The organism is Streptomyces sp. NPDC047315 (assembly GCF_040643215.1).
GTDB lineage: Bacteria > Actinomycetota > Actinomycetes > Streptomycetales > Streptomycetaceae > Streptomyces.
This window is the reverse complement of the sequence record NZ_JBEYTZ010000048.1, coordinates 1-53,071: the sequence shown is the minus strand read 5'-3', so window position 1 is coordinate 53,071 and position 53,071 is coordinate 1. Positions and strand designations below refer to the sequence as shown.

Here is a 53,071-nt window from a genome sequence, read left to right as displayed (position 1 = left end):
GGACAGGGGGCATCGGCCCGCGCACGGCGGGGTCTGGGGTGCGGGTCGGTCGCCGGGCGGTCGCGGGTCAGTCGGTGGGGCGCAGCCCCGCCGCCCTCGCCTCGACCTCGAACAGCGCCGCGTAGTCGTCCTCCGCGAAGCCGTGCCCGATCGCCGTCTGGACGAGCTGGTGCACCATGCTGCTGACCGGCATCGGCACCTCCAGTTCGCGTGCGGCGCCGAGGCCGAGGTCGAAGTCCTTGCGGAGCATCTTGTTGTTGAAGGTGGGCGTGTAGTCCTCCGCCACGAGCGCACGGCCCTTGTGCCGGATGAAGGTGGAGCCGAGCACGGAGCCGTTCAGGAAGTCGATGAAGGCGTCCCGCGGCACACCGCCCTTCTCGGCCAGGGTGGTCACCTCGACCAGCGCCTGGGTGATCATCCCGAGCATCAGGTTGTGGCAGATCTTCACCAGCCGGCTCTGTTCGGCAGGCCCGGCGTGGACGACCGTGGGGGCGATCAGCTCCAGGTGGGGCAGGACCCGCTCGTAGGTGTCGCGGGGCCCGGAGGCGACGATGGCGCCAGCACGGTCGGCGACCATGTGCGGATTGCCGCTGATGGGGGCGGCGAGGAACGCGACGCCCACCGCCTCGCAAGCGGCGCGGACCTCGGCGGACGCCTCCGTGGAGACTGTCGAGCAGTCCACGACGACGGACGGCGCGTGGGCGCCGCCGAGGAGTCCGCCGTCGCCGGTCACCACGTCGACGAGGTCCTGGCTGGCGGAGACCATCACGAACACCACGTCGGCGTCGGCGAGTTCGCGGATCGTGCCGACGGCCTTGGCGCCCCGGGCCACCAGGGGCGCGGTCTTGGAGGCGGTGCGGTTCCACACGGTGAGGTCGGCTCCGCCCGCGAGGAGGTTCTCGGACATCACGGTGCCCATCCGGCCGGTGCCGAGCCAGCCGAGCCGGTCGTTACGGGGTGCGCTCATCGTTGTTGTCGCCTTTCGGATTGCTGAGGGTGGCGTGTCGAAGGGCCGGACCGGTGCCGGCTCGGATTTCCCCGGTACCGCCGGGGTCTACCGCGTCGGGCGGGTTCAGGCGCCCATGGCGGCGCCGACGGTGGTCACGATCCGCTCCACCGAGGGAATCGCCAGGTCCTCCAGTGCGTCCGCGGACGGGAGCGGAATGTGCGGGGTGGTGATCCGCACGGGGGCGCCGGTGAGCGCGTCGAAGCACTCCTCGGTCGCCAGCGAGACGATCTCGGCGCCCCAGCCGCACAGCCGGGGGTTCTCCTCGACGGTGAACAGCCGCCCGGTGCGTCGGACGTGGCCGAGGATCGTCGGGGTGTCGAGGGGGACGAGGCTGCGCACGTCGATGACGGCGCAGTCCAGGCCCCGCTCGGCGTGCAGCCGCTCGGCGGCGGCGAGCGCCTTGGGGACCATCGCGGCCAGCGCGACGACGGTGGCGTCCGTGCCCTCTCTGCGTACGACGGCCCGGCCCAGCTCCTCGACGATCTCGCCGTCGAGGTCGGGGACCTCCTCCTTCGAGGAGTACAGGGCCTTGTGGTTGAAGAAGACGACCGGGTCGTCGTCGCGGACGGCGGCGGCCATCAGCCCGATGACGTCGCGCGCGGTGGCGGGGGCGACCACCTTCAGACCGGGGATCGCCATGGCCCAGTTCTCCACCGACTGGGAGTGCTGGGCGCCGAAGCGCAGCCCGGCGCCGTTGCCGCACTGGATGACGAGCGGGAAGGAGACCTGTCCGTCGGACATGTAGCGGGACTTGGAGATCTCGTTGGCGACGAGGTCCCAGCAGACGGTGAGGAAGTCGCTGTACATGATCTCGGCGATGGGGCGCAGCCCGGTCATCGCGGCGCCCATCGCCGCGCCGAGGATCGCCTGTTCGCTGATCGGGGTGTCGCGCACCCGCAGCGGCCCGAACTCCTCCAGGAGTCCTGCGGTCGTCTTGAACACGCCGCCGGCGGCGGCGACGTCCTCGCCGAGGAAGACCACGCTCTCGTCGCGGCGCATCTCCTGGGCGATGCCGTGGGCGACGGCCTTGCGATAGGTCAGTACGGTCACGGGACGAGCCCCTCTCCGTGCTCGGCGGCCGGCGCGGTGCGCCAGGCGTGGCCGCCGTCGCTCCAGACGTTGGTGTAGAGCCGGGACAGCTCCGGCCAGGCGCCCGCCTTGGCCTCCTCGGTGGCCGCGTCCACCCGGGACTGCGCCTCGGCGTCGACGGCGTCGAGCAGGTCCGGGGCCACGCCGCGGGCGGTCAGCCGGGCCCGGTAGGTGACGAGCGGGTCCTTCTCCATCCAGGCGCGGACCTCGCCGGGGTCGCGGTACTTGGCCGGGTCCGCCCGGGAGTGGCCGCCGTGCCGGTAGGTGACGGCCTCGATCAGGGAGGGTCCGCCGCCCGCGCGGGCGCGTTCGATCGCGGCGCGCGCGGTGAGGTGGACCTCGTCGACGTCGTTGCCGTCGATGACGACGGGCGCGAGGCCGTAGGCGGGTGCCCGGTCGGCCGCGGGGTTGTCGACGGCGGTGACGCTGTCGATCCGCGTGTACTCCATGTACAGGTTGTTCTCGCACACGAAGACGACGGGCAGGTTCCAGATGACGGCGAAGTTCAGCGCCTCGTGGAACGCTCCGATGTTGGTGGCGCCGTCCCCGAAGAAGCAGACGGTGACCTGTCCGGTGCCCCGGTACTGGGCGGACCAGGCGGCGCCGTTGGCGATGACGAGTTGGGCGCCGATGATGGCGTACGAGCCGAGGATGCCCCGTTCGGCGTCGATCAGGTGCATCGAGCCGCCCTTGCCGTGCATCAGCCCGTTGTCCCGGCCGAGGAGTTCGGCCATCAGCGGGGCGAGGGGCGTGCCGCGGGCGACGAGGTGGTTGTGGCCCCGGTAGGTGATGAAGGAGTAGTCGTCGGGGCGCATCGCGGTGGCGACGCCGGCCGCCACCGCCTCCTGGCCGATGCCCAGGTGGGTGGTGCCCTTGACGAGGTTCTGCAGGAACAGGTCGTAGGCGCGCTTCTCGAACTTCCGCGCGGTGGACATGATCCGGTACAGCGTGAGCGCGGTGTCCTCGGGGACCTCGCCGGTCACGGGTCCCGTGATCGGCGGGTGCGCGGTGCGGACGTCGACGGACATGGGTGGACGCATCTTTCTCGAAGGGGGCGGGCCGTACGGCGACGGCCCCGCTGCCCGTCGGCTCAGTACTGGTTGGCGATGAAGAGTTCGTCGGCGGGGAAGCGGGTGAGGATCTCGACGCCGTCCGCGGTGACGACGACCTCCTCCTCGATGCGGGCCGCGGAGACTCCGTCGGCGGCCGGGCAGTAGGTCTCCAGGGCGAAGACCATGCCCTCCTCGATCAGCATCGGGCTCTCCAGCGAGGTGAGCCGGCTGATGATGGGCCGCTCGTGGAGGGCGAGTCCGAGGCCGTGTCCGAAGAGCAGGCCGAACGCGGTCTTCTCGTCCTCGACGCCGATCTCCTGGGCCGTCGGCCACAGCCGGGCCACGTCCGCCGTGGAAACGCCGGGCTTGATGGCGTCGATGGCGGTGTCCATCCACTCCCGGGCCTTGGTGTAGGCGTCGCGCTGCACGGTGGTGGCGCGGCCCACGTTGAACGTGCGGTAGTAGCAGGTCCGGTAGCCGTTGTAGGAGTGCATGATGTCGAAGAACGCCTGGTCGCCCGGGCGGATGATGCGGTCCGAGAAGTTGTGCGGGTGCGGGTTGCAGCGTTCGCCGGAGACCGCGTTGATGGACTCGACGTCGTCGGAGCCCATCTCGTACAGCCGCTTGTTGGCGAGGGCGACGATCTCGTTCTCCCGCACCCCGGGCTTCAGCGCCTCGGTGATGTCGTGGTAGACGCCGTCGACCATCGCGGCGGCCATCGACAGCAGGGTGATCTCGTCCCGGTTCTTGATCTGCCGGGCGTCCAGCATGGTCTGCTGTCCGTCGCGGACCTCGACGCCCTGCCGGGTGAGTTCGGTGTGCAGGGGCAGGTCGAGCAGGTCGACGCCGACGGGCAGTCCGGCGACGCCGGCGGCGGCGAGCCGGTCCTTGATCTCGGCGACGGCGCGGACCATCAGATCGGCGTCGGGCGGCACCGCGCCGCGCATGGTCGTCCAGGACGACAGGCAGTTCTCCGGCTTCATCCAGGGCGCGTACATCCGGTTGTGGACGGCGGCCGAGCCGAAGTCCCACAGGATCAGCTCGCCGGTGCGGGTGTAGATGGCGTACCGGGAGAGCTTCTCCCGGGTCCACTCCCCGATCGAGATGCCGGTGAGGTAGCGGATGTTGTTGTTGTCGAAGACCAGCACGGCGCCCAGTTCGCTGGCGTCCAGCGCCTGCTGGATGCGGGAGAGCCGGTAGGAGCGCAGCCGGTCGAAGTTGATCCGCTCCTCGAAGTCGACGAGCGAGTGGCCGTGGGCCGGGGCGACGGGCAGGGTCGGGGTCGGCGGGACGGCGGAAGCGGGGCTCATGGGGTCTCCAGGGGTGGTGGTGGGGCCGGGTGGGCGTACGGCGGTCAGCCGGTCGCCGTACGGGCCGGCTCGCTGTGGTGGCAGGCCGCGTGGACGTCGGGGTCGGCCAGCGGCAGCAGCCGGGGCTGCTCGACGCGGCACAGGTCGTCGGCGCGCGGGCACCGCGGGTGGAAGGCGCAGCCGGGCGGCGGCGCGAGGGGGCTCGGGAGTTCGGCGTCGGCGGCGAGCGCGCGCCGCCGGGCCGAGCGGCTCTTCTGGCGCGCCGGGTCGGCGAGCAGCGTGGAGGCCAGCAGGGTCTGGGTGTACGGGTGCGCGGGCGTGCGGTGGACGCGGTCGGCGGGGCCCGACTCGGCGAGGCCGCCGAGGTAGAGCACCCCGATGTCGTCGCTCATGTGCCGGACGACTTCCAGGTCGTGGGCGATGAACAGATAGCTGACCCGGAGGTCGCGCTGGAGTTCCTTGAGCAGGTTGATGACCTGGCTCTGGGTGGAGACGTCCAGGGCGCTGACGGGTTCGTCGCAGACGATCAGCCGGGGGCGGGTGGCCAGGGCGCGGGCGATGGCGACGCGCTGGCGTTGGCCGCCGGACAGCTCGTGCGGGTAGCGGTCGGCGTGGTGGGCGGAGAGGCCCACCCGGTCCAGCCACTCCTCGGTCTCCCGGTGCCGTTCGACGGAGCTCATCCGGCGGTGTCGGGCCATGGCCTGGCCGAGGGTGGTGGCCACGGTCTGCCGGGGGTTCAGGGAGGACAGCGGGTCCTGGAAGACGACCTGGACGTCCCGGTGGAACGAGGAGGGGGTGCGCCGGCCGAAGCGGGCGACGTCCTGCCCGTCGAAGACGACCCTGCCGCCGGAGATGGGGGCCAGGCGCAGGATGGCCCGTCCGATGCTGCTCTTGCCGGAGCCGGACTCCCCCACCAGGCCGAGGGTCTTGCCCGCGGCGATGGTGAAGCTGACGTCGCGGACCGCGGTCAGCATGCGGGGGCGTCCGGTCAGCCCCCGGCCGAGCGGGTAGCGCACGGTCAGGTTCTCCACGCTGAGCAGGGGCGGGGCTTCGGCACCCGGGACGGGCTTGCTCGTCGGGTCGTTCATCGGGCACCTGCCAGGTCGAGTTCGACGGCCCGCAGACAGCGCACCCCGTCGGCGTCGATCGGTACGGGTGTGGTGCGGCAGCCGTCGGTGGCGTACGGGCAGCGCGGGTGGAACCGGCAGCCTTGGGGCCAGTCCCAGGCGGGCGGGACCCGGCCGGGGATGGTGGCGAGCGGCGCGTCGCCCGTTCCGTGGTGCGGTACGGCGGCGAGCAGGGCCTCGGTGTAGGGGTGTCGGGGGCGGGCGAACGCGTCGCTCACGGTGCGCTGCTCGGCGATCTGTCCGGCGTACATCACGGCGATGCGGTCGCAGGAGTCGGCGACGACGCCGAGGTCGTGGGTGATCAGCAGCAGGGACATGGACAGGCTCTCGCGCAGCGAGGCGAGCAGGTCCAGCACCTGGGCCTGGATGGTGACGTCGAGTGCGGTGGTGGGCTCGTCCGCGATGAGCAGTTCCGGGTCGCAGGCGAGGGCGCCGGCGATGACGACGCGTTGGGCCATGCCGCCGGAGAACTGGTGCGGGTAGTCCTTGAGCCGTTGCCGGGGCGCGGGGACGCCGACGAGGCGGAGGAGTTCCGCGGCCCGTTCGGTGGCCTGGGCGCGGTTGAGGTCGCTGTGGGCCCGGATGGCGTCGGCGAGTTGGCGTCCGACGGTGTGGACGGGTGAGAGCGCGGAGCCGGGGTCCTGGAAGACCATGCCGATGCGTCCGCCGCGGATGCGGCGCAGCTTCTCGCCACCGAGGCCGGTCAGTTCGGTGTCGCCGAGGCGCAGCGAGCCGGCGGCGACGGTGACGCCCTTGGGGAGCAGTCCGAGGATCGCCGATGCGGTGACGGACTTGCCGCAGCCGGACTCGCCGACCAGGCCGAAGGTCTCGCCCCGGTTGATGTGGAACGTGACGTCGGAGACGAGTTGTGCGCCGCCGGGGTCGGTGACGGTGAGGCCCGCGACCCGCAGGAGGGCGTCGGACGGCGCGTCGGGGGCGGCGGGCGTTTCGGTGACCTGGACGGGCCCGGGTGCGGGGCCGTCGGTGGTGGCCTTGGTCTTGCGCGGTCGGCTCGCGCCCGCGGACCGGGGAGAGCCGGCGTCCCGCAGCCCGTCCCCCAGCAGGTTGAACACCAGCACGCTCAGGGTGATCGCCGCCCCGGGAAGGATCGCGAGCAGCGGGTGCTCGGCGACGTGCTGGCGGGAGGCGTCGAGCATGGCGCCCCAGCTGACCTGGGAGGCGTCGACGCCGACGCCGAGGAAGCTGAGCGTGGCCTCGATGAGCAGCGCGGTGCCCAGGGCGATGGACGCCTGCACGATCAGCGGCGGCGACACGTTCGGCAGGACCTGGCGGAACATCACGGAGAGCGGGCGCAGGCCGAGGACGCGGGCGGCGTCGACGTACAGCTTCTCCCGTTCCGCGAGGACGACGGCGCGGGTGATGCGCATGAAGCTGACGGCGAAGATCAGGCCGACGGCGAGCATCGCGTTGCCGAGGCCGTTGCCGAGGACGGCGACCAGGGCGAGGGCGAGCAGCAGCGCCGGGATGGACTGCATGACGTCGGCGACGCGCATGCCGATCCGGTCCCACCAGCCGCCCCGGTATCCCACGAGGAGGCCGAGGCCGACCCCGAGGACGAGTCCGATGGCGACGGACTCGCCGGAGGCGAGGAGCGCGGTGCGGGTGCCGTGGATCAGCCGGGACAGGGTGTCGCGGCCCAGGTCGTCGGTGCCGAGGAGGTGGTCGGCGCTGGGGCCCTGGAGCTTGTCGGCGACGTTCGGTTCGGCGGGGCCGTACGGCGCGATCAGCGGCGCGGCGAGGGCGACGACGACCTGGAGGCCGAGGACGGCCAGACAGATCACCGTGATCGGCTGGCGCAGCAGGCGGCGGAAGGTGCCGGCCCGTGCCCGGGGGGTGCTCATTGGGGCCTCACCTTCGGGTTGATCACGCCGTACAGCACGTCCGCGCCCAGGTTGACCAGGAGGACGATGACCGCGACCAGGACGATGGACCCCTGGAGCACGGGGTAGTCGGCGCGTACGACGCTGTCGATGAGCAGGGTGCCGAGGCCCGGCACCGCGAAGATGCGTTCGATGACGAAGCTGGCGGCGACCAGCACGGACATCTGGATGGCGATCACCGCGAGGACCGGGACCATGGCGTTCTTGGTGGCGTACCGCAGGACGATCGTGCGGCGCCGGATGCCGCGGGCGAGCAGGGTCTGCACGTACGGGGACTCCAGGGAGTCGATCATGGCGCTGCGGGTCTGGCGGGCGATGACGGCCGCGGTGTGGGAGCCGAGCGCGACGGCGGGCAGGACCATGCCCTGGAACCAGGCCACCGGGTCGTCGGCGAGCGGTACGTATCCGACGACGGGCAGCCAGCCGAGGTTCACGGCGAACACCAGGACCAGCAGCATGGCGAGCCAGAAGCTGGGCACGGCGAGGCCGAGGGCGACCAAGGTGGTGAGCAGCCGGTCGGCGACGGTGCCGGGCCGCAGGGCGCCGAGCACCCCGAGCGGGACGCCGACGGCGAGGGCGAGGGCCATGCCGGCGAGGGCGAGCGACAGCGTGATCCCGATGCCGGTGCCGATGGACTCGCTGACCGGGACGCTGGTGTACAGCGAGGTGCCGAGGTCACCGCCGAGCGCGCCGCCGAGCCAGTCGGCGTACTGCTCGAACAGGGGTCGGTCGAGGCCGAGTTGGGCGGTCATGGCTGCCCTGTCGGCGGCCGGCGCGCCTTCGCCGAGGATCTGCGCCACCGGGTCGGTGGGCGTCAGGTGGACCAGGGTGAAGACGAACGCCGACACCAGCAGCAGCGTGGGCAGGGCGGAGAGCAGTCGCCGCAGGACGAAGGTGGTCACCGCGCTGGTCCCGGGTCCGGGGCCGCCGAGCCGAGGACCCGGGCGCGCACCCGGCGGGTCGCGGCGCCCGCCTCGGTCGGGTCGAGGTCGATCAGCCGTCCGCCGCGCTTGCGGATCCGGCCGCCGACGACGACGGTGTCGACGTCGCGCGGGGTGGTCTGGAGCACGACGTGGGCGGCGGGGTCGCCGAGCGCGACTCCGTACGGCTCGGTGTCGATCAGGACGACGTCGGCGAGCCGGCCGGGGGCGAGGCGGCCGAGGTCGGCGCCGAGGCCGAGCGCTGCGGCGGCGTTGACGGTGGCGTACTCCAGCATGTGGCGCGGCTGCACCAGGGGGACGCCCGGGTGGTGGGCCAGCGGCCAGCGGCCGGCTTCCCGCTCGGCGGCGGCGTCGACGTTCCGCATCAGCAGGAAGGTCAGGCGCATGGCGGCGAACAGGTCGATGGCGACGCGGGCGTGGGTGTCGATGCCGAGGCTGGGGCTCGCGCCCGCGCGGTGGGCGCGGTTGAGCACGGTCATGGACCGGCCGCCGCCGAACTCCCCCTCGGGGGTGAAGGAGATGCCGCCGCCGCAGGCCGCGAGCAGGGCGAGTTCCCCGTCGTCGGCGGCGTTGGCGTGCGCGGGGACGATGTCGGAGGCCAGCAGGCCCGCCTCGTGCAGGGCGCGGATCTGGCCGGGCGGGTTCTGGTGCACGGTCATCCGCAGGCCGAGTTCACGGGCGAGGGCGATCTCCCGCGTGACGCGTGCCATGGAGCCGTACTCGATGGAGCCGAGGGCCAGGCCCACCCGCAGGAGGCCGTCGCCCCCCTTGTTGACCTCCTCGTCGAGGCGGCGGACGTGCTCCAGGCGCCAGGCGTGGTCCTCGGGCGTGGCGTCGAAGCTGCCGAGCATGCCGTACGCGAACAGGGCCCGCTGACCGGTGGCGCGGTGGGCACGCAGCCCGGCTTCGGCGGCCTCGGGCGACATGACGTTGTGGCAGAAGTCGATGACGCCGGTGATGCCGGCGTCGAGCATCTGGACCGAGCCCGAGAAGGTGGCGTCGTGGATGTCGTCGGGGGTGAAGCGCTCGCGGAGGTGGAAGACCTCCGACTGGTAGTCCTCGCCGGTCCAGCCCTGGGCGTGCAGGCCCTTCAGGGGGACCTGCCAGGCGTGCATGTGGGTGTCGATGAGGCCGGGTACGGCGATCGTGCCGCGGGCGTCGATGACTTCGGTGGCCGCGGTGGCGCGGTCGGCGAGGTCGGGGCCGACGGCGGTGATGCGGTCCCCGGTGACGAGGACGTCGCCCGGCAGCAGGTCGCCGAGTTCCGGGTCCATCGTCAAGACGGTGGCGCCCTTGATCAGCAGGCTCGGCTCGGGGGTGGTGGTGCGGGTCGTCTCAGGCACGGCTGACTCCCTGCGGGACGGGGGCGGCGACGGGGAGGGCCGCGAAATCGCCGGCGGTGTGCACGATCCGGCCGCCGACCAGGGTGAGGTGGGACTCGATGCGCGCGATGGCGTCCTCGTCGACGGTGAAGTAGTCGTCGGAGAGGACGGCGAGGTCGGCGAGGAGCCCGGGTTCCAGCCGGCCCCGCTCGTGCTCCTCGAAGCTGAACCAGGTGCCGGACGCGGTGTAGCCGCGCAGGGCCTCCGCCCGAGTGAGCAGGTGCCGGCGGTCGAGGGTGGCGTTCCCGGTGACCGTGCGGCCGTTGAGGAACCAGGCGAGGGTGGCGAACGGGTTGTACGAGGCGACCCGCATGGCGTCGGAGCCGAGGCCGAGGGGGATGCCGCGCTCGATCAGGGTGCGCAGCGGCGGCGCTTCGGCGACGGTGTCGGCGCCCCAGGCGGCGATGGCCTCGTCGCCCTGGAAGCGGAAGAGTCCCTGGGCGAGGACGCCGGCGCCGAGGGCGGCGATCCGGTCGACGTCGGCGGGGCGCAGGGGTTCGGCATGGACGAGAGCCCAGCGCAGGTCGCTGATGTCGTGTTCGGCGTGCACCTCCTCCCAGGCGCTGAGGACGGCGTCGATGGTCGCGTGGTGGTGGGCGTGGGTGTGCACCGTCCACCGGTTGCGGGCCAGGTCGGTGAACATCTGGCGCAGTTGGCGGCGCACGTCGTCGTCGATGACGACGGGGTGGGCGATCTTGTCGACGGTGCGGTAGAGGGCGACCTCGCCCGAGCCGATGACCCGGAGCATGCCGTCGCCCACGTCGAGGGGGGTGAAGCGCAGGTAGCCGGCGAGCTCGTCCATTTCGGCGCCGGCGCGGGAGGCGTGCACGGCGAGCCGGCTGCGGACGGTCAGCAGGCCGCGGCGCCAGGTCTCGCGGATGGCGGGGTAGGCGTCGGGGCCGCTGTTGAAGCCGCCGCCGTCGATGGCTCCGGTGATGCCGAGGCGGTTCAGTTCGCGGGACATCTCGGCGGTGGAGGCGACCTGTTCCTCGAAGTCGGGGCTGGGCATCCGGCGGTAGAACCACTCCATCAGCGGGGTGCCGTTGACCTTGCCGGTGAGCTCTCCGTCGGCGTCGGTCTCGAAGGCGGACGGGTCGAAGCCCTCTTCGCCGAGGGAGCGCACCAGTTCGTGGTCGACGCCCAGGGCGCGCATGGCCGCGGTGTTGAGGACGGCCCAGTCGTAGAGGAACTGCACGTAGACGGGGTTGTCGGGGGCGGCGCGGTCGAGTTCGGCGCGGCTGGGGCCGCGGTTCTCGGGGAACTGGGCGGGGTGCCAGCCGCCGATGACCTTGATCCAGCTTCCCGCGGGGCGCTCGCCCACCCGGGCGGCGACCGCCGCGAGACCGCTGGCCAGGGAGGGCTCGTCCTCCCAGCGGACCTCGTCGCGCCAGGTGCGGCCGGCCCGGACGATGTGGACGTGCGAGTCGATCAGCCCGGGGACGACGCGTCGCCCCGCGAGGTCCACGACGGTGGTCGCGGGCCCGGCGAGATCGGTGATCTCCCGGGTGGTGCCGATCGCCGAGATCCGCTCGCCGGTGACGGCGACGGCTTCCACTTCGGCGCTGCGGGCGTCCGCGGACAGGGTGGTCACGCGTCCGACTCGCGGGCTGTTCCGCCAGCCTCATCTCCCAGGTGGAGCGGGGGCAGACGGCCCCGTCCGCGGGCGTGATCTACGGAATCGCCAACGCGCTCGACATCTCCCTCGACTACCTGTTCGGGGTCGGTGAGGACGGCGCGGTTCCAGCGCGCCGCCAGGGAGAGCAGCTCGCGGGCGAGGCGGACGCCCTGCCGCGGTTCGCCATGACCGCCGCCCTCGGCGCCGCAGCGGCCGGGCCCGGGGCGGCCGACGCCGGCACCGCGGACGTAGGCCGGCCCGGCGCCCGGCCGTCCGGCGCCGCCTCCGGCGCGGACCCCGCCGACGGCCCTTCCGTCCTGCCGGACGAACCCGTCGTACAGCGCCGTAGCCGCCGACGGACCATCGACCTGGCGAGCGGGGTCCGTTGGGAGCGGCTCACTCCGCAACAGGACGCCCGGGTGGACTTCCTGGAAGTCGTCTACCAGCCCTTCGGGCGCTCCACCGACACCCACGCCTCCATCCGCCACGACGGTCGCGAGTACCAACTCGTCCTGCACGGCACGCTCCACGCCGACATCGGCTTCGAGACGTACGTCCTGGAGGCGGGCGACTCCCTCGCCTTCGACTCGGCGACCCCCCACCAGTACCGCAACATGACCGATCAGGAGGTCCGGGTGATCTCCGTCGTCATCCACCACACCGCCTGAGCGGCCTGCACGACCACCACCGGCGAGCGCAGTGAGGATGTCCTCACTGCGCTCGTTGCTGTGGTGACCGCTCCGACCGGACGATGGGCAGCAAAACGAATGGCTGTTTGCTTCCGATACTTCGGCAGGTCGGGGTCCGAACTCGCGTGCGGGCTCGACAGGACGGTGCGGACGTCGTCGTAGCGGGTGACCACCCGCACGGACTCGCCGCTCCAGATCTTCACCCGCTGCAACGGCTCGTCGTGCCGGTAGGACGTGAGGGCGGGTGAGGGGTCGAAGGGGCACCGGCCGGATCGCTCAGCTCGCCCAGCGGCCCGCCCTCGGGTCGCTGGACGACTTTGGCCTCGTCCACCCGGGCGTCAGCCTCCCGCATCACCGCCCCGAGCCGATCGCATGGCGCCATTGTCACCCATCGGACTCCACCCGCCCGAACGGCCGCCCGCTCACTCCTGGGCGCTCTAGACCACAGCGTTAGCATGTATTAACTTAACTCTTCCAACAGGCAATCCTCTGACAAGCACGGATCCGGCTTCACCACGGTGAAAGCAGACACTTCAGCGCTGGGGCCATAGAGGTGTTGCATGAGGGGCAGAAGAGGATTTTCCAACGGTCATTAACTTAGTGTGCCCGTTGAGCGCACCGGACGACAGACGAGGACCGCCAGCATGCGCCGGACCATCTTCACCGAGGACCACCACGACTTCCGGACGGTCATCCGGAAGTTCATCGCCGAGGAGGTGACGCCGCACTACGCCGACTGGGAGCGCCAGGGCCACGTACCGCTGGAGCTCTACCGGAAGTTGGGCGCACTGGGCGTGTTCGGCATACAGGTGCCCGTGGAGTACGGCGGCGCGGGCGTCACCGACCTGCGCTACTCCGTGGTGATCCGGGAGGAGTGCGCTCGGGCCGGGGTCGGATTCGGCGCCGACGTCGTCCACACCGCGCTCGTCCTTCCGTACCTGCTGGAGTTCGGCAGCGAGGAGCAGAAGCGGCGCTGGCTGCCGGGCTTCCTCTCCGGCGAGATGATGACCGCGATCGCGATGACCGAACCGGGGACCGGGTCCGACCTGGCGGGGATCCGTACGAGGGCGGAGCTGTCGGCGGACGGCTCGCACTACGTCCTCAACGGCGCCAAGACCTTCATCACCGGCGGGGCGCAGGCCCACCGGATCCTCGTGGTCTGCCGCACCGCACCGTACGACCCCGCGAACCGCCGGGCGGGCCTGTCGATCCTCTGCGTCGACACGGCCAGCGAGGGCTTCCGGGTCGGCCGCAAGCTGGAGAAGATCGGCCTGCGGGCCCAGGACACGGCCGAACTGTCCTTCACCGACGTGCGCGTTCCGGTGGGCGACCTCCTCGGCGAGGAGGGCCGTGGCTTCTCGTACCTCGCGCACAACCTGGTGGTGGAGCGGCTGGGCGCGGCGGTCAGCGGCTGCGCGACGGCCGCGGCTGCGGTCGCCTTCGCCACGGAATACGTGCGCGAGCGGGAGGTCTTCGGGCAGCCGGTGGCCGCCTTCCAGAACACCAAGTTCGTCCTCGCCGAATGCTCAACCGAAGTGACAGCCGCGCAGTGCCTGGCCGACCGGGCGGTGGAACTGCACGGCCAGGGGCAACTGACCGCGGCCGACGCCGCGAAGGCGAAGCTCTTCTGCACGGAGACCGCCGGCCGCGTCATCGACAAGTGCCTCCAACTGCACGGCGGGTACGGATACGTCCTGGAGTACCCGATCGCCCGGCTGTACGCCGACACCCGGGTCAGCAGGATCTACGCCGGGACCAGCGAGGTCATGAAGTCGATCGTCGCCAAGGACCTCGGCCTGTAGGCCGGACACGGGTGCGGACGCAGGTGCGGGCTTGGGCTTGGGACGTTCGGTTGAGGGAGGTTCGCGATGCCGGGAGAACGCAAGACGGCCGACGCCGTCGAGCAGGCTCCGTCCGACGGAACCCCGCGGGGGCGCCACCCGGTCGTCGCTGCCCTGATGCTGGGCATGGCGCTCGCCGCGCTCGACGTGACCGTCGTCTCCACCGCCGTACCGCAGATCGTCGGTGACCTCGGCGGGTTCTCCGCCTTCTCCTGGGTCTTCGCCGGCTACCTGCTCGCCGTCACCGTCACCCTGCCGGTGTACGGGAAGCTCGCCGACACCGTCGGCCGAAAACCGGTCCTGGTCATCGGGATCGGCGTCTTCCTGATCGGCTCCCTGCTCTGCGCGACCGCCTGGAACATGACGTCCCTGATCGCCTTCAGGATCGTCCAGGGCCTGGGCGGCGGCGCTCTCCAGGGAACCGTGCAGACCATCGCCGCCGACCTCTACCCGGCGGAGCAGCGCCCCAAGATCCAGGCGAGGCTGTCCTCGGTGTGGGCGGGCTCGGCGGTGACCGGTCCGGCGATCGGCGGCGCCGTCGCCGGCTACGCCGACTGGCGCTGGATCTTCCTGCTCAACCTCCCCGTCGGCGCCGTCGCGCTCTGGCTGATCGTCCGCCATCTGCACGAACCCCGACGGATCAGGACCCGGGCGAAGGTGGACTGGCCGGGCGCCCTCGCCCTCTTCGGCACCGGAGCGCTCCTGATCACCGCGCTCGTGCAGGGCGGTGTCGCCTGGCCGTGGCTCTCGGTGCCCTCGCTGGCGCTGTTCGCCGGTGGCGCCGCCATGGTCGCCGTGACCGTGGCCGTCGAGCGACGCGCCAGCGACCCGATCATCCCCGGCTGGGTGTGGCGAAGGCGCACCATCGCGGCGGTGAACCTGTCGTTCGGTGCGCTGGGCGTGCTGATGATCGCGCCGAACGTGTTCATCCCCACGTACGGACAGTCCGTGCTCGGCCTCGACCCCACCCAGGCCGGGTTCGTCCTCACCGTGATGCTCCTGAGCTGGCCCGTCAGCGCGGCCCTCTCCGGCAAGATCTACCAGCGCATCGGCTTCCGGCTGACCGCTGCGATCGGTGCCGCCCTGACGAGCCTGGTGCTGGGCTCCTTCTTCTTCCTCCCCCACCCGGGCGAGCCGTGGCACCCGGCCCTGATCATGCTACTGCTCGGCGGGGCGCTCGGGCTGTTCCAACTCCCGCTGCTCATCGGCGTGCAGTCCTCGGTGGAGCACTCCGAGCGCGGCACGGCGACCGCTTCGGTCTTCTTCTGCCGGCAGATCGGCCAGACCGTGGGCGCGGCCCTCTTCGGCGCCCTGGCCAACGCCGTACTCGCCTCCCGCCTCGGGTCCGGCGGCGCCGACTCCGTCGGCCGCGCCGCGAACGACCCGTCCGCCCTCACCGCCACCGCCGCGGACCGGCTGCGCCGCGCGGTGGACGCCGCGGTCGAGTACGTCTTCCTCGGCGCGGCGGCGGCTGCCGCGGTGGCGTTGCTGGTGCTGCTGTTCGTGGCCACCCGGGGCTTTCCCCACCCGTCCGACGAGGCGACGGGATCAACAACGAGGTGACGGCGGACCGGGCGGATGGACTGCGCCGTCACGCTCCCTGTTGTGCACCGTTCGGGAACAGACAGAACTCGTTGCCTTCGGGATCGGCGAGGACGACGTGATCGTCATGGCGCACGAGGACCTCGGCCCCGAGTCCGGCCAGGCGGACGACCTCGGCTTCCACGTCGTCGGTGCGCAGGTCCAGGTGCGTGCGGTTCTTCACCGACTTGTGCTCCGGGACGAGTTGGAACCACAGACGCGGACCGGGTCCGGCGGGCTCGACGAGCACCGTTGGATCGTCCTCGGGGCCGTTGACCCCCAGCGCCCGCAAGCGGGCGAGTTCGGCCTCGTCGTACGGCGCAACGGCATGGCCGTCCAACGCCGCCGCCCAGAAACGGGCTGTCGCAGCCGGCCGAGCGGAGTCGAAGACGATGTCGCGTAGGTGTGCCATCCGCCCATCCTCGCCCCACGGACTCCGGCCGTCACTACGCTTTCGCGCAAGCGGCCGGCGCACAAGTCGGAATCCGGCACACAAGGTGGAACCCGCAGCGGCCCGTGGACCATCTTCTCTGGAGAAGAGTCGCTCGGTCGGTACGAGACCGTGAGATCGGACCGGAGGGCACGTGGAAATCTTTCTGATCGGCTTGCTGGTGCTTGTCGTCTTCGGATGTGCATGTGTCGTCTGGTCCAACCGCGGTGGGCCGCCGTGGACCCGGAAGGTGGCTGCGGCGACTCTGATCGCCGGATCGGTCGCTCGCGCACTGTCGAAGTCCACGGGCAAAGGACGAAAGGGAGGCGGCGACGATTGAGGGCCGTCGTTGAAGCGGACCTCCCCACGGAGCGGGAATGAGCGACGGGCCGGTGCGACGCACCGGCCCGTCGGGGTTTGCGAGGTCAGCGGTGCCTGGCGCGCCGCTTGCGGCTGATCAGGACGGCTGCCCCACCTGCACCGAGCAGCAGTGCGACGAGGGCGATCGCCTGGCCGAGGCCGGACGTGCCGGTGTTGGCCAGTCCACCCGGTTTCCGGTCACCGGCCGGTCCCGGGTTGTTGGGAGCCGGGGTCGCCGGCGGCGTGGACGTCGGGGTCGGGGTCGGGGTGGGCTTCGGGGACTCGGATGCGGTCGGCGTGGGCTTCGGCGAGGGCTCCTTCGGGATGTACACGCCGGCGTCGATCGTGTGATCGACCCCGCCCGGTTTGGCCGGTGCGGTGACCGGTGCGTACCCGTTGCACAGCCGGCCGGTGGTCGGCGGGGTCACGTTGGAGTCGTGCACCCGGTCGTTCCCGGTCCGCGGCAGGGTGAACCGCAGGTCGGCGGCGGCCGGCTGGCCCGGGACCTCGCTGGTGTCCGCGGTGCACACGTCGAACTGGACCGTGTACTTCGCGCCCGGCGTCAATTCGTACTCCGCGCCGACCCCGCCGAAGTAGTACTCACCGGCGGCGTCGGTCTTGGTCGTGGCGACCTTCTTGCCGCCGGCGTCCAGGAGGTTGATCGTCGCATCGGGCAGCAGCACGTGCCCGGCGTCCTGGATGCCGTTGCGGTCGCCGTCGAACCACACCACGTTGCCGATCTGGATCGGTGCGTTCGCCGCGGCGTACGCGATGTCGCCGAGGCCGCCGGCCTTGCCGAACCCGTTCTGGTTCGGGCCGACGAACTCGTACGCGTTCTTCACCGGGTCGTTGCCGGGGCCGAGGCCGGTGGCGACGTCGTAGTAGCCGGTTCCGCTGGTGATGACCCGGCCGGTCGGGTCCATCTGGGTGCTGACGACCCACTGCTGCTGCGGGATGTAGGCGACCGACCCGAGGGCGGACTCCTGGTGCGGCCCGGGCTGGGTCGCGGAGCCACCGTTCGGGAAGAAGTCACCCGGGAAGTACTCGACGACGCCCGGCGGCTGGACCCCGTCGACGGTCGGGCTCGTGGCGTGGTCGGGGCAGCTTCCGGTGCCCTCCCACTCGTACCCGCCGGTGGGCTTGGCGCAGGCCATGTTGATGTCGCCGCCGGACATGCCGCTCTGCGGGGTGTCGATGCCCGGCCTCGGGTCCAGTCCGCCCCAGCTCACGACGTCCATGAACCGGTCGCGGAAGCCGAGGATCAGCGAGCCGTTGCGGGTGAAGGCCATGCTCGCCAACGACGGCTGCGGATTGATCATCGCGCCGGTCACCTGGAAGGAGTCCCAGTCGTCCAGGTCGGTGTTCCAGGGGTTCCAGTGGTTGACCTGGTCGCGGCCGGAGTTGCTGGTGAGCACGCTCCCGCGCTCGGCGGTCAGCGGCTGGGACAGCACCGTGCTGAACCGCCGGCCGTCGTAGGTGGCGACGACGGCTTTGAGGTCCGCGCGCTTCTGCGTGCTCTCCGCACTGCACACCCCGCCGACGTACAGGGTGCCGTCGTGGGCGGCGACGCTGAACGGACGCCAGTCCCCGTTCGCCGCGCAGCCCGGGTCGGGGATCGGCACGGTCGCCTTGGGCGCCGAGGCCGTGGGCCTGGTCGCGTCGAAGCTGACCAGGCTGCGGTTGAGCAGGTTCACCGCGTACAGGGTCGAGCCGTCCTCCGACAGGGCCAGGCCGCCGATGCTCTCCTTGCCCGGTGCGTCGGTGAACCCGGCGTCCTTGATCAGGTTGCCGGTGTCGTGTGCCGTCCTCGTGGCGCCCGGCACCTTCGCGAAGAGCTTCGTTGCGCCCCCGCCTTCGGTCGGCACGGTGTAGATCGCGTTACCGCCGGACGGTCCGTACTCGGTGTACCGCCGGGCGAACGCCGACTGGAAGATCTGCTTGCGGTAGCGGTCGTAGGCCAGTCCGTAGGTGGTGCCCACCTGTTCCTGGGTGTTCAGCACCTCCGGGCACGCCTGCGGGGTGGGGCAGTTGCCGCGGGCTTCCGTCCCGAAGGCCACCAGTGCCCGGGTGTCCTTCCCGCCAGCGCCGTTTTGGATCGGTACGAAGTAGCGGGACTCGGGCAGTGCGTAGTCGGCCGGGTTCCAGACCCCGGTGGTCACCGATGCGTCCTTGCCGTCCGAGACGTCCACGAACGAGGTGAAGCTGTCGAAGTGGTTCGGCGCGGTCGAGGCGGGCGCCGCGCGCAGATAGTCGCTGTAGGGCGCCGGGACGGTGACGTCGACCCGGTACCGGCCGCCGACCAGCTTGCTCGACGGCGGCACGATGACCTTTCCGGTGACGTCCGTGACACCGGTGACGTCACGGCCACCGGGGTCGGTGACCGTGACCTTCATGCCCCGCTGCGGCACGTCCATCGTCGAGTTGATCACGCCGGTGCCGAAGAAGTCCCGTAGCACCTCGACGGTCAGCGTGCCGTCGGAGGCAGCGGCGCCGGCCTGCCCGGCGCTGGTCACCATCGCGCCTATGCCGCCTCCCACCAGTAACAGGCCGGACAGTCCCACCCGCACCAGTCCACGTAATGGCATGGCACTCCTCTTACGTCGTCCTACGCCAGCGCCGAACACGGCAAATTCCAGCGGGATCCTACTAGCTGACGACGCATCATGCCGGGGGTTGCGCAGACATTCCCGGCGCCTTCGCGAAGACCTGTTACAGTCGCGCCGCGTGCGGAGCATCAGAACACGCAGCAACGACGTCAAGCGGGGCGCCCCGGGGCGCGGAACAGGTCGCCGCCGGTGGCCCAAGGTCCGCTGGCTGGCAGCCGCCGCCATCGCCATCGCGGCTGCTGCGGCCACCGCCTTCGCCCTCCTCGGCAACAGCGGTGACCCCACCGCCCCGAGGGCGCTGACCTCGGACGAGGTGAACCGGCTGGCGATCTCCCGGTTCCTCAACTACCAGAAGGGTGGCAGGGCGGTGACCATCGCCGTGCCGGGCACCACCGGCGAGCTGACCATCACCGCCTCCATCGACTACCGCACCCACACCGGCTACGGGGTAGTGCGCGGAACCGGCCGCGCCGCGTCCAGCTCCGGGCTGATCCAGTGGACGGCCACCACGGTCCTCGTGCACCCCATGGCGGAACCCCCGGCGCTCGCACCGAAGTCGCCGCCCGCGTCCGGTTGGCACCGGCGTCCGCTGCAGAAGTCCGGCATGTCCCTGGACAGCTCGCTGGCCATCGCGCTCCGCCTCGGCAACGACCGACCGGACAACGCGGCGCTGCTGCCGCAGAACGGCGCCGAGTGGGTCGGGCGGGAGCGGGTGCACGGCCGTCAGACGGACATCATGAACGGGCCGGACGCCGGCGACGAAGCCCGTACGTCACCGACGGTGCGCTACTGGATCGGCTCGGACGGCACCATGCACCGGGTTCGGGCCGGCATCGCCACCGCGCCGCAGCCGGTGGTCATCGACTTCGACACCCACGAGTACGTACCCGTCCAGCCCGTGGGCGGCGCCAAACCGGCGCCGTAGGGGGTGTCCGCGAAGTCCCGCGCGCGTTCCCGCAGACGTCTCACCGCAGCACGCCGCACGGCGCAAGCGCGCCAGCCAAGGCGCGGCACTGCCGCACGGGCCACGCGGGACTTCGCGGACACCCCCTACGGCCTGTCGTTCACGACGTCTGCACCCGTGCACCGGGGGCGAGCAGCGACGGCGACGGCAGCACGACGGCCGCGACGTCCGGGAGCACCGGAGCGTCCGGCACCGCGGTGGCGCCGGCGGTGGCCGCCTGCGGGAACTCCGGCTGCGGCACGGGCGCGGCCACGTCGGTGAACGGAATGCCGGCAGGCGCCGTCGGGCTCCTCCAACTACCCGACGGCGTGGGCGACGTGGCGGGGACCGGGCAGGACGCGGTGTCCGCGATCCCTGCCGGCACGGTCGTCCGAAGCGCGTTCGCCAGCAGGCAGTTGCCCTGTCCTCGGGTGGCGGCGGGGAACGTCCAGCCGACGTCGACGCCGTTGCCGGCGAAGGCGTTCTCCGCGATCCGGTTGCGGTCCGCCGTCAGGTCGGCGGTCGCCGTGATCATGAACCCGACGTTGGTGTTGCCGGTGATCCGATTGCGGACGAACTCGTTCTCGCTGCCGCCGTCGACGCCGATGCCGATGCCCCAGCCGCCGTCGGCCTGCACGGGGGTCAGCTTCTGCTGGTTGTCCGCGATCAGGTTGCCGGCGACGACGGTGTCGCGCTGCGGGAGCAGCTTCTCCTGGTGGTCGGAGTTGACGGTCAGCCCGACGCGATTGCCGACCAGACGGTTGCCGACCACGTACAGCTCACCGCTGGCGTTGGTGTTCTCGTAACCGACCGCGTTGAGTTCGGCGACGTTGTTCCGCACCACGATCCGGCACGGCTTGCACTGGCCGACGTAGATGCCCGAGTCCGCCCCGCCCGATGCGTAGGAGTGCTCGATGACGCCGTTCTGGGCGGAGAACGCGTAGATGCCGTACAGGCCGTTGCGGGTCGCCGTGACGTGCGAGACGAGGAACGACTCCAGGAGGCGGACGGGTTCGTCACCGGTGTCGTATCCGCCGCTCCCCGGCAGGCCGGCGACCGCCGCCGCCGAGCCGGTGACCAGCACCCCGTTCTGTGTGTTCCTCTGCACGGTCAGGTTCTGGACGGCCACCCCGGGGGCGGTGACGACCACCCCGTTCGGCCGCTGCAACTGGCCGTCGATGACGACCTCGCCCCGGGACTCGCCGCGCAGCGTGACACGGGCCGTGTCGATCTTCACCGACTCGTGGTAGACGCCGGGAGCCACCAGCACCAGATCGCCGGGCCGGGCCAGGGACACCGCGTCCGTGATCGTCGGGGCGTCGTCGGGCACCCGGATCGTCACCTGTGCGCCCTCCGGCCGCCGGCCCCTGTCCGATCCGTCGTCGTCGCCACCGCCGCCACCACAGCCGACCACCAGCGACAGCGCGCCCAGGACCGCCGCCGTCACGCGAAGAGCTAATCGAGACATGATCCCAGTCTGGCACGGCGGACAATTCCACGCGGGAATAGGACAGTTGAGCAGTGCGCGGAAGTGCGGGCATGGCACCCTACCCATCATGCACCGCGCCGATCACCATCCGTCACGCCGCGCGTTCCTCGACGTCTCCGGCGTCGCGCTGGCAGCCGGCCTCGTCGCCGGGTGCTCACCGCAACCCGCCCGGTCGGACCGGCCCGACTCCTCCGCGGCAGCCCCGCTCGCGAAGGTCGCGGCGACGGGCCGGCACCAGGCGGGCATCGCGCTTCCCCGATCGGCCCAGCGCAACCTGCTCGCCGTGGTCGCCGACCTCGGCGCGGAGGTGGCGCCCGGCCCGCTGCTGGCAGAACTCGGCGAGGCCGTCCGCGCCCTCACCGCCGGGTCCGACCCGCAGCTGCTGGGTCTGGCCCCCGGCGATCTGACCGTGACCGTCGGCGTGGGTCCACGGCTGGTGCGTACGGCCGGCGCCACGCTGCCCGGCGCGGCCGACCTCCCGCGGTTCTCCCGCGAACGGATCGCCCCGCAGGCGCGCGGCGGCGATCTGCTGCTACAGATCTGCGCCAGCGACGCGCTGCTCCTGCCCGTCGTCGCCGCAGCCCTCCTGGACCGGGCCGGCGACCGCGTCCGCGAACGCTGGCGGCAGTCCGGACGCCGCGGCACGGAAGTGCCCGTCGCCGACGGTCTCACCGCACCCCGCAACCTGCTCGGCTTCATCGACGGCATCGTGGGCCCGCACACGACCGCCGAGCAAGAACGCGACCTGTGGCTGGCCGGCCCTCCTGCGGTCGCCGGCGGAACCCTGGCCGTACTGCGGCGCATGGAACTCGACCTGACGCGGTTCGCCGCCCTGTCCGTCGCCGAGCAGGAGGCGGTCTTCGGCCGTCGCCGGGACAGCGGCGTCCCCCTGTCCGGCGGCACGGTCGCCTCGGGCCCGCAACTCGCCGCCAAGACTCCCGACGGACGCTATCTCGTCCCCGTGGACGCCCACGTGCGGCGGGCGAACCCCACCGCGGTCGGCGTCGGCCACATGCTCCGCCGTTCCTACAGCACCGACGAACCCCTCGGCCTGCTCTTCGTCAGCTTCCAGAACGACCTGCGGACGTTCACGGCCACGCTCACCCGCATGGACGCATCGGACGCGCTACTGCCCTTCACCACCACGACCGCCAGTGCGACCTTCCTGATCCTCCCCGGCTTCGACCAACGGCATCCGCTCGGCTCCCGCCTGTTCGGCTGAGACCGCCGTCACCGTCCCGCCCGTCCCGCCGCGCCCTGTTCGCTGCTGACGACTCGTCGCGTCCCGGCCGGGTGAGGATGGTGGCGCACCCACTGCCACGCATCGGGCGCACGGCCCTGGTGAATGCCGGAGAGCGCCGCCCGCAGGTCCTTCGTCACGGGGCCCTGCTCGCCTCCTCCGATCAGCCAGTCGTGCTCACCGTCGCGCACCCGGCCGACCGGTGTGACGAGTGCCGCCGTGCCGCACGAGAACGTCTCGGTGATGACGCCCGCCACGCACTCCTCCCGCCACTGGTCGACGGAGATCCGCTCCTCGCTGACACCGTGGCCCCGCTCCGCCGCGAGCGTCATGAGGGAGTCGCGCGTCACGCCGGGAAGCAGCGTGCCGGTCAGCGGGGGCGTCACCACGGCGGCGTCCGGTCCGGCCCCCCGGACGAAGAACAGGTTCATGCCCCCCATCTCCTCCACCCAGTGACGCTCCACCGGGTCCAACCACACCACCTGCTGGCAGCCCGCGTCGGCCGCCGCCTGCTGGGCGAGGAAGGCACCCGCGTAGTTCCCGGCGCATTTGGCCTCACCCGTGCCCCCGGGGGCGGCCCGCGCATACTCCCGGCTGACCAGCACGGACACCGGATCCGCGCGGTCGGAGAAGAACCCGCCGGTCACGAACCCGACGAGCAGGAAGGTGTACTCACGGGCCGGGCGCAGCGCCAGGGACGCCTCGCTGGCGAACAGCACCGGCCGCAGATACAGGCTCAGTCGCTCGTCGTCGGTCGGTAGCGCCCCGCCGTCCCGGGCCACGAACGCGTCCACGGCTGCCAGGAAGAGTCCTTCCGGCATTTCGGGCATGGCGAGGCGTCGGGCCGACTGCTGGAAGCGACGTGCATGCGCGTCCGGTCGGAACGTCCCGAGGCTCCCGTCCCTGCGCCGGTAGGTCTTCAGACCCTCGAACACCACCTGGCCGTAGTGGAGTCCTGCGGTAGCAGGGCTGAACGGCAGGGCGCCGAAGCGCTGTACCCGCGGAGGGCTCTCCCAGCCGGTCTCCGCGGTCCAGGTCAGCAACACGACGTGGTCGGTGAACGACTCTCCGAACTCAAGTCTCGCCGTCACGCGAGGCTCCCTCCTCCCGCGTCGACCGGAGCGCTGCGGCACGAGCGATTTCGGTGACGCCGTCGAGATGTGCTTTGAGGTAGAAGTGGCCGCCCGAGAAGGCGATGGCCTGAAACGGCGCTGTCGTGAGTTCGTCCCACGCGCGCAGCTTCGGCCCGGGCGTGTCCGGGTCTTCGGTCCCTCTCAGCGCGGTCACCGGCACGGGTAGCGGCAGTCGATCGACGAACTGGTACGTCTCGCACAGTTCGTAGTCGGCCCGCACCACCGGCAGCAGCAGTTCCAACAGTTCCGGCTGGTCCAGCACCTCACCGGCCGTCCCCTCCAGCGCCTCGATGTGTTGGACCAACTGGGCGTTCGGTAGCCGGTGCACCACCTCGTCTCCGGTCAGCGACGGCAAGTGCGGCGCCGTGCACCCCGAAACCACGAGGTGGACCGGTGGACAGCCGGCCAGTACGAGCTCGTGCGTCAACTCGTACGCGAGCAGGGCGCCCATGCTGTGTCCGAACAGCGCGAACGGCTTGCCGGCCGCCCGCTCCGCCAAGGGCTCGGCGAGTCCCTGCGCGATCGCACTCGCGGAGGTGACCAGCGGCTCGGCGAACCGGGACTCCCGGCCCGGAAGTTGCACGGGCACCACTTCGACATCCGGGCCGACCATTGCCTGCCACCCGCGGTACGCCGAAGCGCCCGCGCCCGCGTGCGGCAGGCAGAACAGCCGCGCCGCGGTGTCCGGTGCCGCCTCCTGCGGCGCGAACCAGCGGGCGTTCACGGGATCCACGCGTTCTCCTTGTTCAGTGGCCGGGGCCGGCCGTTCCCTGGGGGCGCGATGTAGGTGCCTGGCTCAGTGGGCTCCGGCCGGGACCGCGTCGCGCCCGAACAGCCGGATCGACCAGAGGAAGCCGACGACGCCGATGCCGACGCACCAGGCCAGCGCGGCCAGTCCGCTGGTTCCGACCGAGGTACCGGCGAGCAGTTCGCGGATGGTTTCGATGATGGGGGTGAGCGGCTGGTAGCGGGCGATCCACGACACCACGGCGGGCATCGTGTCCGTGGGCACGAACGCGCTGCTGAAGAACGGCAGGAACTGGAAGATCAGGGTGTTGCTGGTGGCCTGCTGGAGCGTCTTGGCCGCCAGGGTGAGCGCCACCACCAGCCACGTCACCGCGAAGCTGAGCAGCGCGACGAGTGCCAGGGCGGCGACCCAGCCGAGGATCCCGCCGCTTGAGCGGTACCCCAGCAGCAGGCACGCCACGACGACCACGAGGACACTGGCCATCGTGCGGATCAGGCTCTCCAGGACGTGTCCGCCGAGGATCGCGGCCCTGGAGATCGACATGGTGCGGAAGCGGCTGACGATGCCCGAGGTCATGTCGGTGCTGACGTTGAACGCCGTGGTGGTGCAGCCGAAGTTGACGGTGATGAGGATCACTCCGGGCGCGGCGAACTCGATGTAGTCCGTGCCCGGCGCGCTCGCTCCCAGCGCGTTGCCGTAGACCCCGACGAACATCAGGAGGACGAAGATCGGCTGGCCGACGTAGACGATCATCATGATCGGGTAGCGCAGCAGATGCTTCAGATTGCGGCGCAGCATCGTCCAGGCATCCGGGACGACGTAGGTCAAGGAGCTCATCGCACGGCCTCCTCGGGGGAGTTGGTGACGGACGTGGCCGTCTTCCCGCTCCCGGTGAGGGCGAAGAACACGTCGTCCAGGTCGGGGGTGTGCATCGACAGGCTGTCGAGTTCGATGTCGTCGCGTTCGAGGCGTTCGAGTACGGCCCGCAGCTCGCCGGGGCTGCCGTCGCTGGGCACGCTGAGGGTCAGCGCGTCCTCGTCGGACGTGGCGCCTTCGAAGCACGCGGCGGCGCGGGCGAGGGCCGCCGCGTCGGCGAACTGGAGTTGGACGTGTCCGCCCGGCACCCGCTGCTTCAGCGACTCCGGCGTGCCCTCCGCGACGATGCGACCGCCGTCGAGCACGGCGACCCGGTCGGCCAGCTCGTCGGCCTCTTCGAGGTACTGCGTGGTGAGGAAGATCGTGACGCCGCCAGCGGTGAGCTCGCGGATGAGCTCCCACATCGAACGGCGGCTGCGCGGGTCGAGGCCCGTGGTCGGCTCGTCGAGGAAGATGACGCGCGGGTCGCCGACCAGCGTCATCGCCAGATCGAGCCGCCTGCGCATGCCCTGTGAGTAGGTCGCGACCGGCTTGGCGGCCGAGTCGACGAGGTCGAACTCCTCCAGCAATCGCTGCACCCGCTCGCGACCCGCCCTCTTGCCGAGGTGCCGGAGGTCCGCCATCAACTGGAGGTTCTCCCGCCCGGTGAGGAGATTGTCCACTGCGGAGAACTGGCCGGTGACGCCGATCGCGGCCCTGGCCGCGTCGCCGTCCACCGCGATGTCGTGTCCGGCGATCACGACCGAACCGGCGTCGGCGGTCAGGAGCGTCGTCAGGATGTTCACCGTCGTCGTCTTCCCGGCACCGTTCGGTCCCAGCATCGCGTACACCGTGCCCTCCTCGACGGTCACGTTGATGCTGTCGAGGACGACGTGATCGCCGAAGGACTTGCACAGCCCGGAGGCGGCGATCGCCGCCTTCGAATGTTCGGTCATGTTGATTCCTCTCCGCGATGCCGTGTTGCGGTTCCGGATCAGATGGCGGCCCGGAAGAAGAAGGTCTTCCGGAAGACGATCTTTCCTTCGCGAACCCGGTAGACGTCGGCGAATTCCTCGCTCAACGGCTGCCCGGTCCGGCTCGTTCCGACGAACCTGCCCCAGCAGGCGACGGTGTCGGTGTCGCTGACGACGTGGTCGACCTGGTGCCGGCCCGAAGCGATGATGCGCTCCCTGCGGTAGAAGTGCTCGACCCTCGGCAGTCCGACGAGCGGCTCGTATCCGGGGCGGCAATAGGTGCATTCGTTTCCGAACACCGTGCCGAGTTCGTTCCAGCGGCATCCGTCGATGACGTCGAAGAGCTCGCCGACGAGCTTCTCAGGGGATTCGTCCGTGGTGTTTGGCGAAGGGCTGACCACCGCTATCCACTCCCCGTCGGGGAATAGGGGTCGAATGCATCACCGGGCCGGGATTCCAACTGGACCCGCGACCCGATTCCCAACTCGTCCACGATCTCCAACAGCACGTCCAGCGCCAGATGGTCCTCCAGGGCGAATCCGGTGGAGTCGAAGACGGTCAGGCGGTCGCGGTTCGCTGCGGCCCGGGCGGCTGACGCGCACAGCTCTCCCAGGCTGGGTCCGATCACTCCCGGCGCCGCGTCGTCCCCGACCAGTTGTTGGCACTCGCCCTCCCGCAGGGCCTGTTCAGGGTGGTCCGGGCAGACGAACGCCGCACGCAGGAGACTTCGGGGCAATTCCGTCTTGCCCACGAGGTCCGAGCCGATCGCGTTGATGTGAAGGTGGCTTCGGTACTCCCCGTGGGGCACCACCGGTGCTTGCCCCACACCGGTCGAGGTCGCCGTGCTGATGATGTCGGCCCGCGCCAGGATGTCCTTCGGCCGGGCGATCGTGACCGGAACGCCCAGGAACGCGGTTCGTGCGGCCAGGCTCGCCGCGTTCTCCGTGCGCACGTCCCACACGAGCACCCGCTCGACGGGGAACCTCCTTGTGAGGGCGTGTAGTTGGGTGACGGACTGAGCGCCGGCGCCGATCAGGCCCACGACCGTGCTGTCCGGTCTGGCCAGCAGCGACGACGCCACCGCCGAGGCCGCTCCGGTGCGTATCGCGGTGAGGACGATGCCGTCCGCGAGCGCGAGCAACCTGCCGGTGACGCAGTCGTACCGGGCCAGGGTGCCCACGATGGTCGGCAGTCGGTGGCGCTGCGGGTTCTCCGGGCTGTAGGCCACCGTCTTGATGGTGATGCCCTGTCCCGACACGAAGTGCGGCATCCACTCCAGCACGCCGGGCACCGGGTCGTGCCGGTCGAATCCACCGCGCGGCGGAGAGAACTCGTGCCCGCCCTGGCCGAGCTCCGTGAGACCCTTGGTCAGGCGCTCGATCACACGGTCCATCAGCACGTCCCGCCCCACCTCGGCCAGCACGCGCTCCACGTCGGCCCGGCCGATCAGCAACGTGTCCATGGTTCCTCCGTTGACTGGCTAGACGACACGACGCGGCGGTCGGGAGAACGGACAGGGCTGCGAGAAGACGTTCAGCCGTTCCTGAACGTCGCGGAAGTTGGCCTGCGTCACCTTCCCGGTCTCGGTGAGCAGCAGCCCGTCCGACGACTCCGGGCCGTCGAGGTACTCCGCCAGCGGCCCGACGGCACTGCTCGGTACCTGGACGCGCTTCTCCAGCTGCGCCACCGGGTCGTTCGACGCCGCGTTGTCCCGCATCTTGCGTACGGTCCGCACCGCGTCCTGTGCGCCGGTCAGCGACTTGGTCTCCGCGCCGCCCAGGTTGTTGCGGGGCAGGTGCAGGTGCATGTCCCGCCAGGAGAAGATGAAGACGTTCAGGCCCATCGCGTGCCGTCGCAGTCGCGGCAGCAGCGGGTGGTCGCCGTCCGCCTCGGCCCGGTCCGCGATCGCCTCGACCAGCTGCTCGTACAACTCGGTGAACAGGTGGAAGCGCAGGCTCACCGAGTGGCTGCCGCTCGTCAGACCCAGGTTCTCCCGGATCTGGTGGTAGTCGTACGTGCTCAGGTTGTCGACGATCGGCGGCAGGCACGCCTCGATCGGGTCGAACAGCTCCTCGGCGCCGTCCAGCACGTCGACCGCGGCGGTGATGTCGCCCGCGCGGGCGCTGCGGATCGCGATCTCGACGCGGTCGTTGATCTCCCGGACAAGCAGCTCGGGGATCTGGTGCAGGGCCCGGAACTGGGTGAAGTAGGTGTTGCCGGTCAGCTGGTGCTCGAAGACCGCCTGCCGGACGTGATCCGACGCGAGCAGCTGATCCGGTGCGAGATGGGGCGCCGGATGCACGGAGGCTCCCAGGTTGGCGCTCCACACCCGCGCGTCGTGGTTCGCTATCCGCGTGCAGTGCAGTACGGCGAAGAACGCGTCGTCGAGGGATCGCTCCGCGATGACCTCGCCCAGGTCGATCTCCGGTTGGTCGGCGAGGTGGGTCAGTGCGCCGTCGAAGCGCCGCAGCACCCCCATGAAGTCGGCGAAGGCCGGGGTGGCGTCGACCGCCCATCGCGGTGCCTCGCCGTCCCAGCCGGCACTGATGCGGCGCGCCGCCAGGCTCAGTCGCACCAGCACGCGATGGAAGCTGCGCACCCAGTGCAGGTCGATCGCGCACGCCGCGATGTCGTGGTCGCGAAGGTGGCCGGCAGCGCGGTCGAGCAGCTGGACCACGTTGTGGAGACCGATCTCGACCGACTGGTAGAGGCCGATGAGCAGAGCGCTCCTGGTGCCCGGGGCGACCGGCATGGCGGCCCGGGCCGCGTCGATGGAATCGAGGCTCTGTAACGCGTGGTAGTGCTCGGCGATCACACCGCGGTGGTTGCGCATCCGCGTACTCCGCTCCCGTTGTTCTGGAGACAAGGCGTCCACCTCACTGTGCAGTTAGACGTGTTCGGCACATCGCGGTCCTCATCCCCGTACCTTCTGTTCGTTGTCACGTCCGCCGCGTTCCATCGCCGCGATCAGGCTCTTCGGGCGCATGTCGGTCCAGTTGTCGTTGACGTACTTCAGTGCCGCGTCACGGTCGGTTTCGCCGAGCACCTTGTGCCAGCCGGTCGGAACGTCCACGAATGCGGGCCACAGTGAGTGCTGGCCCTCGTCGTTGACGAGAACGAGGTACGTTCCGTCGGGGTCCTCGAATGGATTGCTCACGTTGACCGCTCCTTTTCGCGGGTCGATTGCGTGGAATTGCTCATGGAACTCTCGTAGGCAGCGCGAAGCTCGATGTCCAAGGTGGGTCCGAACACCGCGAGGGCGTGCGGCTGCATCATGCGCGCATGCGTGGTGTCGACGGTGTGGAACGTGATGTCACCGTCCGTGTACTGGTCCCACGATCCCCTGCTCAATGGGGAGCGGGCGGAGTCGGACGGAACGCGCGGGCCCTCGACGACGGTCGAGGCGAACACCAGGAGATCGGCCGACACCCTCTCGTGCTGGTACTCCGAGCCGAGTCGAACGCAGTTCTTCATGACTCGCTGCGAGGATTCGAACAAACTCTCGTCGGCAATGGCCAGCCCGGCCTGCTCCGCCCGGAGCAGCGTCACGAACTGGGCGTAGGTCAGTTCGGGGTCCACGTCCTCGACGCCGTAGGCCCTCAGTACCTCGACGTAGACCTTCGATGACTCCATGACGGTCACTTCCTCGACCACCTTTTCGTCGATCGACGGCGAGGGGAACGCGTCGACCAGCACCAGCAGGGCGACCGAGCGGCCCTGCCGTTCGAGGCGGGCGGATATGGCGTGGGCGACGATTCCGCCGTAGGACCATCCCAGAAGGTAGTAGGGCCCTTCGGGTTGAATAGCAGTGATCTGGTCGACGTAGTCGTCGGCCATTTCCTCAAGCGACTGGGGCAGCGGGTCGTCCCCGCCCAATCCGCGCGCTTGAATGCCGTAGACCGGCAGGTCCGGACTGAGGTACTTGAGCAGTCCCCCGTACGACCAGCTCATCCCGCCGCTCGGATGGATGCAGAACAGCGGCGGTCGGTCCCCGCTTCGGCGCAGCGGCATCACGACGCGGCAAGCGTCCTGCTGGTCGCCCACGTCCATGCGGACGGCGAGCCCGGCGACGGTCGGGGACTCGAAGATCGCCCGGATCGCCATCTCCACGCCCAGCACCGCGCGGATCCGGCTGACCAGCCGCGCGGCCAGCAGCGAGTGCCCGCCCAGTTCGAAGAAGCTGTCGTCGACCCCGACGTCGGGCAGGCCGAGGACGTCGGCGAACAGGCCGCACAGCACCTCCTCCTGCGGTGTCCGCGGAGACCGGCCACCGGCGGACCCCCCGTAGTCCGGGGCAGGCAGCGCGGCCCGGTCCAGCTTTCCGTTCACCGTCAGCGGCAACTCGTCAAGCACCACCACCGCGGCCGGAACCATGTACTCCGGCAGTCGCCGTCCCACGAACTCGCGCAGTTCGGCCGGTTCGACGGGCCGTCCTTGTTCCACGGTCGCCTCGGCGCTCGGGACCGCGTAGCCCACGAGGCGTTCGTCGCCGGGGGACTCCTCACGGGCCACCACCACGGCCTGACCCACCAGTGGGTGTTGGGTGAGCGCCGCTTCGATCTCGCCCGGCTCGACGCGGAAGCCGCGGATCTTGATCTGCTCGTCGGCCCGGCCCACGAACTCCAGCAGTCCGTCCCGGTTCCACCGCACGACGTCACCGGTGCGGTACATCCGCGAGCCGGCCGGCCCCCAGGGGTCGGCGACGAACCGTTCGGCAGTCAGGGCGAACCGGTCGGCGTATCCGCGCGCCAGGCCGGCGCCCGCGATGTACAGCTCTCCTGCGACACCGGGCGCCACCAGGTCCAGGCGGGCATCGAGCACGTACACGCGCGCGTTGGCGATCGGCCGGCCGATCGGCACGGCCGTGGGCCACCGGTCCACCGCGCCGTCCAGGGACAGCCCGGTGGCCATGTGTGTCTCGGCGGGTCCATACACGTTGTGCGCGCGCCGGCCGTCGTGGCCGCCGTAGAACTCGCGGAACTGGTCGCTGAGCCTGAAGTCCTGCCCGCCTTGCAGGACGTCCGTCAGGGAGGGCAGGTCGCTGCCCGTCTCGCGGGCGGCCTGGCAGATCACCTCGATGGGCAGGAGCGGACCGTAGATCTCGTTCACCCGGTGACGGTCGATCCACCGGACGAGATCCGTGGGATTCCTGCGCGCCTCGTCGGTGGGGACCACCAGACACTTGCCGTGCACGAGCGTGGCGAACACCTCCTGCACGCAGTAGTCGAAGCTGACCGCCGTGAACTGCGCCGTTCTGGTGCCCGGTACTACAGGCAGGTTGTCCCCGTGCCAGGTCAGCAGGTTGACCAGGCCGTCGGACGGCATCAGGACGCCCTTGGGCCGGCCGGTGGAACCGGAGGTGAACACGAGGTAGGCCGGGTGCTGTCCCCGCAGCGGACACGACCGGTCCGCGTCGGTCGGGTTGGCCGCGGACTGCTGTTCCAGGTCTGCCCTGACCGCCGGCTCGTCGAGCACCAGTAGCTGTCCGTGCGCGAGGTGCGAGAGGTGCGACAGCTTCTCCGCCGGCTCCCCTGCCGTGACGGTCACCACCGCGTCCGCGTCCGTCACCATGGACGCGATCCGTTCGACGGGTTGGTCGGGGTCCATGGGCAGGAACGCGGCACCCGCCTTGAGCGCGGCCACCATCGCGACGACCAACTCCGCCGAGCGCGGCAGGACGACGGCGACGACGCGCTCGGGGCCCGCACCGCACCCGATCAGCAGTCGAGCCAGCCTGTTCGCCCGCGCGTTCAGCTCCTCGAAGGACAGGGACACGTCCTCGTGGATCACCGCCGTCGCCTGCGGGGTGCGAGCCACCTGTGCCTCGAACAGGTCGGGCACGGTCACCGGCGGGACGTCGACGACCGCACCGGTGCCGTCCGCCAGCAGCCGGGTCCGTTCGTCGTCGGTGAGCAGCGCGATGTCGTCGATGTGCAGGTCCGGGTAGGTCACGACCGCGTGCAGCAGCCGCGTCCACCGATCCACCAGGGCGTCCACCGTGTCCCGGTCGAACAGGTCCGTCGAGTACTCCACCAGCGCGCTGACGCCCCGGCAGGCACCATCCGCCGCGTGCGACTCGACCAGGCTGAAGAACAGGTCGAACCGCGACGTGCCCGTACTGACGAACTCGGAACGGGCCGCCAGACCGACCAGGTCGACCTCCGCCGGAGGGACGTTGTGCAGCGCCAGCATCACCTGGAACAGCGGGTGGTGGGCGGCGGAGCGCTGGGGGTTGACCAGCTCGACGAGGTACTCGAAGGGGATGTCCTGGTGGGCGTAGGCAGCGAGGCTGGTCTCGCGCACCCGGTCGACGAGGTCGGTGAAGGACGGGTCGCCGGAGGTGTCGGTGCGCAGGACGAGCGTGTTGACGAAGAACCCGACGAGGTCGGTCAGTGCCTCGTCGGTGCGGCCCGCGATCGCGCTGCCCAGCGGGATGTCCGTGCCGGCGCCCAGCCGGTTCAGCAGCGCCGCCATGCCCGCCTGCAGGACCATGAACACCGTCGCGCCCAGCCGGTGCGCGAGCTCAGTGAGCTGGTAGTGCAGCTGCGGATCCAGCTCGAAGAGCAGGTGGTCGCCTTGGTGGGTGGCGACCTTGGGCCGCGGCCGGTCCCACGGCAGGCTGATCTGCTCGGGCAGACCGGCTAGTTGGCGGGTCCAGTAGTCCGTCTGCCGACTGAACACGCTGTCGGGGTCGGCCTCGTCGCCCAGCAGGTCCCGTTGCCACAGGGTGTAGTCGGCGTACTGCACCGGCAGTCGTGACCACGCCGGTTCCCGGCCCTCTCGCCGGGCGCCGTACGCGGTCATCAGATCCCGGGCCAGCGGTCCCATCGACCAGCCGTCGCCCGCGATGTGGTGCAGCAGCACCAGCAGCACGCTCTCGGCGGGTTCGAGCTCGAACAGCCAGCCCCGTACCGGAAGTTCCACGGCGAGGTCGAAGCCGTGCCCGGCTGCCGCCGCCAACGTCTCCCCCAGCGTCTCGTCGCTGACGCGGCGGACCTCCCAGTCCACCTCCACCGCGTCGGGGTCGATCAGCTGTTGCCGGGGCGCTCCGTCCACGTCGGGAAACGTGGTGCGCAGGGCCTCGTGCCGGCTCACCACGTCCTGCAGGGCCGCGCGCAGCGCGCCTTGGTCCACGTCGCCGGTCAGCCGCAGCGCCAGCGGGATGTTGTACGTCGCCGAAGGGCCCTCCAGCTTGTGCAGGAACCACAGCCGCCGCTGCGCGAACGACAACGGCAGGACCTCCGGCCGCGGGCGGGCCTTCAGTGCCGGCCGGGCATCCGCCGTCCCTTCGGTCAGCTGTCGGGCCAGCCCGCCCACCGTGGGCGCGTGGAACACGGCCCGGATCGGCAGCTCCACGCCCAGCACCGTGCGGACCCGGCTGACCAGCCGTGTCGCCAGGAGCGAGTGGCCGCCCAGGTCGAAGAAGCTGTCGTCCAGGCCCACCAGCGGCGCGCCGAGCACTTCGGCGAACAGGCCGCACAGCACTTCCTCCTGTGGCGTGCCGGGGGCCCGGTACCGGGACGACCGCGCGTAGTCGGGATCGGGGAGCGCCGCACGGTCCAACTTTCCGTTGACCGTCAACGGCAGGTGACCGACCACCATCACCGCGGCCGGCACCATGTACTCGGGCAGCCGTTCGCGAAGGTATCCACGCAACGACGTGGTCAGCTCCGCGGTCCCCCGTGATCCTGCCGGGTCGTTCACCAGTCGGCGACCGGGGGTCCCCGGAGCGGTGAACACGCCCGACAACGCCTGTCCGGAGATCGGCCCGGACGGCAGCACGACGGCGTCGAAGCTCTCCACGGAGCCCGCCGACCAGGTCACGACCGCGCCCCAGCCTCGTGCGGCGGCCCAGTCCACGACCTCCTGCGGATCCAGGTCGGGCCCCGTGGCGCGCTCCGGCCCGCCGGCCGACAAGTTCCGTGCCGCGGCGGCCTCGGCGGCCACCCGGGCGTTGGGGACACCCACCACGCGTACCGTTTCGTGCCGGTCCGCCAGTTCGTCGAGGGTCGTGACGTCCCGGCCCCACGCCACGCGGGCCGCCGCGTCCAACGTGACCACGTCCACGGGAGCCTTGTGGAGGACCACCTCATAGCGGTATCGCGTCAGCTCGTTGTGCGCACGGCCGGACTTCAGCCGTACGTCGACCCCGGCGATGTGCTCGTCGACGGCGGCCAGCGCGGTGAAGAACTCCGGGTCGACGACCAGTTCCTTCTCCACCAGGACGGCGTGCTCGACGGCCGCGCGCACTTCCGAGGGCGGGGCGTCCTGGTGTGCGGCGTGCTGGATCGCGGTCTTCAGCATCCGCAGCGACTGCAGATGGCGTACGTCGCCGACGACGATCCTCCCGCCGGGGGCCAGCAGCTCCAGCGCCCCGGTCAGCACCCGGGTCAGGTAGTCGTCGTTGGGGAAGTACTGTACGACCGAGTTCAGTACGACCGTGTCGAAGTGTCCCCGGGGCAGTCCCGACACGTCGTCGGCGGCCTGGCACCGCAGTTCGACCCGTGCGGCCGGACCCGCCCGCCTCACCTGATCGGCCAGCCGCTCGACCACCACGGGTGAGAGGTCCGTGCCCCAGTACTCCCCCACCTCACCGGCCAACTGCGACAGGAGGAGGCCGGAGCCGACGCCGATCTCCAGCACCCGCCGCGGTCCGAACGCGCGGATCCGGTCGACCGCGGCGCCCCGCCACTCCCGCATCTCGTCGAGCGGGATCGGCTCGCCGGAGTAGGCGGAGTTCCAGCCGGTGAAGTCCTCGCCGAACTCCGCGTCGGCCGAGGCGGAGTACACCGAGTCGTACAGCTCGCGCCACTCGTCGACCTGGGCCCCGGCACCCGGTTCCTGGGGTGTCGCGGCGACGACGTAGCCCACCAGGCGTTTGTCCCCGGGCTGGTCCTCGCGGGTGATCACCGCGGCCTGGGCCACCTGCGGGTGTCGGGCCAGCGCTGACTCGACCTCGCCGGGCTCGACGCGGAAGCCGCGTATCTTGACCTGCTCGTCGGCCCGGCCCCGGAACTCCAACTGGCCGTGGCGGTTCCACCGCGCGACGTCGCCGGTGCGGTACATCCGCGAACCGGCCGGCCCCCAGGGATCGGCGACGAACCGCTCGGCGGTCAGTCCGAACCGGCCCAGGTACCCGCGGGCGAGGCCGGCACCGGCGATGTACAGCTCCCCCGCCACACCGGGCGGCGCCAGGCCCAGTCCGTCGTCCAGCACGTACACCCGGGTGTTGAGCACGGGCCGGCCGATCGGTGCAGCGCTGCCGGTGAACGGGTCGCTGACGGTGGCGCTCGCGGTGCTCTCGGTGGGGCCGTACGCGTTCACCATCCAGCGGCCGGGTGCCCATCGCGAGACCAGCTCCGGAGCGCACGCCTCGCCGCACACCGCGAGCATCTCCAGGTCGGGCGTCCGCTGTGCGAAGTCCTCCGGCACCGTCGCCAGCACGGACGGCACGACGAGGGCATGGCTCACTCCGGACAGCTCGTGACCCAGCTGCTCGCCCACCAGGCGGTCGGGGGGCGGGACGACCAGGGTCGCGCCGGACGGGAACGCCAGGACGAACTCCCACACCAGGGCGTCGAAGCCCAACGACGAGAACTGCAGCACTCTGCTACCGGGGCGGACGCCGCACCGTTCGACGAGGGTCTCGGCGAGGCTGGCGATCCCGGAGTGGGTCACCGCTACGCCCTTGGGCACTCCGGTGGAGCCGGACGTGTACATCACGTACGCGGTGTTCGACGCCGACGCCGTCACCGCCGGAGCGGTCCGCGGATGCCGCTCGACGTCGCGGGCCAGTGCCTCGCTGTCGACGACCAGCACCGGTGAGGCGTCCGCCAGCATGAACTCGACGCGTTCCGGCGGGAACTCCGGGTCGATGGGCAGGTAGGCGCCGCCGGCCTTGCCCACCGCCAGGATCGCCGCCACCAGCTCCAGCGACCGGGGCAACGCCAGGCCGACCAGCCGCTCGGGCCCGACGCCCTGCTCGATCAGCCAGTGCGCCAACCGGTTAGTCCAGACGTCCAGTTCGCCGTACGACACCTCCCGGTCCCCGGCCACCACGGCGACCGCGTCGCGGTCGCGTTCCACCTGCCCCTGGAACAGCTCTGCCAACGTCACACCGGTCAACGTGAGACCTCCTCGGCCGTGCCCCAGTCCAGTAGTCGATTGCGTTCGTCCTCGGTGAGCAGGTCGACCTGGCCGATCCGCAGGTCGGGGTCGGTCGCCACGGCGCGTAGCAGCCGCGTCCACCGGTCGACCAGGTCGTCCACCGTGTCCCGGTCGAAGATGTCGGCGGAGTACTCCAGCATCCCGGCGACGCCGTTGGGCCCTCCGGTGTGGTCACGCCGCTCGCCCAGGCTGAAGAAGAGGTCGAAGCGGGCGGTGCCGGTGCTGACGAACTCCCACTGCACCTTCAGGCCGGGCAGGTCGAGCTCGGCCGAATGCGTGCTCTGGAGAACCAGGGCGACCTGGAACAGCGGGTGGTGGGCTGCGGAGCGTTGTGGATTGAGCAGTTCCACCAGATGCTCGAACGGCACGTCCTGGTGCGCGTAGGCGGCGAGGCTGGTCTCCCGCAGCTGTTCGACCAGGTCGGTGAAGGACGGGTCGCCGGACGTGTCGGCCCGCAGCACGAGGGTGTTGACGAAGAACCCGACCAGGTCGTCCAGGGCCTCGTCTGTGCGGCCTGCGACCCCAGAGCCGAGCGGGACGTCCGTGCCCGCGCCCAGCCGGGTCAGCAACGCCGCCATGCCCGCCTGCAACACCATGAACACCGTCGCGCCCAGCCGGTGCGCGAGGGCGGCGATCCGATGGTGCAGTTCCGGATCCAGCTCGAAGTGCAGATGGTCCCCCCGGTAGGACGCGACCGCGGGACGCGGCCGGTCCGTGGGCAGGCTCACCTGGTCCGGCAGTCCCGCCAGCCGGTGCGTCCAGTAGGCGACCTGGCGAGTCAGCACGCTGTCCGGGTCGTCCTCGCTGCCGAGCAGCTCCCGTTGCCAGAGGGTGTAGTCGGCGTACTGCACGGCCAGGTCCGGCCGCTTCGGGGCGGTGCCCCGCCGCCGGGCGCCGTAGGCGGTCATCACGTCCCGGGCGAGCGGCCCGATCGACCAGCCGTCGCCCGCGATGTGGTGCAGCAGCACCAACAGCACGCACTCGGCCCGGCCGGTCCGGAAGACCCACGCGCGTACCGGCAGTTCCGCGGCCAGGTCGAAGGCGTGCCTGGCCGCTGCCTCCACCGCCGCTTCGAGCTCGTCAGGGGAAACGTCACGGACCTCCCACGGCACGTCGGCCGCGTCCGGGTCGACCACCCGCTGATGCGGCTGCCCGTCGGCTTCCGGGAAGACCGTGCGCAGGGCCTCGTGCCGGCCGACGACGTCGCGCAACGCCTCGCGCAGCGCGCCCTGGTCCACGTCGCCGGTCAGTCGCAGCGCCAGCGGGATGTTGTACGTCGCCGAAGGACCCTCCAGCTTGTGCAGGAACCACAGCCGCCGCTGCGCGAACGACAGCGGCAGCACCTCCGGCCGCGCACGTGCCGCCAGTGCGGGCCGGGAATCCGCGGCATCGAGCACCCGGTGGGCCACTCCGGCGACGGTCGGCGCCTCGAACACCGCCCGGATCGGCAGCTCCACACCCAGCACGGTACGGATCCGGCTGGTCAGGCGCGTGGCCAGCAACGAGTGTCCGCCGAGGTCGAAGAAGTTGTCGTCGACGCCGACCACGGACGCTCCGAGGACCTCGGCGAACAGCCCGCACAGCACCTCCTCCTGTGGCGTGTGGGGCGCCCGGCCGCCGGCCGGAGCCCCGTAGTGCGGCGCAGGCAGCGCGGCGCGGTCCAGCTTGCCGTTCACGGTCAACGGCAACCGGTCCAGCAACACGACCGCGGCCGGGATCATGTACTCCGGCAGCCGCTGCCCCACGAACTCGCGCAGCCGGTCGGCGGGCGGCGGTGGCTGTTCGCCGGCGGGTACGACGTAGCTCACGAGGCGTTTGTCGCCCGGGCGGTCCTCGCGGGCCAGAACGGCCACTTGGGCCACGGCCGGATGTTGCAGCAGCACGGCCTCGATTTCGCCGGGCTCGACGCGGAAGCCTCGCATCTTGACCTGTGCGTCGACCCGGCCGACGAACTCCAGCCGGCCGTCGTGGTCCCACCGCACCACGTCGCCCGTGCGGTACATCCGTGCTCCGCCAGGGCCGTACGGGTCAGCGACGAACCGCTCTGAGGTCAGCCCGGCGCGTCCCAGGTAGCCGCGCGCCACGCCCCGCCCCGCGACGTACAGCTCCCCCACGACGCCGGCGGGCACCAGGCTCAGACCGGCGTCCAGTACGTAGGTCCGCATGTTGTCCACGGGGCCGCCGATCGGTACGGTCCGGCCGGCCGTCACGGCCTCGACTGGGTGGTGCGTGGCGAACGTCGTCGCTTCGGTCGGGCCGTAGCCGTTGACCACGAGCACGTCCGGGTCGGCCGCCAGCACCTGCTCGACGGCGGCGGGCGAGACGACGTCGCCGCCGGTCCACACCTGCCGCACCCGTGCCAGCGCTGAGGCGTGGTGTTCCGCCACGACCGAGAAGACACCGGCAGTCAGCCACAGCGCGGTCACGTGCTGACCCGTGATCACGTCGACCAGTGCGTCGAGGTCGGAGTCACCGGTGGGGGCGACGACGACCGTGCCGCCGCTCAGCAGCGGCACCCACAGTTCGTACGTCAGGGCGTCGTACACGGGCGGCGAGTGCCACAGCACGCGCTCGTGTCCCCAGGTCCAGCACCGGTCCGCCGCCATGGCGACCGCGTCGGCGTGGTCCAGGACGACCCCTTTGGGGACGCCGGTGGAGCCCGACGTGTACATCACGCACATGGCGTTGTGCGGCTGGACGTCGATTGCGGGAGCGGTGTCGGGATGCGCGCGGAAGTCCCGTGCCAGCACCTCCGCGTCGACCACCAGCACCGGTGACGCGTCCGCCAGCATGAACTCCAGCCGATGCGCCGGGTAGTCCGGGTCGATCGGCAGGTACGCGCCACCGGCCTTGCTGACGGCCACCACCGCGACCGCCAGCTCGATCGAGCGCCCGAGGGCCAGTCCCACCAACTTCTCCGCGGTGACGCCCTGCTCGATCAGCCAGTGGGCCAACCGGTTGGCTCGGGCGTCCAGGTCCCGGTAGGAGAGTGCGTCCCGGCCCGCCACCACGGCCACGGCGTCCGGGGTGCGCGCCGCCTGCGCGGCGAACAGGTCCGGAAGGGTCGTGGCCGGCACGTCAACGGTCGTGCCGGTGCCCGCCGCGAGCAGCCGGGTTCGTTCGCCGTCGGTGAGGAGGCCGACCTGGCTGATGCGTCGGTCCGGGGCGACGGCCACGGCACGCAGCAACCGTGTCCACCGGGCCACCAGGACGTCCACCGTGTCCTGGTCGAACAGGTCCGCCGAGTACTCGGCCATTCCCGTGATGCCGTCGGGCCGGCCGGCGGCGTCGTGCCGTTCGGCCAGGCTGAGCGCGAGGTCCACCCGGGACACGTCCATCGTGACGGGTTCGCCGCTGACGCGCGCGTCCGGCAGGTCGAACTCGGCCGCGGGAACGTTGTGCAGGGCGAGCATCACCTGGAACAGCGGGTGGTGGGCTGCGGAGCGCTGCGGGTTGAGCAGCTCCACCAGGTACTCGAACGGCACGTCCTGGTGCGCGTAGGCGGCGAGGCTGGTCTCCCGGACCCGGTCGACGAGCTCGGTGAAGGACGGATCGCCGGAGGTGTCGGTGCGCAGCACGAGGGTGTTGACGAAGAACCCGACCAGATCGCCCAGGGCGTCGTCGGTCCGGCCGGCGATCGGCGAGCCGAGCGGGATGTCGGTGCCCGCGCCCAGCCGCGTCAGCAATGCCGCCATCCCGGCGTGCAGCACCATGAACACGGTGGCGCCCAGTCGGTGGGCCAGGTCGGTGAGCTGCTGGTGCAGTGCAGCGTCGAGCTCGACGTGGAGGTGGCCGCCGCGGTACGACGCCACGGCGGGCCTCGGTCGGTCGGTCGGCAGGCCGAGGTGCTCGGGCAGACCGGTCAGCTGCTCGGTCCAGTAGGTGATCTGCCGTGCGAACACGCTGCCCGGGTCGTCCTCTTCGCCCAGCAACTCCCGCTGCCAGAGTGTGTAGTCGGCGTACTGTGCCGCGAGCGCCGGCCACTGCGGCGCTGCGTCCTGGCGTCGGGCGCCGTACGCGGTCATCAGGTCCCGCGCCAGGGGGCCGAGCGACCAGCCGTCGGCCGCGATGTGGTGCAACAGCACCAGCAGGACGCATTCGGTGGGTCCGGTCACGAACACCCAGGCCCGCACCGGCAGCTCGGCGTCCAGCGCGAAGGCGTGTCCGGCCGCCGTCGACAGGGCGTCGCCGAGCGTGTCGTCGGTGACCTGCCGGACCTGCCAGCCCACGTCGAGCGCGTCGGCGTCGATCACCTGCTGCCGTGGGTGTCCGTCCACGTCCGGGAAGACGGTGCGCAGGGCCTCGTGGCGGACGACCACGTCGTGCAGTGCCGCCCGTAGCGCCTCCAGGTCGACGTCACCGGAGAGCCTCAGGCCCAGGGGCATGTTGTACGTCGCCGACGGCCCTTCCAGTTTGTGCAGGAACCACAGCCGCTGCTGTGCGAACGACAGCGGCAGGTTCTCGGGCCGGGTGCGGGCTGCCAGCGCCGGCCGGACGGCGCCGCCCGCCGCGCCGTCCACGTAGTCGGCGAGGCCGGCGACCGTCGGTGTTGCGAAGACCTGGCGGATCGGCAGTTCCACGCCCAGTACCCTGCGGACCCGGCTGGCCAGGCGCGTGGCCAGCAGCGAGTGGCCGCCCAGGTCGAAGAAGCCGTCGTCGACCCCGGCCTCGGGCAGGCCGAGCACCTCGGCGAACAGCCCGCACAGCACTTCTTCCTGCGGCGTGCGCGGTGCCCGGTACCGGGAGGAGCGCACGTAGGCCGGAGCCGGCAGGGCCGCCCGGTCCAGTTTGCCGTTCGCCGTGAGCGGCAGCCGCCCCAGCAGCACCACCGCGGCCGGCACCATGAACTCCGGCAGGCGCTCCCGAACGAACGCGCGCAGCGCCCCGACCAGCTCTCCGGAACCGCGTGTCCCGGCCGGGTCGTTGATCAACCGCCGGCCGGTGGTCCCCGGTGGGAGGTACACGCCGGTCAGTGTCCCGCCGTCTGACCGGTCCGACGGGATGAGCACGGCGTCGAAGGTGTTCACGCCCTGCGGTGACCAGGTCGGCACCACCGTGTAGCCGTGCCGGGCTCCCCATCGCGCCAGTGCGTCGGGGTCGACCGTCTCCTGCTGGTCTTCCCGGGCCGAGGCCTCGGCGGCGACTCGGGCGTTGGGCATGCCCGTCACCCGCACCGGTTCGTCGCGGCCCGCCAGCTCGTCCACGGTGTCGATCTCGCGGCCCCACACGATCCGGGTCACGCAGTCGAGGGCGATCGTGTCCGCCGCGGCCTTGTGCAACACCACCTCGTAGCGGTATCGCGTCAGCTCGTTGTGCGCCCGACCGGGCTTGAGCCGGATGTCGACTCCCGAGCGGTCGCGCCCCCGCGCCCAGCGGGTGAACCACTCCGGGTCGATCACCAGCTCCCGTTCCGTCAGCACCGCGCGCTCCACCGCGGCGCGCACCGCCGAAGCGGCTGCCTCCGGATGCCGGGCCCGTTGCACCGCGGTCCACAGGGGCCGCAGCGAACCGGCGTGGCGCACGTCGCCCACGATGATCCGGCCACCGGGGACCACCAGGTCCCAGAGCCGCTCCAGCACCCGGTCCAGGTAGTCGCCGTCGGGGAAGTACTGCACCACCGAGTTCAGTACGACCGTGTCGAAGAACCCGGTCGGAAGGCCGTCGAGATCGTGTGCCGGACGGGTCCGCAGTTCGACACGGTCGGACAGCCCGGCCCGCTCCACCTGACCCGCCAGCCGCTCAACGACGACCGGCGAGAAGTCGGTGCCCCAGTAGGCCACGCAGTCCGGCGCCAACCGGGACAGCAGCAGACCCGAGCCCACGCCGATCTCCAGCACGTGCCGGGGCCGCAAGGACAGCACCCGCGCCACGATCGCGTCCCGCCACTCCCGCATCTCCGCAGCCGGAATCGGCCTTCCGGTGTCGGTCGAGTTCCAGCCTCTGAAGTCCTCGCCGAAGGCCACCGAGTCCGAACCGGAGTACAGCGAGTCGTAGAGCCGCCGCCACTCCTCGACCTGCTCCCCCGAATCCGCGGTCGAGGAGTCCGCGGCGGCCGGAACCACATAGCCCACCAGGTGTTTGTCGCCGGGCCTGTCCTCGCGGGTCACCACCGCGGCCTGGGCCACGCGCGCGTGTCGGGTCAGCACCGCTTCCACTTCGCCGGGTTCGACGCGGAAGCCTCGGATCTTGACCTGCTCGTCGGCGCGCCCGACGAACTCCAGCCGTCCCTCGCCGTTCCACCTCGCGACGTCCCCGGTGCGGTACATGCGGGAGCCGGCCGGGCCCCATGGGTCGGCGACGAACCGCTCCGTGGTGAGCCCGAACCGGCCCAGGTACCCGCGCGCCACGCCCCGCCCGGCGACGTACAGCTCGCCCGCGACACCGGGCGGCACCAGGTGCAGGCCGGGGTCCAGCACGTACGCCCGCATGCCGTCGAGAGGGCCGCCGATCGGCACCCCGGAACCGGTCCCGTGCAGGTTGCGATCCCGGTCGACCGGGCAGCGGCAGGCGAACGTCGTGGTCTCGGTCGGGCCGTAACCGTTCACCACGACGGTCTCCGGACTGGCCGTCAGCACCTTCTCGACCGCCGCGGGCGGAACGACGTCGCCACCGGCCCACAGCTGCCGTACGCCCGACAGCGCCGCGGCGTGCCGCTCGGCCACGACGGCGAGGACGCCGGCGGTCAGCCACAGCCCGGTGATCCGCTGCTCGACGACGGTCTCGACCAGGGCGTCGATGTCCGCGTCGCTCGCCGCAGCGACGACGAGCGTGCCGCCGCCGAGCAGCGGGACCCAGAGTTCGTAGGTCGACGCGTCGAACAGGGGTGACGAGTGCAGCAGAACGCGCTCGTGCCCCCGGGCGAAGTGCCGGTCCCGGGTCAGAGCGACCACGTCGGCGTGGCTGACCACCACGCCCTTGGGCACGCCGGTGGAGCCGGACGTGTACATCACGTAGGCCGTGTGGGCGCCCGTCACCTCGATCACGGGGGCGCTCGCGGGGTATCCGTCGAAGTCGCCCGTCAGCGTCTGCGCGTCCACCACCAGCACGGGCGAGGCATCCGCCGTGATGAAGTCGAGCCGGTGCGCCGGGTAGTCCGGGTCGATCGGCAGGTACGCGCCACCGGCCTTGACCACGGCCAGGATCGCCACGACCAGGTCCTCGGAGCGCGGGAGCGCCAGGCCCACCAGCTGCTCGGGCCCCACGCCCTGCTCGACCAGCCAGTGCGCCAGCCGGCTCGCCCGAGCGTCCAGCTCCGCGTAGGTCAGCTCGGTCCGCCCGTTGACCAGGGCAACGGCATCCGGGGTCCGCGCCACCTGCTGGGCGAACAGTCCGGGCAGCGTCATCGACGGCGCCATGTCCAGGGCCGCGCCGGTGCCGAGGGCGAGTTGCCGGGCCCGTTCCTCGTCGGTGAGGAGCTCGATCCGACCGATGCGCAGCTCGGGGTCGGCGACCGCCGTTCGCAGCAGCCGCAGCCAGCGGGCCACCAGGCCGTCCACGGTGGCCCGGTCGAACAGGTCGGTGGAGAACTCCACCATCCCCTTGATGCCGCGGCAGGAGCGGTCCTCGGCGTGTGACTCCGCCAGGCTGAAGAACAGGTCGAACCGTGAGCTGCCGGTGCCGATGAACTCCGAGCGCACGGTCAGGCCGGGCAGCTCGAACTCGCCCGCCGGAGCGTTCTGCAGGGCGAGCATCACCTGGAACAGCGGGTGGTGTGCGGCCGACCGCTGCGGGTTGATCGCCTCGACCAGGGACTCGAAGGGCACGTCCTGGTGGGCGTAGGCCGCGAAGCTGGTCTCCCGCACCCGCTCGACCAGGTCGGTGAAGGACGGGTCCCCCGAAGTGTCCGTCCGCAGCACGAGGCTGTTGACGAAGAACCCGACCAGGTCGTCCAGCGCCTCGTCGGTACGGCCGGCGACCCCAGAGCCGAGCGGGACGTCCGTGCCCGCGCCCAGCCGGGTCAACAGCGCCGCCATCCCCGCGTGCAGCACCATGAAGACCGTGGCGCCCGACCGCTGGGCGAGGTCGGTGATCCGCTGGTGCAGGTCGGCGTCGAAGGTGATCAGCAGGTGGTCGCCCCGGTACGTGGCGACCGGGGGCCTGGGTCGGTCGGTGGGGAGCGTCAGCTGTTCGGGCAGATCGCGCAGTTGCTCCGTCCAGTAGTCGATCTGCCGGGCGAACACGCTGTCCGGATCCGACTCGCTGCCCAGCAGCTCGCGCTGCCAGAGGGTGTAGTCGGCGTACTGCACCGCCAACTCGCTCCACTCGGGGGCACGGCCGTCCCGCCGGGCGCCGTACGCGGTCATCAGGTCACGCGCGAGCGGCCCCATCGACCAGCCGTCACCGGCGATGTGGTGCAACAGCACCAGCAGCACGCACTCGCCAGGACCGGTGACGAACACCGAACCTCGCACCGGCACCTCGGCCGCGAGGTCGAAGCCGTGCCCGGCCGCTGCTGCCAGGGCCTGCGCGATCGGCTCGTCGCCGAGGTGCTGGACGTCCCAGCTCACCACGGCGTCGTCAGGGTCGATCACCTTCTGGTACGGCCGCCCGTCGGTGTCGGGGTAGACGGTGCGCAGGGCCTCGTGGCGCACCACCACGTCCCGCAGCGCCGACCGCAGTGCGGTCAGGTCGACGTCGCCGGACAGCCGCAGCGCCAGCGCGATGTTGTACGTCGCGGACGGTCCTTCCAGCTTGTGCAGGAACCACAACCGCTGCTGCGCAAAGGACAACGGAATCATTCGGGACCTCCCGCTCGTGGCATCCGGCGCAATCGCGGTGTGCGGGTCTCGGGGAAACTGGCGGTTCGCTGGGCCAATCCGGCCACGGTCGGCGTCTCGAAGATCGCTCGAATGGGCATCTCGATCCCGAACGCCGTCCTGATCCGGCTGACCAGGCGGGTGGCCAGCAGTGAATGCCCGCCCAGTTCGAAGAAGCCGTCGTCGACGCCGACCGTGGGAACGTCCAGCACCTCGGAGAACAATCCGCACAGGACTTCCTCTTGAGGTGTCCGCGGTGCCCGGTACCGGGTGTGTTGCAGTTGGTTCGGGGCCGGCAGTGCGGCACGGTCCAGCTTGCCGTTCACGTTCAGCGGCAAGCGGTCCAGCAGCACCACCGCGGTGGGGAGCATGTACGCGGGCAGGTGATCGCCCATGAACTCCCGCAGCTCCGCCGGGTCAAGGGCCGGAGGGTCCACGGCCGCCGGGTCAAGGGTCGGTGGGTCCACGGCCGCCGGGACGACGTAGCCCACGAGTCGTCTGTCGCCGGGCCGGTCCTCGCGCGGTACCACCACGGCCCGGGCGACCCGGGGATGCCGAGTCAGCACGGCCTCGGCCTCGCCGGGTTCGACGCGGAAGCCGCGGATCTTGACCTGGTGGTCGGCGCGGCCCACGAACTCCAGCCGCCCGTCGCGGTTCCACCGCACCACGTCACCCGTGCGGTACATCCGTGCCCCGGCCGGGCCCCAGGGATCGGCGACGAACCGCTCCGCGGTCAGACCGGCTCGGCTGACGTATCCGCGTGCCAGGCCCAGACCCGCGACGTACAACTCGCCGGCCACGCCGGGCGGTGTCGGACGCAGCGCGGAGTCCAGCACGTACACCCGCATGCCGTCCATCGGGCCGCCGATCGGCACGGTCCGGCCCGTCATGGCCGTCACGGGGTGGTGCGTGGCGAAGGTCGTCGTCTCCGTGGGCCCGTAGACGTGCACCAGCGAAACGTCTGGGTGGTGCGCCCGCATCCGTTCGAAGGCCGCCACGCTCACCAGCTCACCGCCGGTGAGCACTTCGCGGACGCCGGCGAAGCAATCCATGTGGTCGTCGACCATCAAGTTGAACAGCGCGGTCGTCAGGAACACGCCGCTGACGCCACCCGCGATCAGCCGGGCCAGCTCGGCGGCGTCAAGCTCGCCCGCCGGAGCGACCACGACCGTGCCGCCGCTCAGCAGCGGCACCCAGAACTCGTAGGTCGAGGCGTCGAACACCGGCGCCGAGTGCCACAGCACCCGCTCGTGCGCCTGCGCGAAGCGTCCGGAGCGCACCAGGCCGATGACATCCGCATGGGTCACCGCGACGCCCTTCGGCACGCCTGCGGAGCCGGAGGTGTACATCACGTACGCACTGTTCGTCCGCACGGCCCCCGTCGATGGCGCGGTCGCCGGATAGGCGCTGACGTCCCGCGCGAGGGCCTCGGTGTCCAAGGCCAGGACGGGCGACGCGTCGGCGAGCATGAACTCCATGCGCTTCCGGGGATAGTTCGGGTCGATCGGCAGGTACGCGCCACCGGCCTTGACCACGGCCAGGATCGCCACGACCAGGGCCTCGGAGCGCGGGAGCGCCAAGCCCACCAGCTGCTCGGGCCCCACGCCCTGCTCGACCAGCCAGTGCGCCAGCCGGTTCGCCCGCACGTCCAGGTCCCGGTACGTCAGTTCGGCGTTCCCCGCGACCACCGCGACCGCGTCCGGAGTGGACGCCACCTGCGCGGCGAACAGCTGGGGCAGCGTGGCCGGTTCGAACTCCACCGGTGCGCCGGTTCCGGTGGCGAGCAGGTGGGCCCGTTCGTCGTCGGTGAGCAGTTCGACGTGCTCGATGGACTGCTCCGGGTCGATCGCCACGGCCCGCAGCAACCGGACCCACCGGGCCACCACGTCGCCCACCGTCTCCTGGTCGAACAGGTCCGTGGAGAACTCCGCGATCCCGGCGATGCCGTCGGGCCGGCCTGCGCCGTCGTGCCGTTCGGCCAGGCTGATGGCGAGGTCCACTCGCGACACGTTCATGGCGACGGACTCGCCGCCGGCCCGCACCCCCGGCAGGTCGAACTCCGCCGCGGGAGCGTTCTGCAACACCAGCGCGACCTGGAACAGCGGGTGGTGCGCGGCGGAGCGCTGCGGGTTGACCCGCTCGACCAGGTACTCGAACGGCACGTCCTGGTGCGCGTAGGCGGCCACGCACGTCTGCCGTACCCGCTCGACGAGTTCGGTGAAGGACGGGTTGCCGGAGGTGTCGGTGCGCAGCACGAGGGTGTTGACGAAGAACCCGACCAGTTCGTCCAGCGCCTCGTCCGTGCGGCCGGCGATCGGCGAGCCCAGCGGGATGTCCGTCCCGGCGCCCAGCCGCGTCAGCAGGGCGGCCATGCCCGCTTGGAGCACCATGTACACGGTGACGCCCAAGCGGCGCGCCAACGCCGTGATCCGCCGGTGCAGGTCCGCGTCCAGCCGGACGTCCAGGTGGTCGCCCCGGTAGGTGGCGGCCGAGGGTCGCGGCCGGTCGGTGGGGAGCCTCAGCTGTTCTGGCAGTCCGCGTAGTTGCCGGGTCCAGTAGTCGATCTGCCGGGCGAACACGCTGTCCGGATCCGACTCGCTGCCCAGCAGCTCGCGCTGCCAGAGGGTGTAGTCGGCGTACTGCGCCACCAGCTCGGTCCATTCAGGCGCGCGGCCGTCCCGCCGGGCGCCGTACGCGGTCATCAGGTCACGCGCGAGCGGCCCCATCGACCAGCCGTCACCGGCGATGTGGTGCAGCAACACCAGCAGCACGCACTCGCCAGGACCGGTGACGAACACCCAACCCCGCACCGGAACCTCAACGGCGAGGTCGAAGCCGTGTCGGGCCGCTGTCGCCAAGGCGTCGCCCAGCGCCCCTTCGGTGAGGTGGCGGACCTCCCAGCCCAGCTCGATCCCGGCAGGATCGAGCACCTGCTGGTACGGCTCGCCGTCGACGTCGGGGAACACGGTGCGCAAGGACTCGTGCCGGATCACCACGTCCCGCAGGGCCGCGCGCAACGCGTCCGGGTCCACCTCGCCGGTCAGCCGCAGCGCCAACGGGATGTTGTACGTCGCCGAAGGACCCTCCAGCTTGTGCAGGAACCACAGCCGCTGCTGCGCGAACGACAGCGGCAGCACGTCGGGCCGCAGGCGGGCCGTCAGCGCGGGGCGGGCGTCCGCGCCGTCGACCACCCGGGGGGCCAGTCCGGCGACGGTCGGCGCGCCGAAGACCGCCCGGATCGGCAGCTCGACGCCCAGCACGGTGCGCACCCGGCTGACCAAACGGGTCGCCAGGAGCGAGTGTCCGCCCAGGTCGAAGAAGCTGTCGTCGACTCCGACCGCCGGCAGGCCGAGCACCTCGGCGAAGAGTGCGCACAGGACCTCTTCCTGCGGCGTTCGCGGCGCCCGGCCGCCGACCGGGATCCCGTAGTCGGGGGCGGGCAGCGCCGCCCGGTCCAGTTTCCCGTTCAGCGTCAGGGGCACGCTGCCCAGCAGCACCACCGCGGCGGGGACCATGAACTCTGGCAGCCGGTCCCGGGCGTACTCCCGCAACGACGTGACCAGCTCTGCGGTCCCGCGTGCGCCGGCCGGGTGGTTCACCAGCGACGCCAGCGGCCGGTCGGCTCCCGAGGGCTTGTAGACCCCGGCGTAGGTCGTGCCTGCGACGGAGTCGGGGACGACGACGGCGTCGAACGCGTCGACCTCCCGTGCCGACCAGGTGGAGATCACGGTGCGACCGTGGCGGGCTCCCCACCGGCCAAGGGCCTCCGGGTCGACTCCGTCCCTCACCCGCCGGGCGTTGGGAATGCCCACCACGCGCACCGGTTCGGCCCGGCTCACCAGCTCGTCCAGCGTGCCGTCCGTGCGGCCCCAGGCCAGCTCGGGGACGTCGTGCAGCGCGACGGCGTTCGCCGCGGCCTTGTGCAGCGCCACCTCGTAGCGGTGGCCGGTCAGCTCGTTGTGCGCGCGGCCGGACTTCAGCCGGACGTCCACTGCGACGTCCGGCTGCTTCTGTGCCCAGCGGGTGAACCACTCCGGGTCGACCACCAGCTCCCGTTCCGTGAGCACTGCGCGCTCCACCGCGGCGCGCAACGCCGACGGGGAGGACTCCGGGTGCCGGGCGCGGTGGACCGCGGTCAACAGCGCCCGCAGCGATCCTGCGTGCCGTACGTCGCCGACGACGATCCTGCCGCCGGGAGTCAGCAGGTCCATCGCGCGTGTCAGCACCCGGTCCAGATATCGCCCGTCGGGGAAGTACTGCACGACGGAGTTCAGCACCACGGTGTCGAAGAACCCGACGGGCAGCCCGGACGTGTCGTCGGCCGCCTGGCAGCGCAGCTCGACGCGCGCGGCCACCCCGACCCGCTCGACCTGCCCGGAGAGCCGGTCGATCACCACGGGCGAGACGTCCGTTCCCCAGTACTCCGCCACCTCATCGGCCAGTTCGGCCAGGATCAGACCGGACCCGACTCCGATCTCCAGCACCCGCTCGGGTCCGAAGACCCGGATCCGCTCGACCGCTGCGGCACGCCATTCCCGCATCTCGTCGAGCGGGATGGGCTTGCCGGAGTAGGCGGAGTTCCAGCCGGTGAAGTCCTCGCCGAACTCCGTGTCCGCCGGGCCGGAGTACACCGAGTCGTACAGGTGTCGCCATTCGTCGACCTGCGCCCCGGCGTCGGTGGTGGACTCCTCCGGCGCGGCCGGAACGACGTAGCCCACCAGGCGTTTGTCGCCGGGCTGGTCCTCCCGGGCCACCACCACGGCCTGGGCCACGCGCGGGTGCCGGGCCAGCACGGCCTCGATCTCACCGGGCTCGACGCGAAAGCCCCGGATCTTCACCTGTTCGTCGCCACGGCCCACGAACTCCAGTTGGCCGTCCCGGCTCCACCGCACCACGTCCCCGGTGCGATACATCCGCGACCCGGCCGAACCCCACGGATCCGCGACGAACCGCTCCGCCGTCAGCCCGGCCCGACTGACGTAGCCCCGCGCCAAGCCTTCACCGGCGATGTACAGTTCACCGGCCACACCCGGCGGAACCAGACGCAGTCCGGCGTCCAGCACGTACGTGCAGGTGTTCCAGATCGGCCGCCCTATCGGTACGGGACCGGGGTCGGCGTCCCGTCGACCGGCCCAGGACGTCACGTCGACCGCGGCCTCGGTGGGGCCGTACAGATTGTGCAGTTCGGCGTCCGACACCTGGTGGAACCGGGTCTGGAGGTCCTCGGGAAGGGCTTCCCCGCTGCAGATGACCCGCCGCAGTCCGCGGCACTCGGCCGCACCGGGCTCTTGAAGGAAGGTGCGGAGCATCGACGGGACGAAATGGACGGTGGTGACGCGTTCGGCCCTGATCAGATCGGCCAGGTACGCGGGGTCCCGGTGGCCGCCGGGCTCGGCCAGGACCAGGGTCGCCCCGGTGATCAACGGCCAGAAGAACTCCCACACCGAGACGTCGAAGCCGGCCGGCGTCTTCTGCACCACCCGGTCGTCCGGCAGGAGGCCGTACTCGCCCTGCATCCATCGAAGCCGGTTCACGATGGCCCGGTGCGAGACCATCACGCCCTTCGGGCGGCCGGTCGACCCCGACGTGTAGATCACGTACGCGGGGTGCTGCGGTACGAGCCCGCCGCGCGTCGCCTCCTGTGCGGGCCTGCTCGCGAGCATCGTCACCGTGTCCGGCAGGTCCAGGAGCAACGGCGTGTGCGTGGCCGGCAGTGCCGACGCCGTGCGGGCGGTCGCGAGCAGCACGGTCGGACGGGCGTCCTCGAGCATGAAGGCGATCTGTTGCGGCGGGTACTCCGGGTCGATCGGCAGATAGGCACCGCCGGCCTTCCCCACGGCCAGGATCGCCACGACCAGGTCGACCGACCGCGGCAGCGCCAGGCCCACCAGCCGCTCGGGACCCACGCCCCGCTCGACCAGCAAGTGCGCCAACCGGCTCGCCCGAGCGTCCAGCTCCGCGTAGGTCAGCTCGGTCCGGTCGGCCACGAGGGCGACGGCGTCCGGGCTCCGCCGCACCTGCTCGGCGATGAGTTCGGGCAGCGTCGCCGGCGGGAGTTCCACGGTCGCGCCGGTGCCGTCCGCGAGCAGTCGGGCCCGCTCGTCGCCAGTGACGAGCTCGACCGCGCCGATGTGCTGGTCGGGGTCGGTCGCCATCGCCTTGAGCAGCCATATCCACCGGCCCACCAGACCTTCGACCGTGCCCCGGTCGAAGAGGTCGGTCGAGTACTCGACCAGGACCCCGGCGCCTTCGGTGTCCGTGCTCTTGACGAGCGAGACCCACAGGTCGAACCGGGACGTTCCGGTCTCCACGCCGCGCGGGCGCACCTTTAGCCCCGGAGCATCGAACCGGTCCTCAGCCGCGTTCTGGAGGGCGAGCATCACCTGGAACAGCGGGTGGTGGGCTGCGGAGCGCTGCGGGTTGAGCAGCTCCACCAGGTACTCGAACGGCACGTCCTGGTGCGCGTAGGCGGCGAGGCTGGTCTCCCGGACCCGGTCGACGAGCTCGGTGAAGGACGGATCGCCGGAGGTGTCGGTGCGCAGCACGAGGGTGTTGACGAAGAACCCGACCAGATCGTCCAGCGCCTCGTCCGTGCGGCCGGCGATCGGCGAGCCCAGCGGGATGTCCGTCCCGGCGCCCAGCCGCGTCAGCAGCGCTGCCATGCCCGCTTGGAGCACCATGAACACGGTCGCGCCCAGCCGCCGTGCGAGTGCGGTGATCTGTGGGTACAGGTCGTCGTCCACCGGGACGTACAGGTGGTCCCCCTGGTACGAGGCAGCCATCGGCCGTGGCCGGTCGGTCGGGAGGCTCAGTTTGTCGGGGAGGTCCGCCAACTGCTGTGTCCAGTAGTCGATCTGGCGGGCGAACACGCTGCCCGGGTCGTCCTCTTCGCCCAGCAGCTCCCGCTGCCAGAGGGTGTAGTCGGCGTACTGCACCTCCAGCGCCGCCCACTGGGGCTCCTGGCCTTGGCGACGGGCTCCGTACGCGGCCATCAGGTCCCGTGCGAGCGGGCCCATCGACCAGCCGTCACCGGCGATGTGGTGCAGCAGTACGAGCAGTACGGACTCGTCCGGACCGGTCACGAACAGCCGACCTCGCACCGGCACGTCGACCGCCAGGTCGAAGCCGTGGCGAGCCGCTGCCGTCAGGGTGCCGTCGAGTTCGTCGGCAGTGGTGGGGCGGTGCTCCCAGTCCACCTCGATCTCATCTGGGTCGAGCACCCGCTGGTGCGGTTGTCCGTCGACGTCGGGGAAGACGGTGCGCAGGGCCTCGTGCCGGATCACCACGTCCCGCAGGGCCGCGCGCAACGCGTCCGGGTCCACCTCGCCGGTCAGCCGCAGCGCCAGCGGGATGTTGTACGTCGCCGAAAGACCTTCGAGCCGGTGCAGGAACCACAGCCGCTGCTGCGCGAACGACAACGGCAGCACGTCGGGCCGCGGGTGGACGGTCAAGCCCGGTCGCGCCCTAACTGCTCCGTCCACGTACCGCACCAGCCCGGCGACGGTCGGTGCTTCGAAGACCAGCCGGATCGGCAGCTCGACGCCCAGCACCGTACGGACGCGACTGGTCAGACGGGTGGCCAGCAGCGAGTGGCCGCCGAGGTCGAAGAAGCTGTCGTCGATCCCGACCGCCGGCAGGCCGAGCACCTCGGCGAACAGCCCGCACAGCACTTCTTCCTGCGGCGTCCGCGGCACCCTGTGCGAAACGGCACGGGCGTAATCCGGCGCCGGCAGCGCCGCACGGTCCAACTTCCCGTTCACCGTCAACGGCAACCGCTCCAACACCACCACCGCAGCCGGAACCATATGCTCCGGCAACCGCCGCCCCACGAAC

General features: G+C 71.3%; 29 protein-coding genes. 5 read left to right on the top strand and 24 right to left on the bottom strand.

From position 1 onward, the window contains the following. Window positions 1-67 precede the first annotated feature (67 nt). The 9 genes from ABZ842_RS35515 to ABZ842_RS35475 form a co-directional block, all read right to left on the bottom strand. The gene (locus ABZ842_RS35515; RefSeq protein ID WP_361546765.1) at window positions 68-967 is read right to left on the bottom strand and encodes an NAD(P)-dependent oxidoreductase; all 900 of its coding nucleotides are present in this window, start codon (window positions 965-967) and stop codon (window positions 68-70) included. Window positions 968-1,072: 105 nt separating this feature from the next. Continuing rightward, entirely contained in the window at window positions 1,073-2,059 is a 987-nt protein-coding gene (locus tag ABZ842_RS35510; protein WP_361546762.1) for an alpha-ketoacid dehydrogenase subunit beta, read from the bottom strand. Next, on the bottom strand, window positions 2,056-3,126 hold the full coding sequence (locus ABZ842_RS35505; RefSeq protein ID WP_361546759.1) for a thiamine pyrophosphate-dependent dehydrogenase E1 component subunit alpha: 1,071 nt from the start codon (window positions 3,124-3,126) through the stop codon (window positions 2,056-2,058). Before ABZ842_RS35505 ends, ABZ842_RS35510 begins: the two co-directional genes overlap by 4 nt. 62 nt (window positions 3,127-3,188) lie before the next feature. After that, entirely contained in the window at window positions 3,189-4,460 is a 1,272-nt protein-coding gene (locus tag ABZ842_RS35500; RefSeq protein ID WP_361546756.1) for a Xaa-Pro peptidase family protein, read from the bottom strand. A gap of 44 nt (window positions 4,461-4,504) precedes the next feature. Continuing rightward, window positions 4,505-5,548, bottom strand: a complete 1,044-nt coding sequence (locus ABZ842_RS35495) for an oligopeptide/dipeptide ABC transporter ATP-binding protein (RefSeq protein ID WP_361546753.1) — start codon at window positions 5,546-5,548, stop codon at window positions 4,505-4,507. Continuing rightward, complete coding sequence (locus ABZ842_RS35490; protein WP_361546750.1) at window positions 5,545-7,449, bottom strand: dipeptide/oligopeptide/nickel ABC transporter permease/ATP-binding protein; 1,905 nt, start codon at window positions 7,447-7,449, stop codon at window positions 5,545-5,547. The genes ABZ842_RS35495 and ABZ842_RS35490 overlap by 4 nt, the downstream gene beginning before the upstream one ends. Beyond that, entirely contained in the window at window positions 7,446-8,390 is a 945-nt protein-coding gene (locus ABZ842_RS35485) for an ABC transporter permease (protein ID WP_361546747.1), read from the bottom strand. The genes ABZ842_RS35490 and ABZ842_RS35485 overlap by 4 nt, the downstream gene beginning before the upstream one ends. Then, a complete protein-coding gene (locus ABZ842_RS35480) occupies window positions 8,387-9,772 on the bottom strand; it encodes an amidohydrolase family protein (protein ID WP_361546744.1) in 1,386 nt (461 codons plus the stop codon). Before ABZ842_RS35480 ends, ABZ842_RS35485 begins: the two co-directional genes overlap by 4 nt. Then, window positions 9,765-11,402: an amidohydrolase gene (locus tag ABZ842_RS35475; RefSeq protein ID WP_361546741.1), complete on the bottom strand. Its 1,638-nt coding sequence runs from the start codon at window positions 11,400-11,402 to the stop codon at window positions 9,765-9,767. Before ABZ842_RS35475 ends, ABZ842_RS35480 begins: the two co-directional genes overlap by 8 nt. Before the next feature lie 74 nt (window positions 11,403-11,476). Between ABZ842_RS35475 and ABZ842_RS35470 the strand changes: the two genes are divergently transcribed. Continuing rightward, window positions 11,477-12,094: a cupin domain-containing protein gene (locus ABZ842_RS35470; RefSeq protein ID WP_361546768.1), complete on the top strand. Its 618-nt coding sequence runs from the start codon at window positions 11,477-11,479 to the stop codon at window positions 12,092-12,094. Here the strand turns inward: ABZ842_RS35470 and ABZ842_RS35465 are convergent. Then, window positions 12,049-12,318: a hypothetical protein gene (locus ABZ842_RS35465; RefSeq protein WP_361546738.1), complete on the bottom strand. Its 270-nt coding sequence runs from the start codon at window positions 12,316-12,318 to the stop codon at window positions 12,049-12,051. The genes ABZ842_RS35470 and ABZ842_RS35465 overlap by 46 nt on opposite strands. Window positions 12,319-12,759: 441 nt before the next feature. Between ABZ842_RS35465 and ABZ842_RS35460 the strand changes: the two genes are divergently transcribed. Then, a complete protein-coding gene (locus ABZ842_RS35460) occupies window positions 12,760-13,917 on the top strand; it encodes an acyl-CoA dehydrogenase family protein (protein ID WP_361546735.1) in 1,158 nt (385 codons plus the stop codon). A gap of 66 nt (window positions 13,918-13,983) precedes the next feature. Next, window positions 13,984-15,519 (top strand): MFS transporter, encoded by a 1,536-nt coding sequence (locus tag ABZ842_RS35455; RefSeq protein WP_361546732.1) that lies wholly within the window; start codon window positions 13,984-13,986, stop codon window positions 15,517-15,519. A gap of 28 nt (window positions 15,520-15,547) precedes the next feature. Here ABZ842_RS35455 and ABZ842_RS35450 read toward each other — a convergent pair whose 3' ends face one another. Together ABZ842_RS35450 and ABZ842_RS35445 are read right to left on the bottom strand one after the other, a co-directional pair. Beyond that, window positions 15,548-15,949: a VOC family protein gene (locus tag ABZ842_RS35450; RefSeq protein WP_361546729.1), complete on the bottom strand. Its 402-nt coding sequence runs from the start codon at window positions 15,947-15,949 to the stop codon at window positions 15,548-15,550. A gap of 443 nt (window positions 15,950-16,392) precedes the next feature. Then, window positions 16,393-18,912 (bottom strand): SdrD B-like domain-containing protein, encoded by a 2,520-nt coding sequence (locus tag ABZ842_RS35445; RefSeq protein WP_361546726.1) that lies wholly within the window; start codon window positions 18,910-18,912, stop codon window positions 16,393-16,395. Between the two features lie 139 nt (window positions 18,913-19,051). Between ABZ842_RS35445 and ABZ842_RS35440 the strand changes: the two genes are divergently transcribed. Continuing rightward, window positions 19,052-19,858, top strand: a complete 807-nt coding sequence (locus tag ABZ842_RS35440) for a hypothetical protein (RefSeq protein WP_361546723.1) — start codon at window positions 19,052-19,054, stop codon at window positions 19,856-19,858. 139 nt (window positions 19,859-19,997) lie between these two features. Here ABZ842_RS35440 and ABZ842_RS35435 read toward each other — a convergent pair whose 3' ends face one another. Continuing rightward, entirely contained in the window at window positions 19,998-21,344 is a 1,347-nt protein-coding gene (locus tag ABZ842_RS35435; protein WP_361546721.1) for a right-handed parallel beta-helix repeat-containing protein, read from the bottom strand. Between the two features lie 88 nt (window positions 21,345-21,432). Here ABZ842_RS35435 and ABZ842_RS35430 point away from each other — a divergent pair, with 88 nt between their 5' ends. Continuing rightward, on the top strand, window positions 21,433-22,587 hold the full coding sequence (locus ABZ842_RS35430) for a Dyp-type peroxidase (RefSeq protein ID WP_361546718.1): 1,155 nt from the start codon (window positions 21,433-21,435) through the stop codon (window positions 22,585-22,587). 8 nt (window positions 22,588-22,595) lie between these two features. Here ABZ842_RS35430 and ABZ842_RS35425 read toward each other — a convergent pair whose 3' ends face one another. The 11 genes from ABZ842_RS35425 to ABZ842_RS35375 all read right to left on the bottom strand — a co-directional run bounded on the left by ABZ842_RS35425 (window position 22,596) and on the right by ABZ842_RS35375 (window position 53,043). Then, entirely contained in the window at window positions 22,596-23,696 is a 1,101-nt protein-coding gene (locus tag ABZ842_RS35425; protein WP_361546715.1) for a branched-chain amino acid aminotransferase, read from the bottom strand. Beyond that, window positions 23,680-24,471: an alpha/beta fold hydrolase gene (locus tag ABZ842_RS35420; protein WP_361546712.1), complete on the bottom strand. Its 792-nt coding sequence runs from the start codon at window positions 24,469-24,471 to the stop codon at window positions 23,680-23,682. Before ABZ842_RS35420 ends, ABZ842_RS35425 begins: the two co-directional genes overlap by 17 nt. Window positions 24,472-24,534: 63 nt before the next feature. Continuing rightward, window positions 24,535-25,323, bottom strand: a complete 789-nt coding sequence (locus ABZ842_RS35415) for an ABC transporter permease (protein WP_361546709.1) — start codon at window positions 25,321-25,323, stop codon at window positions 24,535-24,537. Then, entirely contained in the window at window positions 25,320-26,297 is a 978-nt protein-coding gene (locus ABZ842_RS35410; protein ID WP_361546706.1) for an ATP-binding cassette domain-containing protein, read from the bottom strand. Before ABZ842_RS35410 ends, ABZ842_RS35415 begins: the two co-directional genes overlap by 4 nt. A gap of 38 nt (window positions 26,298-26,335) precedes the next feature. Continuing rightward, window positions 26,336-26,716, bottom strand: coding sequence for a nuclear transport factor 2 family protein (locus tag ABZ842_RS35405; RefSeq protein WP_361546703.1), 381 nt, complete (start codon window positions 26,714-26,716; stop codon window positions 26,336-26,338). A gap of 2 nt (window positions 26,717-26,718) precedes the next feature. Beyond that, window positions 26,719-27,777 carry an ornithine cyclodeaminase family protein gene (locus tag ABZ842_RS35400; RefSeq protein WP_361546700.1) on the bottom strand — a complete coding sequence of 353 codons (1,059 nt, stop codon included), beginning with the start codon at window positions 27,775-27,777 and terminating at the stop codon, window positions 26,719-26,721. A gap of 18 nt (window positions 27,778-27,795) precedes the next feature. Further along, entirely contained in the window at window positions 27,796-29,148 is a 1,353-nt protein-coding gene (locus ABZ842_RS35395; protein ID WP_361546697.1) for a hypothetical protein, read from the bottom strand. Window positions 29,149-29,229: 81 nt separating this feature from the next. Continuing rightward, a complete protein-coding gene (locus ABZ842_RS35390) occupies window positions 29,230-29,472 on the bottom strand; it encodes an MbtH family protein (RefSeq protein ID WP_361546694.1) in 243 nt (80 codons plus the stop codon). After that, window positions 29,469-36,431, bottom strand: coding sequence for an amino acid adenylation domain-containing protein (locus ABZ842_RS35385; RefSeq protein ID WP_361546691.1), 6,963 nt, complete (start codon window positions 36,429-36,431; stop codon window positions 29,469-29,471). Before ABZ842_RS35385 ends, ABZ842_RS35390 begins: the two co-directional genes overlap by 4 nt. A 5-nt stretch (window positions 36,432-36,436) precedes the next feature. Beyond that, entirely contained in the window at window positions 36,437-45,220 is an 8,784-nt protein-coding gene (locus ABZ842_RS35380) for an amino acid adenylation domain-containing protein (RefSeq protein ID WP_361546688.1), read from the bottom strand. After that, window positions 45,217-53,043 (bottom strand): amino acid adenylation domain-containing protein, encoded by a 7,827-nt coding sequence (locus tag ABZ842_RS35375; RefSeq protein WP_361546685.1) that lies wholly within the window; start codon window positions 53,041-53,043, stop codon window positions 45,217-45,219. The genes ABZ842_RS35380 and ABZ842_RS35375 overlap by 4 nt, the downstream gene beginning before the upstream one ends. Window positions 53,044-53,071: the final 28 nt, after the last annotated feature.

Excerpts from the sequence above, each read along its gene's own strand:
- ABZ842_RS35515 (WP_361546765.1), bottom strand. The coding sequence starts at position 967 with ATGAGCGCACCCCGTAACGACCGGCTCGGCTGGCTCGGCACCGGCCGG.
- ABZ842_RS35450 (WP_361546729.1), bottom strand. The coding sequence starts at position 15,949 with ATGGCACACCTACGCGACATCGTCTTCGACTCCGCTCGGCCGGCTGCG.
- ABZ842_RS35430 (WP_361546718.1), top strand. The coding sequence starts at position 21,433 with ATGCACCGCGCCGATCACCATCCGTCACGCCGCGCGTTCCTCGACGTC.
- ABZ842_RS35410 (WP_361546706.1), bottom strand. The coding sequence starts at position 26,297 with ATGACCGAACATTCGAAGGCGGCGATCGCCGCCTCCGGGCTGTGCAAG.
- ABZ842_RS35460 (WP_361546735.1), top strand. The coding sequence starts at position 12,760 with ATGCGCCGGACCATCTTCACCGAGGACCACCACGACTTCCGGACGGTC.
- ABZ842_RS35500 (WP_361546756.1), bottom strand. The coding sequence starts at position 4,460 with ATGAGCCCCGCTTCCGCCGTCCCGCCGACCCCGACCCTGCCCGTCGCC.
- ABZ842_RS35490 (WP_361546750.1), bottom strand. The coding sequence starts at position 7,449 with ATGAGCACCCCCCGGGCACGGGCCGGCACCTTCCGCCGCCTGCTGCGC.
- ABZ842_RS35455 (WP_361546732.1), top strand. The coding sequence starts at position 13,984 with ATGCCGGGAGAACGCAAGACGGCCGACGCCGTCGAGCAGGCTCCGTCC.
- ABZ842_RS35445 (WP_361546726.1), bottom strand. The coding sequence starts at position 18,912 with ATGCCATTACGTGGACTGGTGCGGGTGGGACTGTCCGGCCTGTTACTG.
- ABZ842_RS35415 (WP_361546709.1), bottom strand. The coding sequence starts at position 25,323 with ATGAGCTCCTTGACCTACGTCGTCCCGGATGCCTGGACGATGCTGCGC.
- ABZ842_RS35505 (WP_361546759.1), bottom strand. The coding sequence starts at position 3,126 with ATGTCCGTCGACGTCCGCACCGCGCACCCGCCGATCACGGGACCCGTG.
- ABZ842_RS35395 (WP_361546697.1), bottom strand. The coding sequence starts at position 29,148 with ATGCGCAACCACCGCGGTGTGATCGCCGAGCACTACCACGCGTTACAG.
- ABZ842_RS35495 (WP_361546753.1), bottom strand. The coding sequence starts at position 5,548 with ATGAACGACCCGACGAGCAAGCCCGTCCCGGGTGCCGAAGCCCCGCCC.
- ABZ842_RS35435 (WP_361546721.1), bottom strand. The coding sequence starts at position 21,344 with ATGTCTCGATTAGCTCTTCGCGTGACGGCGGCGGTCCTGGGCGCGCTG.
- ABZ842_RS35400 (WP_361546700.1), bottom strand. The coding sequence starts at position 27,777 with ATGGACACGTTGCTGATCGGCCGGGCCGACGTGGAGCGCGTGCTGGCC.
- ABZ842_RS35375 (WP_361546685.1), bottom strand. The coding sequence starts at position 53,043 with ATGGTTCCGGCTGCGGTGGTGGTGTTGGAGCGGTTGCCGTTGACGGTG.
- ABZ842_RS35380 (WP_361546688.1), bottom strand. The coding sequence starts at position 45,220 with ATGATTCCGTTGTCCTTTGCGCAGCAGCGGTTGTGGTTCCTGCACAAG.